This window comes from Paenibacillus sp. FSL P2-0173, from assembly GCF_038008045.1.
GTDB classification, from domain to species: Bacteria; Bacillota; Bacilli; order Paenibacillales; family Paenibacillaceae; genus Paenibacillus; species Paenibacillus polymyxa_B.
In genome coordinates this window covers 1,153,428-1,207,526 of sequence record NZ_JBBOYK010000001.1, presented here as the reverse complement: position 1 = coordinate 1,207,526, position 54,099 = coordinate 1,153,428, and the positions used below count along the sequence as shown (strand labels likewise).

73 protein-coding genes, 2 tRNA genes and 1 pseudogene (1 of these 76 cut by a window edge) are annotated in these 54,099 nt (G+C 42.3%); 58 read left to right on the top strand and 18 right to left on the bottom strand.

The window, feature by feature from the left end:
- From pyrE to MKX30_RS05300, 3 genes are all read left to right on the top strand, one after another.
- On the top strand, positions 1 to 281 hold the 3' portion of the coding sequence (gene pyrE, locus MKX30_RS05310) for an orotate phosphoribosyltransferase (protein ID WP_279834780.1). It extends 361 nt beyond the left edge of the window; only the last 281 of its 642 coding nucleotides appear in the window; its start codon lies off the left edge, out of view; it ends in the stop codon at positions 279 to 281.
- 147 nt (positions 282 to 428) lie between these two features.
- On the top strand, positions 429 to 593 hold the full coding sequence (locus MKX30_RS05305) for a hypothetical protein (protein ID WP_014282411.1): 165 nt from the start codon (positions 429 to 431) through the stop codon (positions 591 to 593).
- Positions 594 to 717: 124 nt separating this feature from the next.
- Positions 718 to 791, top strand: a tRNA-Ile gene (locus tag MKX30_RS05300).
- 101 nt (positions 792 to 892) lie between these two features.
- Here MKX30_RS05300 and MKX30_RS05295 read toward each other — a convergent pair.
- Positions 893 to 1,093 (bottom strand): annotated as a pseudogene (locus MKX30_RS05295) (uridine kinase); the annotation flags it as partial.
- A gap of 752 nt (positions 1,094 to 1,845) precedes the next feature.
- Between MKX30_RS05295 and MKX30_RS05290 the strand changes: the two are divergent.
- Complete coding sequence (locus tag MKX30_RS05290; protein WP_341062558.1) at positions 1,846 to 2,385, top strand: GNAT family N-acetyltransferase; 540 nt, start codon at positions 1,846 to 1,848, stop codon at positions 2,383 to 2,385.
- 209 nt (positions 2,386 to 2,594) lie between these two features.
- Here MKX30_RS05290 and MKX30_RS05285 read toward each other — a convergent pair whose 3' ends face one another.
- Positions 2,595 to 2,927, bottom strand: coding sequence for a hypothetical protein (locus tag MKX30_RS05285; protein WP_013311060.1), 333 nt, complete (start codon positions 2,925 to 2,927; stop codon positions 2,595 to 2,597).
- Between the two features lie 290 nt (positions 2,928 to 3,217).
- The gene (locus MKX30_RS05280) at positions 3,218 to 4,714 is read right to left on the bottom strand and encodes a GDSL-type esterase/lipase family protein (RefSeq protein WP_341062556.1); all 1,497 of its coding nucleotides are present in this window, start codon (positions 4,712 to 4,714) and stop codon (positions 3,218 to 3,220) included.
- Positions 4,715 to 4,882: 168 nt separating this feature from the next.
- Between MKX30_RS05280 and MKX30_RS05275 the strand changes: the two genes are divergently transcribed.
- On the top strand, positions 4,883 to 7,144 hold the full coding sequence (locus MKX30_RS05275) for a helix-turn-helix domain-containing protein (protein WP_053325758.1): 2,262 nt from the start codon (positions 4,883 to 4,885) through the stop codon (positions 7,142 to 7,144).
- On the opposite strand, the gene MKX30_RS05270 is transcribed toward MKX30_RS05275, so the two are convergent.
- Entirely contained in the window at positions 7,141 to 8,040 is a 900-nt protein-coding gene (locus MKX30_RS05270; protein ID WP_028540498.1) for a carbohydrate ABC transporter permease, read from the bottom strand. The genes MKX30_RS05275 and MKX30_RS05270 overlap by 4 nt on opposite strands.
- Positions 8,041 to 8,309: 269 nt before the next feature.
- Between MKX30_RS05270 and MKX30_RS05265 the strand changes: the two genes are divergently transcribed.
- The 7 genes from MKX30_RS05265 to MKX30_RS05235 all read left to right on the top strand — a co-directional run bounded on the left by MKX30_RS05265 (position 8,310) and on the right by MKX30_RS05235 (position 16,440).
- On the top strand, positions 8,310 to 9,269 hold the full coding sequence (locus tag MKX30_RS05265; protein WP_023989418.1) for an ABC transporter permease: 960 nt from the start codon (positions 8,310 to 8,312) through the stop codon (positions 9,267 to 9,269).
- 21 nt (positions 9,270 to 9,290) lie between these two features.
- A complete protein-coding gene (locus MKX30_RS05260; RefSeq protein ID WP_023989417.1) occupies positions 9,291 to 9,914 on the top strand; it encodes a YesL family protein in 624 nt (207 codons plus the stop codon).
- Between the two features lie 28 nt (positions 9,915 to 9,942).
- The gene (locus tag MKX30_RS05255; protein ID WP_028540499.1) at positions 9,943 to 11,463 is read left to right on the top strand and encodes an extracellular solute-binding protein; all 1,521 of its coding nucleotides are present in this window, start codon (positions 9,943 to 9,945) and stop codon (positions 11,461 to 11,463) included.
- Positions 11,464 to 11,594: 131 nt separating this feature from the next.
- Positions 11,595 to 12,956: a glycoside hydrolase family 28 protein gene (locus tag MKX30_RS05250; protein ID WP_340858372.1), complete on the top strand. Its 1,362-nt coding sequence runs from the start codon at positions 11,595 to 11,597 to the stop codon at positions 12,954 to 12,956.
- Positions 12,957 to 12,979: 23 nt separating this feature from the next.
- Positions 12,980 to 13,864, top strand: coding sequence for a dienelactone hydrolase family protein (locus MKX30_RS05245; protein ID WP_069080403.1), 885 nt, complete (start codon positions 12,980 to 12,982; stop codon positions 13,862 to 13,864).
- 25 nt (positions 13,865 to 13,889) lie between these two features.
- A complete protein-coding gene (locus MKX30_RS05240) occupies positions 13,890 to 14,846 on the top strand; it encodes a pectinesterase family protein (RefSeq protein WP_069080404.1) in 957 nt (318 codons plus the stop codon).
- Between the two features lie 16 nt (positions 14,847 to 14,862).
- Positions 14,863 to 16,440, top strand: a complete 1,578-nt coding sequence (locus MKX30_RS05235; protein WP_028540502.1) for a glycoside hydrolase family 43 protein — start codon at positions 14,863 to 14,865, stop codon at positions 16,438 to 16,440.
- A gap of 64 nt (positions 16,441 to 16,504) precedes the next feature.
- Here MKX30_RS05235 and MKX30_RS05230 read toward each other — a convergent pair whose 3' ends face one another.
- Complete coding sequence (locus MKX30_RS05230; RefSeq protein WP_023989411.1) at positions 16,505 to 17,392, bottom strand: LysR family transcriptional regulator; 888 nt, start codon at positions 17,390 to 17,392, stop codon at positions 16,505 to 16,507.
- Positions 17,393 to 17,510: 118 nt separating this feature from the next.
- Between MKX30_RS05230 and MKX30_RS05225 the strand changes: the two genes are divergently transcribed.
- Entirely contained in the window at positions 17,511 to 18,536 is a 1,026-nt protein-coding gene (locus MKX30_RS05225) for a YeiH family protein (RefSeq protein WP_160789551.1), read from the top strand.
- 239 nt (positions 18,537 to 18,775) lie between these two features.
- Positions 18,776 to 20,320, top strand: coding sequence for a GH25 family lysozyme (locus MKX30_RS05220; RefSeq protein ID WP_340959343.1), 1,545 nt, complete (start codon positions 18,776 to 18,778; stop codon positions 20,318 to 20,320).
- A gap of 71 nt (positions 20,321 to 20,391) precedes the next feature.
- Here the strand turns inward: MKX30_RS05220 and MKX30_RS05215 are convergent, their stop codons facing one another.
- Positions 20,392 to 20,658, bottom strand: a complete 267-nt coding sequence (locus tag MKX30_RS05215) for a DUF2642 domain-containing protein (protein ID WP_025719729.1) — start codon at positions 20,656 to 20,658, stop codon at positions 20,392 to 20,394.
- A gap of 168 nt (positions 20,659 to 20,826) precedes the next feature.
- On the opposite strand from MKX30_RS05215, the gene MKX30_RS05210 reads away from it, so the two are divergent.
- Positions 20,827 to 20,955: a hypothetical protein gene (locus MKX30_RS05210; protein WP_013371969.1), complete on the top strand. Its 129-nt coding sequence runs from the start codon at positions 20,827 to 20,829 to the stop codon at positions 20,953 to 20,955.
- Positions 20,956 to 21,144: 189 nt separating this feature from the next.
- On the opposite strand, the gene MKX30_RS05205 is transcribed toward MKX30_RS05210, so the two are convergent.
- Both MKX30_RS05205 and MKX30_RS05200 read right to left on the bottom strand, forming a co-directional pair.
- A complete protein-coding gene (locus tag MKX30_RS05205; protein ID WP_023989407.1) occupies positions 21,145 to 21,375 on the bottom strand; it encodes a hypothetical protein in 231 nt (76 codons plus the stop codon).
- A 112-nt stretch (positions 21,376 to 21,487) separates the two neighbouring features.
- On the bottom strand, positions 21,488 to 22,153 hold the full coding sequence (locus tag MKX30_RS05200; RefSeq protein ID WP_341062554.1) for a cupin domain-containing protein: 666 nt from the start codon (positions 22,151 to 22,153) through the stop codon (positions 21,488 to 21,490).
- Positions 22,154 to 22,610: 457 nt separating this feature from the next.
- On the opposite strand from MKX30_RS05200, the gene MKX30_RS05195 reads away from it, so the two are divergent.
- The 6 genes from MKX30_RS05195 to MKX30_RS05170 all read left to right on the top strand — a co-directional run bounded on the left by MKX30_RS05195 (position 22,611) and on the right by MKX30_RS05170 (position 27,205).
- Complete coding sequence (locus MKX30_RS05195; protein ID WP_023989405.1) at positions 22,611 to 23,264, top strand: cell wall hydrolase; 654 nt, start codon at positions 22,611 to 22,613, stop codon at positions 23,262 to 23,264.
- 184 nt (positions 23,265 to 23,448) lie between these two features.
- Positions 23,449 to 23,799: a hypothetical protein gene (locus tag MKX30_RS05190; RefSeq protein ID WP_013311042.1), complete on the top strand. Its 351-nt coding sequence runs from the start codon at positions 23,449 to 23,451 to the stop codon at positions 23,797 to 23,799.
- A gap of 31 nt (positions 23,800 to 23,830) precedes the next feature.
- Complete coding sequence (locus MKX30_RS05185) at positions 23,831 to 24,817, top strand: ketoacyl-ACP synthase III (RefSeq protein ID WP_341062553.1); 987 nt, start codon at positions 23,831 to 23,833, stop codon at positions 24,815 to 24,817.
- Positions 24,818 to 25,017: 200 nt separating this feature from the next.
- Complete coding sequence (locus MKX30_RS05180; protein ID WP_023989403.1) at positions 25,018 to 25,566, top strand: GNAT family N-acetyltransferase; 549 nt, start codon at positions 25,018 to 25,020, stop codon at positions 25,564 to 25,566.
- Positions 25,567 to 25,699: 133 nt separating this feature from the next.
- A complete protein-coding gene (locus MKX30_RS05175; RefSeq protein WP_023989402.1) occupies positions 25,700 to 26,803 on the top strand; it encodes a glycerol dehydrogenase in 1,104 nt (367 codons plus the stop codon).
- Between the two features lie 186 nt (positions 26,804 to 26,989).
- On the top strand, positions 26,990 to 27,205 hold the full coding sequence (locus tag MKX30_RS05170) for a hypothetical protein (RefSeq protein ID WP_013311038.1): 216 nt from the start codon (positions 26,990 to 26,992) through the stop codon (positions 27,203 to 27,205).
- Between the two features lie 71 nt (positions 27,206 to 27,276).
- Here MKX30_RS05170 and MKX30_RS05165 read toward each other — a convergent pair whose 3' ends face one another.
- Positions 27,277 to 28,308, bottom strand: coding sequence for a glycosyl hydrolase (locus MKX30_RS05165; protein ID WP_023989401.1), 1,032 nt, complete (start codon positions 28,306 to 28,308; stop codon positions 27,277 to 27,279).
- A gap of 31 nt (positions 28,309 to 28,339) precedes the next feature.
- Entirely contained in the window at positions 28,340 to 28,618 is a 279-nt protein-coding gene (locus tag MKX30_RS05160; protein ID WP_023989400.1) for a hypothetical protein, read from the bottom strand.
- Positions 28,619 to 28,971: 353 nt separating this feature from the next.
- Here MKX30_RS05160 and MKX30_RS05155 point away from each other — a divergent pair, with 353 nt between their 5' ends.
- The 3 genes from MKX30_RS05155 to MKX30_RS05145 all read left to right on the top strand — a co-directional run bounded on the left by MKX30_RS05155 (position 28,972) and on the right by MKX30_RS05145 (position 29,781).
- On the top strand, positions 28,972 to 29,154 hold the full coding sequence (locus MKX30_RS05155; RefSeq protein ID WP_053325752.1) for a hypothetical protein: 183 nt from the start codon (positions 28,972 to 28,974) through the stop codon (positions 29,152 to 29,154).
- A gap of 52 nt (positions 29,155 to 29,206) precedes the next feature.
- The gene (locus MKX30_RS05150) at positions 29,207 to 29,533 is read left to right on the top strand and encodes a YnfA family protein (protein WP_023989398.1); all 327 of its coding nucleotides are present in this window, start codon (positions 29,207 to 29,209) and stop codon (positions 29,531 to 29,533) included.
- 95 nt (positions 29,534 to 29,628) lie between these two features.
- Positions 29,629 to 29,781, top strand: coding sequence for a hypothetical protein (locus MKX30_RS05145; protein WP_023989397.1), 153 nt, complete (start codon positions 29,629 to 29,631; stop codon positions 29,779 to 29,781).
- A 75-nt stretch (positions 29,782 to 29,856) separates the two neighbouring features.
- Here the strand turns inward: MKX30_RS05145 and MKX30_RS05140 are convergent, their stop codons facing one another.
- Positions 29,857 to 30,045: a hypothetical protein gene (locus MKX30_RS05140; protein ID WP_023989396.1), complete on the bottom strand. Its 189-nt coding sequence runs from the start codon at positions 30,043 to 30,045 to the stop codon at positions 29,857 to 29,859.
- A 130-nt stretch (positions 30,046 to 30,175) separates the two neighbouring features.
- Complete coding sequence (locus MKX30_RS05135; RefSeq protein WP_013311032.1) at positions 30,176 to 30,334, bottom strand: hypothetical protein; 159 nt, start codon at positions 30,332 to 30,334, stop codon at positions 30,176 to 30,178.
- A gap of 246 nt (positions 30,335 to 30,580) precedes the next feature.
- On the opposite strand from MKX30_RS05135, the gene MKX30_RS05130 reads away from it, so the two are divergent.
- Positions 30,581 to 30,666: transfer RNA gene (locus MKX30_RS05130), tRNA-Leu, on the top strand.
- 76 nt (positions 30,667 to 30,742) lie between these two features.
- Here MKX30_RS05130 and MKX30_RS05125 read toward each other — a convergent pair.
- From MKX30_RS05125 to MKX30_RS05115, 3 genes are all read right to left on the bottom strand, one after another.
- On the bottom strand, positions 30,743 to 32,053 hold the full coding sequence (locus tag MKX30_RS05125; RefSeq protein WP_081384253.1) for a tyrosine-type recombinase/integrase: 1,311 nt from the start codon (positions 32,051 to 32,053) through the stop codon (positions 30,743 to 30,745).
- Positions 32,054 to 32,128: 75 nt separating this feature from the next.
- Positions 32,129 to 32,542 (bottom strand): ImmA/IrrE family metallo-endopeptidase, encoded by a 414-nt coding sequence (locus MKX30_RS05120; protein WP_254664495.1) that lies wholly within the window; start codon positions 32,540 to 32,542, stop codon positions 32,129 to 32,131.
- Positions 32,543 to 32,560: 18 nt separating this feature from the next.
- The gene (locus MKX30_RS05115) at positions 32,561 to 32,989 is read right to left on the bottom strand and encodes a helix-turn-helix domain-containing protein (protein ID WP_076264692.1); all 429 of its coding nucleotides are present in this window, start codon (positions 32,987 to 32,989) and stop codon (positions 32,561 to 32,563) included.
- A gap of 224 nt (positions 32,990 to 33,213) precedes the next feature.
- Between MKX30_RS05115 and MKX30_RS05110 the strand changes: the two genes are divergently transcribed.
- From MKX30_RS05110 to MKX30_RS05100, 3 genes are all read left to right on the top strand, one after another.
- Positions 33,214 to 33,399 (top strand): helix-turn-helix domain-containing protein, encoded by a 186-nt coding sequence (locus MKX30_RS05110; RefSeq protein WP_068942310.1) that lies wholly within the window; start codon positions 33,214 to 33,216, stop codon positions 33,397 to 33,399.
- A 66-nt stretch (positions 33,400 to 33,465) separates the two neighbouring features.
- Positions 33,466 to 33,747: a helix-turn-helix domain-containing protein gene (locus MKX30_RS05105; RefSeq protein ID WP_076264691.1), complete on the top strand. Its 282-nt coding sequence runs from the start codon at positions 33,466 to 33,468 to the stop codon at positions 33,745 to 33,747.
- A gap of 21 nt (positions 33,748 to 33,768) precedes the next feature.
- Positions 33,769 to 34,077 carry a hypothetical protein gene (locus MKX30_RS05100; protein ID WP_068942307.1) on the top strand — a complete coding sequence of 103 codons (309 nt, stop codon included), beginning with the start codon at positions 33,769 to 33,771 and terminating at the stop codon, positions 34,075 to 34,077.
- Between the two features lie 228 nt (positions 34,078 to 34,305).
- Here the strand turns inward: MKX30_RS05100 and MKX30_RS05095 are convergent, their stop codons facing one another.
- Positions 34,306 to 34,692 (bottom strand): DUF2513 domain-containing protein, encoded by a 387-nt coding sequence (locus MKX30_RS05095; protein ID WP_068942303.1) that lies wholly within the window; start codon positions 34,690 to 34,692, stop codon positions 34,306 to 34,308.
- An 83-nt stretch (positions 34,693 to 34,775) separates the two neighbouring features.
- Here MKX30_RS05095 and MKX30_RS05090 point away from each other — a divergent pair, with 83 nt between their 5' ends.
- The 12 genes from MKX30_RS05090 to MKX30_RS05035 all read left to right on the top strand — a co-directional run bounded on the left by MKX30_RS05090 (position 34,776) and on the right by MKX30_RS05035 (position 43,067).
- On the top strand, positions 34,776 to 35,915 hold the full coding sequence (locus tag MKX30_RS05090; protein ID WP_264453479.1) for a ParB N-terminal domain-containing protein: 1,140 nt from the start codon (positions 34,776 to 34,778) through the stop codon (positions 35,913 to 35,915).
- On the top strand, positions 35,896 to 36,327 hold the full coding sequence (locus MKX30_RS05085) for an ORF6C domain-containing protein (RefSeq protein WP_264453480.1): 432 nt from the start codon (positions 35,896 to 35,898) through the stop codon (positions 36,325 to 36,327). The genes MKX30_RS05090 and MKX30_RS05085 overlap by 20 nt, the downstream gene beginning before the upstream one ends.
- A 103-nt stretch (positions 36,328 to 36,430) precedes the next feature.
- Positions 36,431 to 36,790, top strand: coding sequence for a hypothetical protein (locus MKX30_RS05080; RefSeq protein WP_341062551.1), 360 nt, complete (start codon positions 36,431 to 36,433; stop codon positions 36,788 to 36,790).
- A gap of 5 nt (positions 36,791 to 36,795) precedes the next feature.
- Positions 36,796 to 37,179 (top strand): hypothetical protein, encoded by a 384-nt coding sequence (locus MKX30_RS05075; protein ID WP_341062549.1) that lies wholly within the window; start codon positions 36,796 to 36,798, stop codon positions 37,177 to 37,179.
- Positions 37,180 to 37,239: 60 nt separating this feature from the next.
- The gene (locus MKX30_RS05070; RefSeq protein WP_341062548.1) at positions 37,240 to 38,400 is read left to right on the top strand and encodes a hypothetical protein; all 1,161 of its coding nucleotides are present in this window, start codon (positions 37,240 to 37,242) and stop codon (positions 38,398 to 38,400) included.
- Positions 38,401 to 38,417: 17 nt separating this feature from the next.
- Positions 38,418 to 38,816: a hypothetical protein gene (locus MKX30_RS05065; protein ID WP_126665829.1), complete on the top strand. Its 399-nt coding sequence runs from the start codon at positions 38,418 to 38,420 to the stop codon at positions 38,814 to 38,816.
- A gap of 34 nt (positions 38,817 to 38,850) precedes the next feature.
- Complete coding sequence (locus tag MKX30_RS05060) at positions 38,851 to 39,861, top strand: phage replisome organizer N-terminal domain-containing protein (RefSeq protein WP_341062546.1); 1,011 nt, start codon at positions 38,851 to 38,853, stop codon at positions 39,859 to 39,861.
- Between the two features lie 6 nt (positions 39,862 to 39,867).
- Positions 39,868 to 40,824 (top strand): primosomal protein DnaI, encoded by a 957-nt coding sequence (gene dnaI, locus MKX30_RS05055; RefSeq protein WP_341062545.1) that lies wholly within the window; start codon positions 39,868 to 39,870, stop codon positions 40,822 to 40,824.
- Positions 40,825 to 40,940: 116 nt separating this feature from the next.
- Positions 40,941 to 42,059: a DNA polymerase III subunit beta gene (dnaN, locus tag MKX30_RS05050; protein WP_341062544.1), complete on the top strand. Its 1,119-nt coding sequence runs from the start codon at positions 40,941 to 40,943 to the stop codon at positions 42,057 to 42,059.
- Positions 42,060 to 42,578 carry a DUF1064 domain-containing protein gene (locus tag MKX30_RS05045; RefSeq protein WP_076264682.1) on the top strand — a complete coding sequence of 173 codons (519 nt, stop codon included), beginning with the start codon at positions 42,060 to 42,062 and terminating at the stop codon, positions 42,576 to 42,578.
- Entirely contained in the window at positions 42,529 to 42,843 is a 315-nt protein-coding gene (locus MKX30_RS05040) for a hypothetical protein (protein ID WP_340958711.1), read from the top strand. Before MKX30_RS05045 ends, MKX30_RS05040 begins: the two co-directional genes overlap by 50 nt.
- Positions 42,840 to 43,067 (top strand): hypothetical protein, encoded by a 228-nt coding sequence (locus tag MKX30_RS05035; RefSeq protein WP_264453491.1) that lies wholly within the window; start codon positions 42,840 to 42,842, stop codon positions 43,065 to 43,067. Before MKX30_RS05040 ends, MKX30_RS05035 begins: the two co-directional genes overlap by 4 nt.
- Before the next feature lie 32 nt (positions 43,068 to 43,099).
- On the opposite strand, the gene MKX30_RS05030 is transcribed toward MKX30_RS05035, so the two are convergent.
- The gene (locus MKX30_RS05030) at positions 43,100 to 43,309 is read right to left on the bottom strand and encodes a helix-turn-helix domain-containing protein (RefSeq protein ID WP_061829347.1); all 210 of its coding nucleotides are present in this window, start codon (positions 43,307 to 43,309) and stop codon (positions 43,100 to 43,102) included.
- A 271-nt stretch (positions 43,310 to 43,580) separates the two neighbouring features.
- Between MKX30_RS05030 and MKX30_RS05025 the strand changes: the two genes are divergently transcribed.
- The 12 genes from MKX30_RS05025 (at position 43,581) to MKX30_RS04970 (ending at position 49,077) form a co-directional block, all read left to right on the top strand.
- Complete coding sequence (locus MKX30_RS05025) at positions 43,581 to 43,769, top strand: hypothetical protein (protein WP_341062543.1); 189 nt, start codon at positions 43,581 to 43,583, stop codon at positions 43,767 to 43,769.
- Positions 43,766 to 43,948, top strand: a complete 183-nt coding sequence (locus tag MKX30_RS05020; protein ID WP_264453494.1) for a hypothetical protein — start codon at positions 43,766 to 43,768, stop codon at positions 43,946 to 43,948. Before MKX30_RS05025 ends, MKX30_RS05020 begins: the two co-directional genes overlap by 4 nt.
- A 72-nt stretch (positions 43,949 to 44,020) precedes the next feature.
- Complete coding sequence (locus tag MKX30_RS05015; RefSeq protein WP_341062541.1) at positions 44,021 to 44,923, top strand: HNH endonuclease; 903 nt, start codon at positions 44,021 to 44,023, stop codon at positions 44,921 to 44,923.
- Positions 44,924 to 44,985: 62 nt separating this feature from the next.
- On the top strand, positions 44,986 to 45,561 hold the full coding sequence (locus tag MKX30_RS05010) for an HNH endonuclease signature motif containing protein (protein ID WP_341062540.1): 576 nt from the start codon (positions 44,986 to 44,988) through the stop codon (positions 45,559 to 45,561).
- 87 nt (positions 45,562 to 45,648) lie between these two features.
- Positions 45,649 to 46,590, top strand: coding sequence for a DNA cytosine methyltransferase (locus MKX30_RS05005; protein ID WP_341062539.1), 942 nt, complete (start codon positions 45,649 to 45,651; stop codon positions 46,588 to 46,590).
- A gap of 40 nt (positions 46,591 to 46,630) precedes the next feature.
- The gene (locus MKX30_RS05000) at positions 46,631 to 46,846 is read left to right on the top strand and encodes a hypothetical protein (RefSeq protein WP_341062538.1); all 216 of its coding nucleotides are present in this window, start codon (positions 46,631 to 46,633) and stop codon (positions 46,844 to 46,846) included.
- A 49-nt stretch (positions 46,847 to 46,895) separates the two neighbouring features.
- Positions 46,896 to 47,186 (top strand): hypothetical protein, encoded by a 291-nt coding sequence (locus MKX30_RS04995; RefSeq protein WP_341062537.1) that lies wholly within the window; start codon positions 46,896 to 46,898, stop codon positions 47,184 to 47,186.
- Between the two features lie 2 nt (positions 47,187 to 47,188).
- Entirely contained in the window at positions 47,189 to 47,497 is a 309-nt protein-coding gene (locus MKX30_RS04990; RefSeq protein ID WP_341062536.1) for a hypothetical protein, read from the top strand.
- Positions 47,498 to 47,542: 45 nt separating this feature from the next.
- Positions 47,543 to 47,920 (top strand): hypothetical protein, encoded by a 378-nt coding sequence (locus MKX30_RS04985; protein WP_341062534.1) that lies wholly within the window; start codon positions 47,543 to 47,545, stop codon positions 47,918 to 47,920.
- A gap of 49 nt (positions 47,921 to 47,969) precedes the next feature.
- Entirely contained in the window at positions 47,970 to 48,173 is a 204-nt protein-coding gene (locus MKX30_RS04980; protein ID WP_341062532.1) for a hypothetical protein, read from the top strand.
- On the top strand, positions 48,170 to 48,499 hold the full coding sequence (locus tag MKX30_RS04975) for a hypothetical protein (protein WP_341062530.1): 330 nt from the start codon (positions 48,170 to 48,172) through the stop codon (positions 48,497 to 48,499). Before MKX30_RS04980 ends, MKX30_RS04975 begins: the two co-directional genes overlap by 4 nt.
- On the top strand, positions 48,496 to 49,077 hold the full coding sequence (locus MKX30_RS04970) for a hypothetical protein (RefSeq protein WP_340958699.1): 582 nt from the start codon (positions 48,496 to 48,498) through the stop codon (positions 49,075 to 49,077). The genes MKX30_RS04975 and MKX30_RS04970 overlap by 4 nt, the downstream gene beginning before the upstream one ends.
- A 172-nt stretch (positions 49,078 to 49,249) precedes the next feature.
- On the opposite strand, the gene MKX30_RS04965 is transcribed toward MKX30_RS04970, so the two are convergent.
- Positions 49,250 to 49,594: a hypothetical protein gene (locus tag MKX30_RS04965; protein ID WP_071558592.1), complete on the bottom strand. Its 345-nt coding sequence runs from the start codon at positions 49,592 to 49,594 to the stop codon at positions 49,250 to 49,252.
- Positions 49,595 to 49,730: 136 nt separating this feature from the next.
- Between MKX30_RS04965 and MKX30_RS04960 the strand changes: the two genes are divergently transcribed.
- The 6 genes from MKX30_RS04960 to MKX30_RS04935 all read left to right on the top strand — a co-directional run bounded on the left by MKX30_RS04960 (position 49,731) and on the right by MKX30_RS04935 (position 53,998).
- Positions 49,731 to 50,369 (top strand): hypothetical protein, encoded by a 639-nt coding sequence (locus tag MKX30_RS04960; RefSeq protein WP_341062789.1) that lies wholly within the window; start codon positions 49,731 to 49,733, stop codon positions 50,367 to 50,369.
- A gap of 250 nt (positions 50,370 to 50,619) precedes the next feature.
- Positions 50,620 to 51,090 carry a hypothetical protein gene (locus MKX30_RS04955; protein ID WP_310166012.1) on the top strand — a complete coding sequence of 157 codons (471 nt, stop codon included), beginning with the start codon at positions 50,620 to 50,622 and terminating at the stop codon, positions 51,088 to 51,090.
- Positions 51,091 to 51,287: 197 nt separating this feature from the next.
- Complete coding sequence (locus MKX30_RS04950) at positions 51,288 to 51,551, top strand: hypothetical protein (RefSeq protein WP_310166010.1); 264 nt, start codon at positions 51,288 to 51,290, stop codon at positions 51,549 to 51,551.
- Between the two features lie 500 nt (positions 51,552 to 52,051).
- Positions 52,052 to 52,873 (top strand): DUF2785 domain-containing protein, encoded by an 822-nt coding sequence (locus MKX30_RS04945; RefSeq protein WP_310166008.1) that lies wholly within the window; start codon positions 52,052 to 52,054, stop codon positions 52,871 to 52,873.
- Positions 52,874 to 53,218: 345 nt separating this feature from the next.
- Complete coding sequence (locus MKX30_RS04940) at positions 53,219 to 53,452, top strand: CPCC family cysteine-rich protein (RefSeq protein WP_341062529.1); 234 nt, start codon at positions 53,219 to 53,221, stop codon at positions 53,450 to 53,452.
- A 291-nt stretch (positions 53,453 to 53,743) separates the two neighbouring features.
- Entirely contained in the window at positions 53,744 to 53,998 is a 255-nt protein-coding gene (locus MKX30_RS04935) for a hypothetical protein (RefSeq protein ID WP_341062528.1), read from the top strand.
- Positions 53,999 to 54,099: the final 101 nt, after the last annotated feature.

The following is a 54,099-nucleotide window of genomic DNA, read 5'->3' as shown; positions in this document are numbered from 1 at the left end:
AGGTTATGGTCATCGAGGATCTCATTTCTACAGGAGGCAGCTCCATTAAAGCAGCACAGGCCGTAGCACAAGCGGGCGCTCAGCCGTTAGCAGTACTAGCTATTTTCAGCTACCAGCTAGACAAAGCGACTCAAGCCTTTGAAGAAGCAGGTGTGGAGCTGCAAAGCCTGTCCAATTATACAGCCCTGATGAACGTTGCCTTGCGTGAAGGAACCATTCAGGAAGAAGAGATGGAACTGCTGCGTTCCTGGCGTCAGGATCCGGCTTCCTTTGGCAAATAAGATGAGCTATAGGGGCCAACAGAGATAATGATTAGAGCGATTCGTACTCGTTACTAACCATTGTAGATTGTTATGGCTCAGGCCGTGTAAATCGAATTCGATCCGGTTACACTAACTCCTACCATCATGTGAAAAGAGGGAGTTCGGATGTATTGGATTTACTATGGCAGACTGTACACGACTAAATTTCAGGCAGGATGTCTGGCAAAAAGGTTGGAGCACGACGGCTGGATGTATGGCTACAATGATCCCCGCGCAGTGGAGGTGTACCGCTCGCGCAAAGGTCGTTATGGTGTCCGATTTATTCCGTAAGTCCACGAAAATAATTTTTAAAAAGAAAATTTTCGATAGGCTATTGACGAAACACAAGAAAATGTTGTATATTAATTAACGTTGCTGTTATGAATATGTAACGTGAATATACATATTTTTTTGAGGGCCCTTAGCTCAGTTGGTTAGAGCGGTCGGCTCATAACCGATTGGTCGGGGGTTCGAGTCCCTCAGGGCCCATTTCCTCAAAAACCCTTGCGTAGCAAGGGTTTTTTGTTGTTTATAGAGGGTGAGAAAATGGAGGAAAGTAGCCCCTTTATGAGGGAGCGATTATAATCCTTCCCACGAGTACAGTCTCCGTCTCTTTCAAGACCTCTTGAAAGCCTAATTTTTCGTGGACAATCAACCCAAACTTTGAAGTCATATTTGTCTTCTAGTTCCTTTCGGATGGAATATACTCCTTCGATTATGACAATGCCGCCAGCAGGAACAGTATGCCATTCCGATAACTTATCAGTTTCCCAGTCATACCTTTGATAACGGACAGCTTTCAGAAATCATTTTGCGATCGTTATATCGTCTTTTCGATGCCTGATTTGACTATATTGTGTGGACGGAAGGGTCTACATTTCGGGTAGAATGACGGGGTAGGGACCAGAAGGTTATTATGCCTACAGGAGATGGGAAGCGCTACTTTAGAAAATATTAGGGACTAGTGAGTTTTACTTTTAGATCTAAAAGAGGACTCCACTGACTGAAAGCTGGTGTGAGTCCCAGTGTATTTCCTTAGATGACTTTAAACGTGAGCATTTTAATAGAGATGTTTAACTAAGGCAGCTGTCCTGCTCCGAGGTACTTATTCTTTGAAGTATTCCATGAATACGTCGCTATAGCTAAATTCCATCCTCCCTCAGGTCTGTACTTTTTCCAATATTGTTTAACGGTTCCCTTTATATCAACTTGTACACCCTGATCGCCCATAATGGAAAGTTTATTAAATAATGTACCGTTTTTATATTGATAAGCATAAAACAGTGTATTTGATGGTCCATATTCAAACGTTATTGCTATGTGCTTTTCTTTTTTGGATACTTGATAAATCTGAATAGTAGGCTGTTCAAAAAATTGATCACTAATTATATTTGTGTTAATTAATACAACAGCCCCTTTAGAATTAACAAGAAAAAAATCACCCGCTTCAGTAAGTAGGAAGTATTCCTTCGCAATTCACGTACAGTTGTCACACTTAAATGTAGAAGAGTGCTAAAGTAGGTAAAAGGATGGGAGTGGTATTTTGAAAATAGATCAAGTTTTTGAACATGACATAAGTCAAGAGTTAGCAGCCAGTATACAAGCATTATTAATGGACAGTTTTTCAGAAATCTACCCTACGGATAGAATTTATTTCAAGCAACTTCCACATTTTAGACTTCTAGCTTTTAACCATGATTATCAACTTATAGGGCATGTTGGATTAGATTATAGGATAATGAATCTAAACGGAGAAACCATAAGAGTACTGGGTTTAATTGATTTGTGTGTTTCAAAAAATGTTCGATCACAGGGAATAGCTTCAGCACTGCTTTTAGAAATTGAAAAGTTATCCGTTACACGAAATATTGATTTTATACTTTTATTTGCTGATAATATGAACTTGTATTTAAGAAATGGATATAAGCCTGTAAAGAACAAAATTAAATTGTTAAAAATTGATAATGAAAAAATTATTACAAATGGAATAGGCTTTGAGAAAATTGATGGAATAATGATTAAAAAAGTAGGAAAGATAGATTGGAGTGAGGGAGACTTAGATTTTTTGGGGTATCTTTATTGATCTCACGAAAGTTTAGAAAAGAGGACGTTCGAGCATTTGGCACTCAATTTGAGGAGCATTTAAATAAAACTTCTCAAGAGTCGGTTAATAGAGTTCAATGAAAACTAATAAAGGATTCCGCTGATAAAAAAGCTAATATGAGTTCTTTTCGACCCATAAAAATAGCACTGCCCGAATAAACGGACAGTGCTATATATACTGCTTTTATCTTAGGACACCTTAACAGTGTACACCATTCTCAATTTACCGTTACCGCCGTAAATCTCAACTCTTGCATTCGTTGCAGTAGTGGTGGTTACCACCCCGGAAGCGGAGACGGTGACATTTCCGCTCGCCACTTTATAAGTATCCCCTGGGTAATTTGACAACGCATAGGAATAATTACGTGGCAACGTAGCCGTTCTGTAGTATACTCCGTTAACTTCTACGACAGGCGTAATTACCGGAGAAGGGCCTACAGATGCGGACGCGCTAGGGACGATAATACTCCCAATAAGTCCCAGAGACATAGCTGTTGATAATAATATTTTCTTAGTATTCATAAAGAATTCCTCCTGATGTATGATTTTAACTCCTAAAATATACCATGTAAAATTATTGATTTCACTTCATTCGACAAATGTTGTCAAAATAATACAACAAAACGATTCTAAAGTACTATAAAATACAAAATAATTAAAATATAACAATTTAAGTATTTACTTTTTAATTTGCCATACTTTTGAACTATTCTTCATAGCTGTATACTCTTTGATCACACGAAATAAAAAACGGACGTCAGAGTGATTTGCTCCAAGTCCGTTTTGTATTTGTATCTATTTAGTTCTTGATATCAGTTGACAAGTTGGTGTGCAAGCCTCTCATCGCTGTCTAGATTCCTTTCTACCATACGTTGTTTTAATGCAGACAGTTCCGCACACTGTCGAATTGCTTCCGCTACAAGCTGGGCGACCTGTTTGGCTCCTTCGTCAGAAAAATGGGTGTTATCCGTTACACCAGCGGGGTAATTAGGATGCGTTTTTTCAGGCAAATGCATAAATAGCTGCTGTGACTCTTTTTTACCCATTGAACGATATAGCTGCTGAGAAGCTTTAAAAATATCGAGCAGGGGTGTTTTGGTTTCCGCGGCTACTTGTCTCATGGCAGCAGGATAGGCTCCTACAGCCAGCGGATCAGGTTCACCGTCTGCTTTGAAGCGGCGGCGGCTTACAGAGGTCAATAGCACTGGAATTCCACCACGCTCCCGAGCGGACTGAATGTATTGAATTAAGTTTTGACGATACTCTCCATCAGGATCGGTATAGCGAGTGGGGTCTTCTTTTTTCTCATCGTTGTGTCCAAATTGAATAAACAGATAATCTCCAGCTTGAATATCTTTTTCAATATCAGCTAACCGGCCTTCTGCTATAAAAGATTTGGTGCTTCGTCCATTGACGGCACGATTGTCCACATGAACAGACGGTGCCAAGTAGCTTTGCAAGTGTTCGCCCCAGCCTGTCATCGGTTTTTCGGTAGCCCCTTTTTGAGCTGCAGTGGAGTCCCCAGCGATAAACAGTCGAGTTGTCATCTGTTGCCTTGCCTGAGCATATCCATGTTTTTGAAGCCAAGTTTCCGCCAGATTAAGCCATTGATGGCATTCATGGTTGTCCTCTGACAGCCCCAAGCCGTGTCGCCCTTCCTCAAATACATGCAGTTCAAACGGAATACGTTCTCTGGATAATGAAAAAGCGAACAACAGACTATTTTCTACCGGTACAGCGCCATCATTGGCTGTAGTCCACATCAAAGTTGGAGGTGTCTGTGAAGTTACTTGCCGATCGGATGAAAAGGCTTGAAGCTGCTCCAGCGTCGGCTGTTCCCCTAAAAAATGTGTACGGCTTCCGATATGTGTATAAGGCTCATGAAATGAAATTACAGGGTATCCCAACAACAGAAGATCTGGCTTTACCGTCCCTATAGTGGAGACAATGGAGGCCAAGTGACCGCCTGCAGAAAAACCGAAGAGCCCCACTTGATCAGGAATGACTAGCCAGTCATGCGGTGTTTGGCGAATCCATTGCAGAGCATGTTCTACATCCTCCAACAAGGAAGTAATCTCGAAATCGCCGACTTGATACTCCAGCACACCCGCATGAATACCTAGATCATTCAACCATCGGGCTATAGGCTCTCCTTCATGTGAGGCCAAATGCTCGTAGCCACCGCCAGGTAATACCAATATAAAAGGACGAGCTTCACGAACTGCTACGGGATAGAGGGAGAGAAAGGAAGTGTCTGACGGAAATTCTTCTTTTACAATCGGTTCTTTAGGACTAACAACATGTAACATAAATAACTCCTCCAAATTTCTTTTTAACTGCCGCAAACCAAACAAAATCGACTTAAATTGGAATGATACGGATGTAAAAAATAATGCACACGTGAAAAAAATGATTTAAACCTTGTTATGAAAGCGCTATAATTTTGTTGTGATGCAAAGAGCCAGAGGGGGAGCGCAATGAAAAAAGGAAGAATGTTCTATACTATTTTTATTACGATTCTGGTTTTGGGAATAGGATTGGTGGCCAGTTTTGGCAGCTACATCTATTTTACAACAATTAGCTCCGTTGTGGAGAGAGTTTCCAATACCAAGCAAAGCTACATGGCACAGATCAGAAATAGTCTGGAGCAGAAAATTCAAACGATTGAATATGCTTTTAATACGTATAGCACGACCAGTTCCTTTAATGATGTTGTGAAAAATCCCATTACAGAAAAAGATTTTATAGCGTATCGGAATGTGAATACTCAGCTCAATTATATTGCTACGATGGGATTAGAGGGGACGGAATATTCGCTAATCAGTCTGGATCAGAATTGGAGAATCTCCAATGGAAGCCTGTCCTATTTGACGAAAACGGAACGAGAAAAGCTGATTAGTACCTATATCGACCACCAAGAGAAGGGACTATTCTGGGTTAAAACAGATAAAGGAATTCGTTTTGTTAATACCTTGCCTGTATTCTCTAAGAAGAAGCAAGCCATTGCTTTGTCGGATATTTCGCTGCAAACGTTAAATCATACGATTCAAACCGAGGATCATATGGCTGTTTTTATTTTGAATAAACAAGGCGATTTAATGTATGAAACCCAGCCTGCTGAACAATTATTGTCCACCCAACAGCTTCAGCATATTTCAGAAGCTGCAGTGAAGCCGAACAACACAGGTATGTTAACTTTGGAGAAAACGGATCAGCAGCCTGCACGACAAGTCATTTATGCCAAATCTGCTTACAACAATTGGACTTACTTAACGGTATTAGATAAGAAAGAAATTGCGGATGCCTTTCAAACGACCAAATTTGGGATCATCATGATGGGACTTGTATTAACGCTCTTAATGGTGGTAGTGGCGTACTTCATTGCCATTTACTTTACAAAGCCATTTCAGCAAATAAAACGAAGCTTGCCTAAAAATCCTAATTTCGCTTTCAAAAATGAACCTTCTAAAAATGAAATTGAATGGATTATTAATTCAATCGATAACATTGTAACCGAGAAAGAAAGCTTGGAAAGTCTCATTCAGTCCGAAATGCCACAGTTGGAAACCCAATTGATTCTCAACCTGTTCCGCAAACGTATTTCTGCAGAGGAATTGGCACGAAAAATGCCACGCTTGGGTTATCCGCCGATCGAGAATCAAATGTATATTACCTTGTTAGTCCAACTGGATAATCTGGGAGATCGAGAGCCCTCGGATAAAGATGTTTTGCTGCTGGCTATTAATAAAATCGTAGAAGAAACGATTCCAGAGCAGCAGCGAATGCTTCCCATCATTTTGAACGATAACACTCAGGCCACCATATTAATTCTGACAGGTAAGAGCGAACAGGAAATGAGAAAGCAAGTCCTAGATGATGCGACCCTTTTGGTTCGAAACGTAAAAGAGTATTTGAATGTATCCATCAGCATCGGCATTAGTACGGCGTATGATAACTTATTAGAAAGTAAAGAAGCCTGTGAGATGAGCAAGCAAGCTTTGCATCACCGTTTAAATTTAGGCAAAGAATCAATTATTTTTTATGAAGATATTTCCATGGTCATTTCAGGTCCGGTGCTGCTTCATTATCCTACGGAATTGGAATCAAAACTGTTTGATGCCATCCGAATAGGGGACGAAGAGCAGGTATACCATACCGTGCACTCTTTATTGGAGGAAATGATGATAAAAAACAATCATTCCATGAACTTTGAAGTGCTGTTGGTACGGTTTGTGAATAACCTCATCCAATTGGAGCAGCTATTAGGGATTGAAGTGCTGCTGACGCAAGACAACCATGCCTTGTATCATCGTTTGCTGGACATCCGTAACCCGGAAGAGATAGAACGTATGCTGATAGAGCAAGTTATTTTCCCCATGGTAAAAAGCATGAAGGAGAAGACCAATCAGCAATTCCGCTGTCTCTCGGAGAAAATTGCGGCTATTATCCGTGCTGAATATGACCAGGAATTATCATTAGAACTCATTGGAGACCGACTTCATTACAATCCGAATTATTTAAGCAGCATTTTCAAAAAAGAATACGGAACGACGTTTAGTGAATATCTAATGGGCTACCGGTTACAAATGGGCAAGAAATGGCTTGTTGAGACCGATATGACGATTAAAGAAATCGCTGAGCGACTGCAATATCATAATTCGCAAAACTTTATCCGCTCTTTTCGGAAAAAGGAACAGGTTACACCAGGAGCTTACCGAAAGATGAAGCAAGCCAATTAGCCTTTAACCGCTCCTAATAAAGCTCCTTTGACAAAGTGCTTTTGCACAAATGGATACACGATTAACATCGGAACGGTCGCAATGACAATGACTGCCATCTTAATCGTCTGCGCAGGCGGGATGACATCTACAGCAGTTCCTTCTGCCTGCATACCACTGGAAACGATTACAATTTGACGTAGCAAGACTTGAATCGGCCATTTGGCAGAATCATTAATATAGAGAATGGCGTGCATATACGTATTCCAGTAGGCAACAGCGTAGAATAGAGAGATGGTTGCAATAGAAGGCAGGGCTAACGGCAACATAATTTTAAAGAAGATACCAAAATCGTTGCACCCGTCCATCTTGGCTGATTCCTCCAAATCATCTGGCAGCGCCTGAAAAAAGTTACGCATGATAATCAGGTTAAACGCATTAATGGCCACGGGAAGAATCAAGGACCAATACGAATTGATAAGCCCCATGCTTTTTACAACCAGGAATGTCGGAATCATCCCCCCACTAAACAACATAGAAAACACGACAATGAAGTTAATCGTATTGCGGCCAAGTAGATATCTTCGGGATAATCCATAAGCCATAAAAGCAGTAAATATCATACTTACAACTGTACCGACGACCGTTACTCCAACCGAAACCCCGAGACCTCTAAAAATGGTGGGAGTCGACAGAATATAGCGATAGGCATCCAAGGAAAAAGTAACGGGGAATAAAATGAACTTCTTGGCTATCACTTCTTCAGTTGAGGCAAAAGAGCTGGCGATGATATTCAAAAAAGGTAAGAGACAAGTGAGGGCAATGAGAATCAATAGTGTACTGTTTACAATGTTGAAAATACGGCTGCCCAGCGATTCTTTTTTTCGTAATTTTTGTTTTCGTAATGGTTGCGTCAATGTGGTTGACCTCCTCGTAATCGTTTACATGTCAACCTTATCAAGAGGAAAGAATTCCGTATATAATCAAATCTTGAGGTGTTCTCTAATCATGGAGAAAAGCGGATGATCATTAGGTTGTGTTGTAATCATTAGCTAAGGTGAAAAGGTTGAAAAGTAGGCTGTATACTCAATTTTGTAAACGCTATCATTTGATGATTATATGCGGAATGCTGAAAATCGCGTACTCTTGAAAACGTATACAGGAACGTTTGAAGGAGGTCGAACTAATGAAAGTTTCAAGTGTCCCCGCACCAAACATGAAAATGAAAAAGAACAAAAGAACGACAGAAAGCCTTTTACGAATGCAGAAACACAAGTTGCTCTATTTAATGGTTTTACCCGGACTGGTGTACTTCATTATTTTTAAGTACTTTCCTATGGGGGGATTGGTGATTGCATTTCAGGATTATCAAGCTTTTCAGGGAATCACGGGCAGTCCATGGGTAGGAATGAAGCATTTTATTCGTTTGTTTACCGAGCCTACGTTTTTTATGCTGCTTCGTAATACACTGGTTTTGTTTGCGCTGAACATTGTAATCTTTTTTCCATTGCCCATCATTTTGGCACTCATGCTGAACGAGGTTAGGAAGATGTTTTTTAAAAACATTATTCAAACCATTATCTACATCCCGCACTTTATGTCATGGGTTATCATTGTTTCGATTTCTTATGTATTCCTAACCGTAGACGGTGGGGTGCTGAATGAAATGATTGCCGCGCTGGGCGGTGAGAAGATCAGCTTCTTAACTTCTCCTCAATGGCTGCGAACCGTCTACATCGGGCAAGTGATTTGGAAGGAACTCGGCTGGTCTACCATCATTTATCTATCTGCGATTACAGTGGTAGATACGCAATTGTATGAGGCAGCAGAGATGGACGGAGCTGGACGCCTGAGAAAGACATGGCACGTTACCTTGCCTGCGATCCGCCCAGTCATTATTACATTATTAATTTTGAAGATCGGTAGCACGTTGGATTTGGGCTTTGAGCATATGTATCTGCTATTGAACTCATTAAACCGCGAGGTTGCCGAAATCTTTGACACCTACATTTATACTGCGGGCTTAAAGAATGGACAATTAAGTTTCAGTACGACGGTAGGACTTTTTAAAGGTGTAGTAGGGTTAATCCTGATTATGGGCTCCAATCGACTGGCCAAGAAATTTGGTGAAGACGGCGTTTACTAATGACGACGGGAAGGATGCAAAATGGTACGGTTTGTAGAAAACATGAACAAATGGTGCATGCGCCTGCTGCGCCTGGTCTACCTTAACTTGCTTTGGACGGTTGCGACGATTCTGGGCTTGGGTTTTATAGGCGTTGGGCCTGCAACCGTTGCTATGCTTAGTATTTTAAGGCAGTGGATTCGGGGCAATGAGGAAGTCGCCATTTTCTCGACGTTTGTACGTTACTTTAGAGAAAGCTTTAAAGAAGCAGCAATCATTGGCGGGCTTTACAGCCTTGTGGGTTACGTGCTCTACGTGGATATAGTCAACGTCTCGTCCTGGTATGTTCGTGTGGTGACGCTTATTGGAGCCTTTTTGTATCTCATCTCTTTGGCCTACATTTTCCCGCTGCTGGCTCACTATGATTGGAAAGGTATCGGACTGAAGGTCAAAATGTCGATAGTGATTGGATTTTCGTATTTACAATATACGCTTGTTCTTTTTGTAGCCATTGTCGTGCTTTTTGCATTGATTCTAGGCTTGTACCCAGGAATTCTAACTTTTGCCGGAGCAAGTATTATGGGTTATCTCGTGATGTGGATGACGCATCAGGTGTTCAGCAAAATAGAGCGAGAGGTTCTGGTGAAAGAGGAAGATATGGCATAAATATATAAACAGAAAAGGAGCAAACACGATGAAAAAGGGAATCACGACGAAAAAGGGAGTATCGGGCCTTCTTGCTGTACTAATGGTCATGAGTGTTTTTTTAGCTGCTTGCGGTGACAAGGGAGCTGAGGATCAAAGCGGCCAAACCTATGATCCGAAGTCCAAACTGGAATTTACCTGGTTAAACGTATTGCATACAGCTTCTCCGCCTACAGAAACGATCAAAAGCAAAATTGAAGAATACACCAATTCTAAAATCACGTTCAATTGGGTGCCTGACGCTTCCAAAGAAGAGAGAATCACTACCGCGCTTGCATCCGGCGAATTGGCCGATATGGTGACTCTGACGATGATGACAAATTCTTCAGTACGAAGCTCTTTGAAATCAGGGCTATTCTGGGATGTAGGAAAGTATTTGGATGATTATGAAAATTTGAAGAAAATCCCGCCTGAAGTTCGGGAAGCCGCATCCATTGAAGGGGTACTGTATGGCGTTCCGTTCCAGAAGAATCTGGCTCGGGCGGGTCTGGTCATTCGCCAGGATTGGCTGGATCGCTTGGGACTGAAGGTGCCGACGACACTGGATGAGTTGTATGAAGTTGCGAGAGCGTTTACAGAAGATGATCCGGATGGAAATGGAAAAAATGATACGACTGGGTTCGTTGACAGATCGGATCTACGCTACAGCAGCTTCAAAACTTTAAGTTCCTACTTTGGCACACCTAATGGCTGGAAAGTAGATGAAAGCGGAAAATTTACGCCGGAATTTGATACTCCTCAATATTTGGAGACCTTAAAGTATTCCAATAAATTATACAAAAACGGATATCTCTCTAAAGACTTTGCTGTAACCGCTAAAACGGACCAGCAACAACAATTTGCACAAGGTAAAGCAGGTATTTATACAGGTATGATCGATATCTCTAACCTCAGAACCTTGTCCCAAGGCTTACAAAAGGGGCTGAAGCTGGTACCGGTTAACAAGATTTCGAATGGAGATGGCAAATACCACGTATGGTCTGAGGGAAGCGGAGTAGGAGGTTTGCTGGCATTTCCGAAATCCGAAGTAAAAACAGAAGCTGAGTTGAAGAGACTGCTGCAATTTGTAGATGATTTAATTGACAAAGATGTATATATGTATATGACCGGCGGTATAGAAGGCACTCATTATAAGATCGAAAAAGATGGAGCCTTCAAAATTACGAATACAGATTTGTGGCAAGCAGATGTTCAGCCGTTTTCAAGCTCCAGACCAAGTGAAGTGACCTACAACTTAAAAGATGCCAATCCAGAAAAGGAACTGGCTAATGAATTAGTCCGAGAAAATAATGAATTTGCTGTTCTGGACCCAACCGTGCCACTGGATTCAGTCACCGCTAATGAGCAAGGAACAGAGCTGGAGAAAATCATTACCGACGCCTCCTTCAAATTTATTATGGGTGAGCTTGACGAAGCAGGATTTAAAGCAGCCGTAGAAAACTGGAAAAACTCCGGTGGATCACGGATTACTGCTGAGTACGAGGAAGCGTATAAGAAAACGAAAAAATAATAGCTGAGCATGGCTGTTGCCCCCAGACTCCTTGAATAATTTCTTGGATGTTGAAATCCGGGGGCAGCTTATGCTTTTCCAATACAAAATGGATCTAACATTCACAAAATATAAAGACAGGAGAGAACGAAATGCAATTGTATAACATTGTAGATTATGGAGCAGTTCAGGATGGCACGACGCTGGCTACGGGAGCGATTGCGGCTGCGATTGAAGCGGCCAGCAATGCTGGAGGAGGAACCGTTTTTGTTCCGTCTGGGACGTATCTGACAGGTGCTATCTTTCTGAAAAGTAACATTGAGCTGCATGTAAGCCCTGGCGCAACTCTGTCCTTTAGTACGGAACTGGCTGATTACCCTGTAGTAGAATCCAGATGGGAAGGCGTTCAGCGGGAAGTGCATGCGTCATGCATTTATGGGCAGAACCTTGAGAATATTTCAGTTACAGGTAGCGGAACGCTGGATGGAAATGGTCAGCCGTGGTGGGAAAAGCACCGCAATCATCCAGAGGAGTTACAGTATCCGAGACCCAAATTAATCAGCTTTGACCGTTGTCAGCGGGTTACCATTAAAGATGTTATGTTAAAAAATTCCCCCAGTTGGACTGTAAACCCCATCGCTTGCTATAACGTTACAATTGATAATTTGTCCATTCTTAACCCGGCGGACTCCCCCAATACGGATGGCATTAATCCTGAATCCTGTTCCAATGTTCGTATTAGCAACTGCAATATAGATGTGGGCGATGACTGTATTGCGATCAAAGCAGGAACCGAAGATACACAAGAGCGAATTCCATGTGAAAATATTACGATTACCAACTGTACGATGGTGCATGGACATGGCGCAGTCGTACTGGGAAGCGAAATGAGTGGTGACATTCGTAATGTTACGATCAGCAATTGCGTGTTCAAGCAAACGGATCGGGGCATACGTCTGAAATCCAGACGAGGACGTGGCGGAAGCATCGAGGATATTCGCGTCAGCAACATTGTGATGGAAGATGTAATTTGTCCATTTATTCTGAATCTTTATTATTTCTGCGGCCCTCGGGGCAAAGACAAATATGTGTGGGACAAAAATCCCTATCCGATTACCGATGAAACCCCGTGCTTTAGACGAATCCATTTTTCCGATATTACGGCACGACAGGTTCATGCGGCTGCTGGATTCTTATACGGACTTGCAGAACGATATATTGCTGAAATCACATTTTCCAATATTGATATTTCTATGGCTAAAAATGCAATTCCCGGTCGTCCGGCCATGATGACAGGGATAGAAGATATGAACAACCGTGGTTTTTATCTAGGTAACGTGAAGGATATTCGTTTTCAACATGTGACGATTGAGAATCATGAAGGTCCTGCCTTTTATATTGAAAATGGGGAAGACGTTGAAATCAATCGTTGCCATTCGAAGAATACAGCTCAGCCCGAAAAGCTGATAGAACAAGTAACGATACAACCTTCTGAACAAAATATGATGAATTAGGAGGGCATGAAAGGAGGTACAACGTGGATAAGTTGCAAGCATTGTTGGGAGACCTTCCGGCAGATCGCCCTGTAACGGCAACTCTGCTGAATCAAGAAGAGCGTGAGGGATATCGACTGGAGTGTCTCCTGCTGGACTTGAACGGGATCGAGTCTGTACCCGCTTATGTAGCTACACCCTTACAAGGGAACGGTCCGTTCCCATTGGTCGTTTTTAACCATTCGCATGGAGGCAATTATACGAACGGGCGCAAGGAACTGATCCATAGCAGTTCTTACTTACAGCAGCCCTCGTTTGCTACAACTCTGACAGACATGGGGTACTGTGTATGCTGCATTGACATGTGGGGATTTAATGAACGTGGAGGCAAAACCGAGAGCGAGCTGGTAAAGGAAATGCTCTGGCAGGGCCAAGTGCTGTGGGGCATGATGCTGTATGATAACCGTCGTTTGGTGGATTATATGTGCCAGCGTGAGGACATTGATGCTTCTCGTATCGGAACAATCGGTATGTCGATGGGTGGACTCATGGCATGGTGGATGGCTGCGTTAGATGAACGGATACAGGTCACGGTTGATATTTGTGGACAGGTAGATGCCCATACGCTGATCGCCAAAAGGGGATTGGACCATCATGGCTTCTACTCCTATGTCCCCGGCTTGCTGAAGCATTTTACCACCTTGGATATTCAAAAGCGGATCGTACCTCGTCCACGGATGAGTATAACAGGTCAAAATGACCGGATGTGTCCTATTGAAGGAGTCGAGCATTTGGCAAAAGGGCTGCTGGAAGCTTACCAGGAGGCAGGTCACCCTGAGCATTGGCAGCCTGTGATTGCGGGCGGTGGACATATGGAGACGTTGGAAATGCGAACGGCGTGGCAGTTATTTTTAGCCGAACACCTGTAAATCAAATGAAGGGATCGGGGTAACCATGCTAGTTGGAAAAGAATCCTTTTGTGATTTCCATACGATTCAGGAGGCGATTGCTGTATTGGAGCAGTCGGCTTCCAACGAAATGGAAACGCTAACTATTTTATCAGGTACTTATGAGGAAGAGGTACGAATTTACCGTTCATATCTTCATATTATAGGCATCGGGCAGGTAGAGATTCGAATGGATCGGTATGCCAAGGAGCGGGATGAAGCGGGTGAGGAAATAGGGACCTTTGCGACACCTACTTTATTTTTAGGCGGTAGCCATCTGATCTTGGAAAATCTCACGATTTCCAACACGGCAGGACAGGGAGAAGCCATTGGGCAGGCTGTTGCGGTATACGCTCATTGTGATGAAACGGTCTTTAGAAACTGTACCTTTAAAGGGCACCAGGATACTTTATTTACAGGCCCTTTACCTCCTGCACCGAAAGAACGACTCCAGTTTGGTGGAATCCATTTGAAGGAGCATCATAGGCACTATCGGCAGCTCTATCAGCATTGTTATATAGAGGGTACGGTGGACTTTATTTTTGGTGGGGCTACCGCGTATTTTGAAGATTGCGAAATTCGCAGTTTACGCCATCATAAGAACCAAACGAGCTACGTTACAGCTGCCTCTACGCCGCAAGGACAAGCGTATGGTTATGTATTCAACCATTGCTACCTAACTGCAGAGCCTGATATTACCCCGGTTTTTTTGGGGCGTCCGTGGCGGGAGTATGCCAAGACCGTATTTGTCGATTGTAAAATGGGCGATCATATTGACCCACGTGGCTGGGACAATTGGGACAATGTTGCGAACGAGAAAACCGTCTGTTATCAGGAATATAACGGACACGATGAAGTTGCTGCGTTACGTAAGCAGCGTGTTCCGTGGGCGGATTGTTTTGAAGCGGGAACAGAAGCATGGAGCAAGGAACAGTTTTTTGCTGAAGTTACATTTTGGAAGTAAGGAGAAGTGAGGTCTCATGATGATCCAAAATCCCATATTAAAAGGCTTTAATCCCGATCCGTGTATTACACGTGTCGAAGATACTTACTATATTGTGGTGTCATCGTTTGAGTGGCTGCCTGGAGTGCGGGTGTACCAGTCCAAAGATTTGGCAAATTGGGAGCATTGCACAGATATTTTGACCGATCAGGTTGACTTAAGAGGTAATCCTAAAAATTGTAGCATTTGGGCACCGCAGCTTAGCTATGCAGATGACCTTTTTTATCTGCTCTATACGGATGTGAAAAGCACCAAACGTCCGTTCAAGGATGTTCATAATTTTGTGATGACGGCGCCTACGATCCAAGGACCGTGGTCGGACCCCGTTTATCTTAACAGTAGCGGATTTGATCCGTCTTTATTTCATGATGAGGACGGACGTAAATGGCTGTTGAACGCATTGTGGGATTACCGCATGTTGGAAAGCAATAAATCTTCCGGTATAGTCATGCAGGAGTATGACAGCAAGCAACAACAGCTCATTGGCGAGCCTGTTAAAATCTTTGATTGTACTCCTTTAAAGAAAACAGAAGCGCCTCACATCTACAAGCAAAACGGATATTATTATCTTGTTACAGCGGAAGGCGGAACGGGTACGGGGCATGCCGTTACCGTAGCACGCTCGAAGCAGATATCCGGGCCATATGAAGTAGACCCGCACAACCCAATGCTTACGTCACGTGATCAACTTGATTTCCCGTTACAGTGCGCAGGACATGGCAGTCTTGTACAAACACCAGACGGCGAATGGTACATGGCTCATTTATGCACACGTCCAGTAGAGGGGAAATATGCCATTTTAGGACGGGAAACAGCCTTGCAGCAAGTGTACTGGAATGATGAAGGCTGGCTCCGATTAACTGCTGGGGGCCATACACCTCAATTGGAGGTACCCGCACCTCAAGGGATGTTCTCGGTTAAGCAAGAGCAGCAGAGTTATGTTTTTGAGGATTTTTTCGAGGGACCCACATTAGATAAAACGTGGAACACATTGCGTATCCTGGCGGACGATAGCTGGTGTTCATTAAGCCAGCGCCCAGGCTACCTTCGCATTCTGGCTGGAGAATCCATTCAAAGTCTGTTCCAGCATCACGTGCTTGCCATTCGGCAAACGGATCATCATTTCCGGGTAGAAACAGCATTGGAGTATAAGCCGACAAGCTATTTACAAATGGCGGGGCTACTACTGTACCTTAATGAAGAAGATTATTTGTATGCCTATATTAGCTATGAGGAGGGGCAAGGGAAGGTACTGCGCATGATGCGATGTGAAGCCAATACATTTACCTTAGTTCCTCAAGCAATTACGCTTCAGGACGATCTTCCTATACATTTAGCTGTGGAAGTCCATGCATCCCACGGGCAATTTTATTATGGAGTCGGAGACAAACCTGCTTGGAAGCGGCTTTTTGAAATGCAGGATATCAGCTTTTTATCCGGGGGTTTTACAGGAAATTTTGTAGGTATTGCTGCTCATGATATGCAACAATTCCAAGGAAGCTACGCTGATTTTTCTCATTTCTTCTATCATGGTAAGGATCATCTTTCCTCATAAAAAAACATGATAATGATTATGTTGAAAGCACCTTAATGGGTGCTTTTTTCGTTGTTTCTGCACTTTACCTTTTCACATTATAACTTCGCAAAATCTCCAAAAAAGCGGTGCTTGCTTTCGTTTCAAATGTCGAAGAAGGAGTTAGGAAGGAGAATTTTCGAATAACCGGAAGATTACGAATATCCAGTACTTTTAATGTTCCCAGAGCAAGTTCCTTCTGAATGACCCATTGGGACAGCAAAGAAATCCCCAAGCCTGCTTCTACAGACTCTTTGATGATCTGTGTACTGCCAAAATTCATCATATGAGAAGGGGAGAACTGAAACCGTGCAAACATTTTTTCAGCCGCTTCCCGGGTTCCAGAACCTTCTTCCCGCAGAATCCAGATGTCCTCTTGCAGCTCACTTACATCCACTTGAGATTTACCAGCCAAACGGTGATTTTGCGGAACGACGATATACATTCTATCATCAGCAAATGATTCGATGTGTAAATGGTCATGCTGAAATTCTCCTTCGATAATGCCTACATCCAGTTGATTATGGATCATGAGTTTTTCAATTTCCTGGGTGTTGCCGATGGTAATGGAGGGCTGAATGAGTGGATACCGGACCCTCATTTGCGCGATCACATGCGGCAGCACATATTCGCCATACGTGTAGCTTGCGCCGATCGACAGGTTTCCTTTTGCTGTATGCATCAGCTCGTCCACCAAATACTGCATCCGTGTATGGAGACGGATAATCTCCTGAGCATGATGATACACAATTTCACCTGCTTTGGTTAAGCGTACATACTTATTGCTACGCTCCAGGAGGCGGGTTCCTACGCTACGTTCCAGCGTTTGAATATATTGACTTACCGCAGGTTGGGTCATGTGTAACACCTCGGCAGCTCGTGTGAAATTTTGTTTCTCCGCGACCATAACAAATACGATTAAAGATTGGTCCAAGGCCCATTCCTCCAAATTCATCATATCTATTTGCTTATTATCATTATTATAATGATTTATTTTTCTTATGACAAAAACCATATTAAGCTGGATGCATGTAGAATTGGAGGGGTTCACCATGAACAGTCATACACAACACACCAAATTATTTTCGAACAGAGGTCGATTATTCCAGCGTATATTTGGCATTGTCCTCACGATGTTATTTGCTTTGGCAGGCTATGGCCTGAACGAATTGCCAGGCTTTCATTATGTAGGTCCATTGGCTTGTGCCATGTTTCTCGCTATTCTGTACCGACAGTTGTGGGGATACCCTGAAGCTGTGCGCTTGGGAGTTGAGTTTTCAGCAAAGAAAATACTACGTGGAGCTATTGTGTTATTTGGGCTGAAGTTGAACATGGATGTTGTCATTCATCATGGACTTGGTTTACTTTTGCGTGATGTGGGCACTGTTGTATTTTCCATCTTTTTTACGGTTTGGTTGGCAAAACGTTTCAAGGCAGATGCTTCGCTTTCGCTTCTTCTTGGTATTGGAACAGGAGTTTGCGGTGCAGCAGCGATTGCAGCGGTTTCTCCCTTGTTAAAATCCAAAGATGAGGATACAGCCATAGGGGTAGGACTCATTGCCTTGGTTGGAACGGTATTTGCCATTTTGTTTACTGTGCTTCGGCCCTGGCTTCCTTTGACGGATATGCAATATGGAATCTGGTCGGGTATCAGTTTACATGAAATTGCACATGTGGCCTTAGCTGCAGCGCCTGCCGGACAGGATGCACTTGCAATGGGCTTATTAGCCAAACTGGGGCGTGTTTTCTTACTCATACCGCTCAGCTTTGTTTTAATGGTTTGGATGAAACGAACTGGAAAAATTCATACAGACGCTAAAGTGGAGTTCCCCTGGTTCCTCATCGGCTTTATGGCTACAAGTATTGTGGGCAGCTATGTTTTTGGAAAATATATTGTAGTTCCATCTAGTCTGACGAACGGAATTTCTCAAGTTACCACCTTTATGTTAACGATGGCTATGGTAGGCATGGGGCTGAATGTGAGCTTTAAGGCTTTGCGGGAGAAAGCAATGCTTCCCTTACTGGTACTGTCTGTTACTTCGATCATTCTTATAGGGTTAACATTTTTAACAGTGTGAACATGAAGTATTCGTTTGTGATAAGATTGCTAGTAAACTAGATTAATAAAACTGGAAAAAGCTCTGCTTGCTGTATAGCTGGCAGAGTTTTTTAGTACTTTTGTATGATAAGACTGAAATATATACTGAATTAATCGTAACTTTTTACATATGATTCGCGTCTATCAAAATGGAGGTCCTGAGAATCATAGAGTGCAAGAATTTCATAAGCGAAAATTTAGAGAATGGTAGGGTACATAATGAAGAAAATTTGTTTATTTGCTTTTTTGTTTCTGTTTCTACTAGCATTTCCAAGAGAAAGTCATGCTGCATCTTCGAGTTCACATCTTCAGTTGGATGGTAAAGATATAAGTGTTGGCAAAGGTGTTCAGATTCAAGAAGTAAAGGGGAATGTACTGGTTCCACTCCGTCTCATTGTAGAGGAATTGGGTTATAGCGTGAATTGGGAGTCCAAGACAGGGACCATAACTATACATAAGCAAAATCTTAACCTCAGTCTTCAGGTCAACAATCCCATAGCCTCTGTCAATGATCATCAAATGGGATTGGCTGTAGCGCCTTTGCTTAGAGAGGGGACGACTTATGTTCCGCTTCGCTTTGTGTCTGAACAGACAGGGATTGATGTGGCCTGGAACAACGAGCTTAAAACTGTGTTCCTGACGACTCCGCCTACTTCAAGCGACAATAGCGAGTCCACTCATGATCATTCTGCTACTTCAGCTGTAAGTAATCCTAAAGAGAGTGCGCGTACAGCTATAAACCAAATTAGCTTCGCTAATCACCAATTGACTATAGCTGTTAATGGAAAAGCAACCCCCAAAGTAACTACGTTGACTCATGCAGACCGTATTGTTGTAGACATACCTAGTTCAACGTTTTCTGAGGAATTTCTAGCATCGCAATCATTTGACAGTAGTGGACAAGGAAGTTTTCCAGTCACTGAAGATCCAGATGTTTCCCAAGTAAGATACTCCATGTTTAGTACAACCCCCGCATCGGTACGTATTGTGGTTGATCTTAATCACAGCACACCCTTTCATGTACTCAATGCGGATGATGGTAAGGTTGTTATAGCGTTGGATCAGGAAACGGAGGAGCCATCAACTACCGAGGACGTTATACCTACCATACCTGTTGTACCTGCGATTTCTTCTGATGGACACGCGCAAGGAATTGACGTCTCACACTATAATGGCAATATTGATTGGCAGCAAGTGGCAGCGGCAGGTAAGACATTTGCTTTTATTAAAGCTACAGAGGGCACAAAATATCAAGATAATCAATTTTTGATAAATGTACAGGGTGCCAGAGATGCTAACATCTTGGTTGGCGCTTACCACTTTTTGAATGCTACTACCGCGGATGGAGCTCGTCAGGAAGCAGCTAATTTTGCCAGGGCTATAGATTCAGCAGGAGGCAGGCTAGATCTGCCCCCTGTGATGGACTATGAAAATAACCCCAAAGGTCTTACTCCTGCACAAATTAGTGAAGTGGCTCATGCCTTTTTGGATGAAATGGAGAGGCTTACCGGGCGTCAGCCAATCGTATACACGGGCAATGTTTTTGCTTCCAAGTTTGATCCTACATTTTCTATGTATAAACTGTGGGTAGCCCGATACAGCACTACGCAAAAGCCGACCGCGGTTCCAGCTTGGAATAACTGGTGGGCTTGGCAGTACAGTAGCACAGGCAGTGTTCCGGGTATTCAAGGCCAAGTCGATTTGGATGAATACAACGGAACGATAGATGAACTCCGGGCTTCACTGGCAGGAGAGCTCGATTAGCCAAATCATATCATGATCAATCCTCGCGAATCCGGAACGGGATCTGCGAGGATTTTTAATGTCTGATTTGTTTAGTTGGGCATGATCCATACGATTTCGCTGATTCGAACAAAGAATTTTTTTCCGTATACATCTAAAATGACATGGTCGGGCTTACAATCGACTACGCATCCATCAATTCTGCCACGTGTTGTCTCAAGTACAACGTACTTGCCGATCACCGATTTTAATGTTTCTACGACGTATGGATCTACAGGGTGCACCACGACGTGGTGAGAGGTAGGATGGTGAGGAAAAGGTTGATTAACGTTGTAATTGAGCATTTGATTTGAATTCAATTGCTTCACTCCTTCAAGATTAGTTGTGTTATCCTATGCTCCTGCCTAGGAAAGGTGTAGGCTAATGCCCATCAGCGAAAACATTCATAACATTGCCGAAAAGCCCGGTCCATAGGAAAGCTCAATACATAAGCTATGTTGTACCTTGAATTGAAGGAGGCAATGACCATGAGTGAATGTGAAAGAGGTTGTGGTGGCGGTTCAGTAGGGGGCTACCCAGGAGTATGGACATCGACAGGAGCTATCCTGGTACTGTTCATTTTGCTCGTTATCATTACTAAGTCTTTATGGGTTTAAATTGAAATGAGTAGCTTAACCCCCCATCGGTATATAACCGATGGGGGGTTAAGTGTTTTAGAGGATGGAACGTATGATAAAACACCTCAAATAACAGCGTACAGGCCCTACACAAACTGTGCCGGGCTGGGCAGCTGTCATTTGAGGTACATTGGCATCTATAGACAGGAACGGACAATGGAACAGAGATTAAATTAACGCAATCGCCAGCAGGGTGAACAAGCTCAAAGTTAAGATTTGATTCCCATACCCGTAGCCAGGATAAAAGGCAGACGTTTGTACACGTCCGTTCCGTTCTTTTTTTAAGTACACATTATTACGATCCACATCCATAATGGTTCCTTCGTACTGTTTTCCGTCAACGGTGAGAATACGCACTTTTTTATTCATGCAGTTCAAACAGTTGTAATAAGCGTCCATTCCATCACCCCCTCTTATACATTGGCATTTTATGAGAGGGACGGTCTTATGGTAACGGCGAACATACAGGGAAAAGGTATTCCCTCGAACTTAAGGCCTGACTAGAGTTAGCCTATTCTTGATAGGGATTAAAAGAGAAGCCAGGATATCCATTGGTATGGGCGTAACCTCTTTGGGGGGCGACCTGAGGGTGGGGTGAAGTATCGGCAAGCCTTACATGTATCCCAGGTTTTCGGGGGGGCTGCTGCTTGCAGTCATTGGGAGGACCGATGATGACAGGCTTTTTAATTGGGGCGAGTGCTTCCTGAATCTTATTCTCATTCAGGCAGTAAGTATGAGCCAGAATGTTACTTGGCATTAGCCGCAAAATGTCGGAGCCCAGTATGAATTCAGGGGTCGGAGCATTAAAAATGGTCAACAAATGAGTGTTGTCCATCGTGGCGACCAGATAATGCCACCATCCTTGAGGAACGTTAGCCACTTGGCCAGGTGTGATCGGAAAATGTCGTAACTCGAGGGTGAAGGGGTTAATCAGTGACACGGTTACTGCTCCAGAGATGCAGTATACCAGTTCTGTGGCATTTTGGTGATAGTGAGGCTCCACAACATTAGCTGTGCTAAGGCGAATATCCAGCAGCGATACATTCGCCAATGTATTCAGCTGCTGGATCGACAGCTCGTTGATCGAGTTTTGAGCATCCTTCTGAAACAAAACATTGTCTCTTAAATCATAGGTAAATTGTACAGTAGGGGAGGTGTAATCCATATATGAATCCACGCGTCGTTTCCTGCCTTTCTATTATTCGAAATTTGATGATCGTACGCTACCCTATGCATACGCCCATGTATGTGTGCGCGGATATGTGATTTGAATTAGTAGAAATCAGGCTCCGGTCCCGGGCAAGTTGAAGCGAAAAATAGCGAAAAAAGTCACGTATTCAAGTGTGGTCAGAACATGATCCATTGTTCTTAATACACGTCATCCCTTTAGGGATGGCGTTTTATTTGCTTGGGTAGTCTTAGGATCAGAGCCGGATGATACGTAAATGCGGCTTATGGTATACTGCAACGGACGTGTGAAAGCATGATTGTCCCATTCCGTATGTAGCCACGCGTCATTTCTGCAGCTAGGCATAAGTTATGTCATAAGAAACATCATCGGATAAACGTCCCTGAGTTGTACAGGCCGGAATGGTTGCACCGGACAGAACATGAAAGAGGAGGTTGTCTGGAATATGAAAAAGTTATCTATTTTAATCCTGTCCTGCGCATGTATGTTAGGTACTGTATTGTCAGTCGCACCAGGACAAGCACAAGCACAAACGTCAGCTTTGAAGAAAGGGGTTCAAAGCGAACGGGTGCTGGAGCTTCAACAGCAGCTTCATTCGCTCGGTTATTTCAAGGCTGGGTTTACTGGGTACTATGGTTCTCTGACCAGTAAAGCGGTGGCTCGTTTTCAACGGGATAACGGTCTGACACCTGATGGAGTAGCCGGAGCGGCTACACAAGCCAAGCTGGAATCCTTCGGAGAGGTGCGCGTAACCGCGCTGGATCAACTGGCTCGTATCATTTATTCTGAGGCTCGCGGGGAATCGTTTGAAGGTCAAGTGGCTGTCGGCGCTGTCGTATTAAACCGTGTTCAGTCCGGTGAGTTTCCAAGCTCGATCCCGGACGTTATTTTGCAGCCTGGTCAATTCACCGCTGTACAGGATGGTCAATACCGCCTGAAACCCAACAAGACTGCGTACCGTGCAGCCAGACAGGCACTTAATGGTGCTGATCCGACCAATGGGTCCTTGTTTTATTACAACCCGGCCATTGCTACAGCCAAATGGAGTAAAAGTCGCCCGGCTGTCATCTCACTCGGTCGCCATACGTTTACGAATTAATTTCATATGAGAATACGCAAATTTCTAGCCGTCAGTTGCTTCTTCTAGGAGCAGTGACGGTTTTTTATATTCACAAATTTGTAATATTTTAGTGGTGAATTATCTGATTTAATATTAAAAATTCTACCTATTATTCCGATACTCTTAATAGACAAAAAAATGAAATTAAAGGAGTCCTTCTAAAATGAGTCAACATCCTTACACTATCGAAGTAGATCAAGCCATGAAAACGGTACATATGGCGGTGAATGGAGTTTTTAGCCAGGAGGAGTATGATAGCTTTGTAAAAGATTATGTAGCCAAAACCTCATCCATTCAGGCGTCCAGCTTTACACTCAAGGTAGATTGTACCCAGATGGCACTTTTGGGTCCGGGAGAAGTGGAAAAATTGAAGGGCTCATTTGTACGTTATAAAGAAACTGGATTTACCAAAGTAATCTTTGGCATCAGCCTTCAACAAACCATTATTAAAATGCAGCTTGGTCGAGTAGCACGCGAAGCAGGATTAAACAACGTAGATATTGTTGTACAATAATGCGCTGATGTATGTGTAAGGGGGAAGCCTGATGAGCCATATCAAAATAAAAGCACTGGGTGTGTATCATCCGTCCCATTCGTTGGATAACGAATACTATGTTCGCCATTTTGACGAGCAGGGCAAAGATATTCGACGCTTCATGGAGCATATGGGTAGAAAACAGCGTTATATCATTGATGATCCGAACGAAAACGGTCTAACAATGGGAATTGCGGCTGCGCAAAAAGCTCTGGAACAGGCTGGTATGACAGGCCGTGACGTGGATATGATCGTGTTCTCCACTCAAGTTCCTGAGTCACTGTTTCCGATGAATGCATTGTTTGTTCACCAGGCGATTGGGGCCAGACATGATGTGGCCGTGATGGATTCCAACGCGAATTGTGCAGGGATGACAGTCGCTGTCGATCAAGTCAGTCGGTCGATGTTATCTAATCCTGACGTGCGGACAGCGCTTATTATCGGTTCGGATTATAATTCACTCATTTCCGGTCCGGAGGATGGGATTGCTTATGCGAACTATGGAGATGCTGCATGTGCGGCTATTTTAGAGCGTACAGAAGAAGACACCGGATTTATAGATTCTATGTATTTTACGGACCCAGTCAATATAGATAAAATTTTGTACCCGGCTCAGGGGTTAGCGGCGACACTCCAAAGGAACGCCCCCGGAAAATATATTCAGTGGCTTCCGTTCGACGCCAATATGGCCTTGCCTCCTACATTTGATCTGCTTGAACGCATTTTAAAAAAGAATGGGCTGACGCCTCGGGATGTACGGGCTTATTGTCTGTCTCAGTTCTCGTTAGCAAATGTATTGAAGATTCAGGATCACTTGGAGCTAGAGGATGCCCAAATGATTTATGTGGGTGATCGATATGGTTACACAGGTACCAGTAGCCCGTTCATTGCTCTATATGAAGGTATTGAATCGGGTCGTATCCGGCGCGGTGATTATGTACTGTTCTGGACGATTGGAGCTGGATATCAACTGGTTGCTATGTTATTTAAATACTAGGAATATGAAGACCTTGCAGCTGCAAGGTCTTTTTGTGTATCACACAATGACAACTGTAATGATTTGGTTGTGTTATGTTTGATTATTTTGTAAAATTTAAACATTGAATTAAAAGGGAGAGCTTATATTGCGGACATCGGATAGCATGACAATTATGACGGAAAACATGGCACACAATTCATAATAGGAGCTGAAGAGTCATTAAGATCGAAAATTTATTTTATGGGGAACGAATAAAACTGGCCGCAGTCAGGGAAGAAGATGCCGAAGTGATGTTCAAATGGGGTGAGGATGCGAAGTATCTGCGAAATGTAGATACGGATTTGGCGCTCCCTTACACGTTGAAACAGATGGAGTCAGAAGGATCTCCCAGCTCTAACGAGGTCTATTTTCGATTAAGAACATTGGCAGATGATGTCTTGATCGGATTTGTTGCTATCCACGGAATTGAGTGGAATAATCGCAGCGGACAGCTGGCAATAGGTATAGGTAATACGGACTACCGTGGCAAGGGCTTTGGGGCAGAAGCTGTAGGTCTCATTCTTCGTTATGCGTTTTATGAGCTCAATTTAAATCGGGTCGGCTTGGATGTGATTGAGTACAATACACAAGCGATCCGAACTTATGAGAAGGCGGGGTTCCAGCTTGAGGGTAGAGTTCGTTCTGCTGTTCTTCGTGATGGTAACAGTTATGATCGTATCATGATGGGTATCCTGTATTCTGAATGGCGCTCGACTGTTCAAGTATAATAGATACACAATTTGTTCATAAAATATTCCATAATAAGCCTTTTAATAACGTGAAAAGAGGTTTATAGTTAAAGGGTCACATGCCCAAATCATTATTAATTTGAGTATGAGTCAAAGCTGAGGAGGAATTTACATGGCAAACGTTGTAAGGTCCGTTACTTCACCCAAGAAATTTATTTCTGGACAAAATCTACTCTCGTCGTTAAATGACTATATTAAGGATTATGGCGATAAAGCCTTTGTCATTTGTGATGAGTTCATACTTGAAAGGGCCCAAAAGGAGGCGGGTGCTTCAATTGAAGCAGCTGGTAACCAGGTGGTCTTCGAGAAATTCCAATATGAATGTACAAAAGAAGAGATTGATCGTAACCGTGAATTGGTGCGTAAACATGGTTCGAACATTATCATAGGGATTGGCGGGGGAAAAACGTTGGATACCGCCAAGGCAACCGCTTATTATGAAAAGCTGCCTGTTGTTATTTTCCCAACGATTGCTTCTACAGATGCTCCTTGTACCGCGCTTGCGGTTATATACAAAAAAGATGGCTCTTTTGATGAATATCTGTTCCTGCCTACTAATCCAGACGTTGTACTGGCGGATACAGGCATTCTGGCAGCAGCGCCTGCACGTTTCTTTGCAGCTGGAATCGGTGATGCACTGGCCACTTATTTTGAAGCTCGTGCTTGCTATCAGGCTAACGGGGATAACCTGGTTCTGAACAAGCCTTCCACTACAGGATTGGGACTTGCTCGTCTTTGTTATGATACGTTGCTGGAAAATGCTGTGAAGGCCAAACGTGCTGTGGATCGGAAAGTATATACTCGTGCGGTGGAGGATACGATTGAAGCTACCATTTATCTGAGCGGTGTTGGTGCAGAATCAGGTGGGTTGGCAGCAGCACACGCCATTCATAACGGCATGACGGCTGTTCCTTCGCTTCATAAAGCACAGCATGGTGAGAAAGTTACATTCGGTTTGTTAACCCAGCTAGTGCTGGAAAATGCACCGAAAGAAGAACTGGAAACCGTGATTAAACTGGTTAAGGATGTAGGCCTTCCATTGACGCTTCGTGACTTGGGTGTAGAGGAATTTGTTGAGGCTGAATGGCGCCAAGTGGCTGAAGCTGCTTGTGCATCGAATGATACAATGGTCAACATGCCGTTCCCGGTTAGTCCTGCTGACGTGTACAATGCAATCATTGCAGCGAATGCAATAGCAGAATCCTATCAAGAATAGTTTCTTCCTAAATCACGAAAATGGGTTTACAAAAACGGGTCTGTCACATCACTGGCAGACCCGTTTCGTTTACGTGCACTAACATGTGAAACGAAAGAGGGTACCAGGGACTTATATCCTATCTTGTTCTGACCGATATACATGTAACAGGGAAATTAGGTTGGTTACACAGCAGGAGGAGATTTGATGTTGGTGCATGGTAAAACACGTAGGGGCAACTTGTACATCCATATGTCCAGCGGTTTTCACAAAATTGGAGATTATCGGGAAGAATATTCTGTAGCACCGGGTGATCGGCTGATGTCTAGACTGTCCAAGCGGATCTACACCATTGTATCCGTACATCTTGGTGAAGAGGCGTATGCCGATATTGATCTAGAAGAGGTTATTAGAAATAGTTAGAGAGCTTTATTTGGATTTGGTATAAAAAAGCTTCCACTTTGCTCCTAGAGCGAAGTGGAAGCTTTTTTCTTTCAGCGTAGGGACTCATGAAGAAGGTCTCGTGTGATGATATTATTTTGGTTCATAAAATGTCTGATTGCTGCTTGTGAATTGGTTGCAGACAGCTCCTTTCCCCATGTCATGGCATAGGCCCAGGCTGGCTGATTTTGCAGCACCTTCGCACTTGGCAGAATATCACTTTCTCCGATTCCCATAGGCTTGCCCTGCGCAAGCTTTAGCAATTCGGTGTAGTAGGAGGGTTTGTAATCATTGTTATAGATATCAGCTGCAAGAATATCTACTCGGTTAATACCTGGGAAGGACAAATTATAGGGAGTGCTATATGCGTTTGGAGCATTGGGACTCCACACCCACAACAGGTTATCCAGATGATGGACATGAGTGAACCGATCATACATTAGATTCCACAACTTAGCATAATTTTGCTTGTTTCCCCACCAAAACCAGTTGCCGTTCATTTCATGATAGGGCCTCCATAAAACAGGTACATCCGCGTCTCGTAAGGTCTTAAGGGACAAAGCCACCTCATCCAGATCAGCGATCAGTTGTTTATATTGCGGGGTACCCGGCGTGATGTAACGATTAAATTCAGCTTGAGTAATTTTTGCTTGTACGTTTTTCCACGTTTTGGGTTTGCCAGGAAGCGCCTGATGGAAGGTAACAGCTACGATTCCGCCGTCCTGACTCCATTGGATAGCACTATTCACAACATGCTGACGTTGCTCTCGTAGGGCCGTACGGGACTGGTTAGCCAATCCTCCAAACTCATAGCCGTGAAGTCCTGCGTATTGTCCGCTGATTTGTTGTAGCTTGTTATTTTGTTCATCCGGTGCCTCTAAGTAATCATGCTGCCCGGAAATTAGCATATCATCCGGTACATTAGATAGGTAGGCAAGTAATTGCTTGGCTTTGGCAGAGGCCTGAACATTAATTGGCGGGGCGGCATCGGCAACAATGAATGATTGCTGAGAGCCGCTGAAGAGTAAAACAAGCATTAGCAGTAGCACCCTCTGTAACCAAAAGCGTGTTGAGTGAGATTTCATGGCGCTCCTCCTTTGATGCATGGTAATGGGATTAGTATTTTTCTTTTTGCTTTCTAAGCTGTATATAGGCGCTAATAATAATCACCAACAGACTAATCGTGGCCCATCCATTGAATTCCTGTAAGTGTATCCAGTTGTCCCATACAAGGAAACCTAAAATTACAACGAGCAAACCCATTGCAAGATACATTTTGGTTTGTGCTGGACGTTGGGTTCGTTTTGAAATCCAATGTATGATGCCGAAAACGATGGCTGCCTGAAATAAAAATATGCCCATCATCATTAAACTTGCTATAAAGATTGGGGACATCGGTATCCTCCTCCTGGGTTTACAAACAGAATATGCAGGTTGTAACCGGGATGTGGATTCTTAGATGTCAATTTAATTACAAGTTAAGTAAACAATTGAGCGCTGGTTACGATCTTGAACAAGTTGACTAAATTATACCATAACTACCGTCCTGCAATGAAAGACGTCTAAATACCCACTCTACCTTGATTCGACATCATACTTTATATTCAGCGAAATATTGACATATGGATGTACACTTCACATATATGAAGATGCAATCAGAAATATATGTGAAGTATATGCATAAGAGCAACGCGAAATCGACGGAAAAGTTTGGTATGATTAAAGTGGATTGAAAAGGAGGTGCTCTTATGAATGAAGAAAACAGACCATTCTCTAGGTCAGCAGATGCTGAAGGAGCCAAAGCGAACTTTGATGCCAATCAGCGGAAGCTTCTCTCCGAGGGAGTGCCTAGCTTATGGCGTCAGGTCAGCAACCTGCTGATTCTGGTTAGCGTGATTGCATTGATTATCCTTTTAGGTCGAGTGCTCTAATGAGATATCCAAAAAAATCGAAAAGAATTTGAAGAATTAGGGATGTGAAATGGTGTTAAAGGCAGCTTTACTTTTTATATTGGCTGGCATCGCTGAAATTGGAGGAGGATATTTGATTTGGCAGTGGCTGCGTGAAGGAAAGACATGGTATGTTGGACTTTGCGGCGGAGTAATCTTGGCTGTGTATGGAATCATTGCTACCTTTCAGGTTTTTTCCTCCTTTGGGCGTGTATATGCAGCATACGGAGGTGTCTTTATTGTTCTTTCCATTGCATGGGGCTGGTGGATTGATAAAAAGACACCCGACTTGTACGATTTCATTGGTGGATTGATTTGTTTGGTCGGTATAGCTGTAATCCTATTTCCGCGATCAGGATGATAGGACGAAAAACCCTATTTTATTTTTGAAAACATGACTATAGGTCTACAAAAATAAGCTTCATATTCCGAAATAGAACTTAAGGAGGGGGTTCTATGAACTGGAATCAAATGAAGCTTAGATTGAAATTTGGTAGTGCTGTACCGAAGAGTGAAGGTAATTTCTCTTTTGGTATCATGTGTGGACTCTTAATCAGCATCGTGCTGTGGATATCAATCATTGGCTGGATCATGCTGATCTTTAAGTGATTTTACGAAATCACTGTACATATCAAAACAAATGATTAAGGACTGCTCACAAACCTGTGTCTTATTACCCATGCTTTATTTTGTGAAATCGTTACGTAACTTGTCTATCCCGCGACCTATGGCTTCATCAATCATATCAGTAGCAGCAGGTGTATCTGCATCGGTGTCAGGAATGCGATTAAATCCTGGCTCGCGCTTGTCCAGGGATTGTTTATGTTCGATTTGATCGTCAGTACGATTCTTTTCAGAGTTATTATCTCTCATAGCACATCACAGCTCCTTTTATTAGGCATATTCAGCTTCTATACTTTACATAAACGCTTGTGCTCCAGACTAAACGTTGATAAAAATAAAACCGGGAGGGAGTAAATCCCGCCCGGTACTTCCCAAACAACTAGCGATGCTCAATCAGATCAATCGCTCCCAGAACAACATGAGCCAGTCCGAAACCGAGAATGCCTGTAGCTGCAAGTTTGTACTTACTGCTCAGCAACACAGCGCCTGAAGCCGATACTACCGTTCCAAGAACAGCTGGAATCATACCTTCACGCATTCGTAACACCCCTTCTGGTAGTTTGGAAAGACGTTTATTAGTGTAATTCAAATGTGCACAAGTTATACAAAAAGAGAATTTTATTTTTTTTTTAAAAAACACTTTACAATTCGATAAAATTATCGTATTATATGTTGGTGCCCAATTGAACGACATTTACATAATGAGAACACTTCTTAATCAGATGCGTGTTTCTCAGATACTTGTAAGACAAGTAAGTGTGAAGATTAGCGTTCCTAAATTTATGCCGGGGTGGCGGAATTGGCAGACGCACAGGACTTAAAATCCTGCGGTAGGTGACTACCGTACCGGTTCGATCCCGGTCCTCGGCACTATGGTTTTTCTCTTGAATCCCTTGATTATCAAGGGATTTTTTATTTTTTAGTGATTGAAATCATGACTTCCATATCACAGGGAGCGAGCGCCTTTTTCGCTCTTGGGGACGGATTGGGGACGAACTTTTGGATCAAAGACATCGAGGTGTGCTGTTGTTTTACGACTAAGCTTCTTGGTGACGTGAGCATAGGTATCTGAAGTCACCTGAGATGTGGAATGTCGCAATCGATGTTGAATCTCCTTGATAGATGCTCCCTGGCCAAGCAAATACGTTGCATTTGTATGGCGGAGACCATGAAGTGATACATTACGGAAGCCGTGCCGCTCACACCAGTTTTTCCACTGCTGGGACGGCGTTGTATGGTAATAGGGTTTCCCTGTACCTGAGTGAAAAACAAAGTTGCGATCCCCGCCTTGCCATGTCCCATTTGCCTTTGCCTCAAACCTTAGTTTACGCATGCCTTTAACATGGACGGCCAGTTCCTCCATATACCATTGTGGCATATCTACATAATCGTTAGATGCTTCATTCTTGGTATCTGTAATGTCCGCCTGGCCATTTTTGGTGCTTGAAATGCTCTCGTCAATCCTCAATCTGTTGTTTTCAAAGTCGCAATCGTCTTCGTCTAAAGCAATTAACTCACCGCGTCGGAATCCTCCCATTATCGCCCCCAAGAAAAAAAGTCTCCATTTAGAGTCTGTATAAAGTAATTTATCAATTACCTCGACTGCCTCATCTTCTTCAAAGTAATTTTTGCGGTCTTTGCGGGCCTTTTTATCCTCTTTGCTAATTTGTGGACGTTTAACACCTTCCAGGGGATTTTTGGTCAGTACACGCCATTCTACAGCTCGTTGGAATATGCTATTTGTTACATCGTAAGCATACTGGATTGTACGCGATGCAAGAGTAGACTTTTTACCTTTTTTATCAACACGGGCGCCGGGCTTTCTCATATCAGCGAACAATTTCACTAAAATCATGGTTGTAATTTCATCAATAGGCATATGGCCAATTTTCGGCAGAACGTGATTGTTGATTTTGGAGCAGTGAGATTCCAAGGTAGTTCCGTTCTTTAATTCTATTACGGCGTACTTCGGAACCCACTCATTTTCATAAAAATTTTTAAACGTCAGCTTGCTGGGTTTGATGTAGTTACCGCTTAATACTTCAATTTTAAAAGCAGCTAATTGATCGTCCAAATAATCCTTAAGTTTTCGTGTTGCGTCTTTGTACTTCGGGCAGTTCTCAGACAGCTTCATCAGGGATGGGTCATCGATTTCATGGGTCTTATCAGGCCGGTTCCGAGTACCGTCAGCGTGATACCCAAGATCAACCCGGAGCCTCCATGTATACTTTCCTCTTTTTTCAATACTACCCTTCAAAATAATCCCTCCAAACAAACATATGTTCGATATTTATTTATGATTAAACAGCCTTGCGGCTGGAAAGCGCAAAGTTTAATAAAAAATATGAAATATTTCAGGAATCCCACATCTAAGCAGGAATTGTTGTTTAGTCTCGCCTTGTTCCGGCGCATTAAAACCGATTAGTAGGTGGACAGCTAACCGATGCGCTTGCCGTTCCAACTTGTCCACTGAATAAAAAGTGTTGCTTCTAAGGAACGGCGTATTTATACCTGGGTGAAGAATTGCATGTCCAAGCTCATGCGCACTTGTGTAAATGGCTTGTTCTCGACTAAGTCGATTGTTGATGTGTATGACAGGTAAGCGATTAGTATTAGAATAATACCCCCATGTTTGTTTCCCTAAGTGTTCAAAAAGAACCACAATTTTTCTCTCAGTTGCAATCTCTAAAGGTGAATTGGTTCCGTGGGTTAGAATGAGTTCGCGAGCTTTTTTCTTTTCTATCATCTCGGTGCCCCCGGAAGTTCATTTTCTATATTTTTTAGGCGTGAATTTCTTCTTCGCCATCTCACGCGACATACGAAGAGTATTCTCTAAAGAAATTCGAAGCAACTCTCGATCCTCTTCGTCCATTGGTTCCCCCATAAAAGATAACGACGAATCAGAATCAAGGTCGTTCATCATTGCCTCAAGTTTTTTGGCGATGTCCTTTTCATCTTTTTTCGTAAGGGTATGGTAGGGGTTCTCTTTGGGTATATCGTTGTCTGAGTTCCCCATTAAATAATCTACAGTAACTCCAAAATAGTCAGCGATTTTCTGAAGCTTATCCTGTTTCGGAGTGTATTTCCCTTGCTTCCAACTAGTAAAGGTAGCTGTAGTAATTCCCGTTTCTTTCGCAACACGATAAGCCGTAACGTTGTGCTTCTTTAGAAGTTCATCAAATATTTCGTACATAGTTTTCCTCCGTAATTTTTATTTAAAAAAATAAAGTCAGAAAACTAAGCTAATATCCATTGACCAACTCAGAAAACTATGCTAATATACAAACATAACTTAGAAAACTGAGTTAATAACAAAGGTTGTTAGCTGAGAAATCTTATATAACTTAGGTGGCACTTTGATTATATAAGAAATCTTAGCTACCAGTCAATATGTTTTTTACGAAAGGAGTGTGTGACTTGTACGAGAAATTCCTTGTTCTGTTAGAACAATATGGAAAAACACCGTATCAAGTTTCTAAAGACACGGGTGTTTCTACGGCGACATTGACAAATTGGAAGCAGGGAAGATATAAGCCCAAAACAGATAAACTTAAGATTTTGGCTGACTATTTCGGAGTAACTGTTGATTATTTTTTGTCCTAATCGCCACACGAAAGCAAGGTAATTAAATCCCAACGTATTTAAATGAGAATGAGAGAGTGAAGCATCATGATGGGTTTAGAAGATGCAATTCGTGCAATTATCGCTGAGGAAGTAGCAGCAGCTGAACAACGAATTACGGCATTGCTTCCGGCTCATGTAGATAGAACTCTAGATGTCCGTGAAGCTGCGAAACATATTGGTATTTCAGAAAAGTTGATTTATAGCTTATGCAAAACAAATGATATTCCTCATGAAAGGTATGGAGTTTCCGGTTCTCGGAGACCGACAATAAAGATTCGTTTATCTGATTTGGAGGCCTGGAGAGCTGAACAAAGAGCTAAGAAATGAAGAAAGGAGAATCAAAACTAAATGACTACACCCAATATTGAACAACTGAATAACCGACTGCCTGATTTAAAGCATGTAAGCACGAATGATTTGATCAATGAACTGGCAACTAGACCAGGGATTGAAAAGATATCCGTTGGATCATACCAACACTTTGAACTTAAAAGAAAATATCATAAAGAACATTTGTCTGATGAGGATATCTATGTAGAAGCAAAGGAGGTTCTTGTTGTACTACCAAATCTGAAAACAGAAGATTCATTAGGAACTGTGGAGAGATTTTGGCAAGAGCGATCTGATCTTATCGAAAGGTCCCAAAGACAGAGCTAAAGGAGGGTAAACCTTGTCTTTTTATCATCATCCCATTAAAAGAGATAACGCAATGACTCACGTTATCGTTTCGGGATATTCTATCAATCAACCAACCGAGTCGGATATTCCATCAAAAATGGTCCAAAGTAAATTAACTATTGAATTGATGTTTACTAGCAATGATTGCAGCCCAGCTAAATATGAGGCGTTCTTGAACAAGTTTCAGCATTTCTTGAATGACAACTATCAATAGCCTATCTGCTTCTTGATAATTTGAGCAATAACATTTGAAGCAATGCTAGAAAGCATGGAGATTGAAACGCTGGAGAACCTGCTAGCAATGTCCTTGGATTTTATCCAAACACCATTGTCTCGGATGTTATCTAAGAATTGGTGTCCTTCCCAAGTCAGGCTTGAGATATAAAAATTATGCACCTCATCGCCAGCATACTGAACTTGGGCGTTAATGTAATTTGCTTCAATTAATCTTTGAGTTGTATAAATTATTTCTTCAAACGAATATGGCTCAGTAAAAGGATTGCTATTGAATGTGTGTTTAGTTACTTCGTTACCGAATGGTTCAGATTCTACGGCTAAAAGTAAATCTCTTATGCAGTCTTTGTTTAACTTCATAATCACATGTCCTCTCATTGTAATTTATCATTACTTTGAAATTCGGTATAGGGGCAGAAAAACCTTTAGAAAGGAGATTTAACTTGCAAATTGACATTAACAAAATAAAAGTCAGTGACCGCATTCGCAAAGATTTCGGCGGTATTGAAGAACTGGCCCAGGATATAGAACAAAACGGACTCATCAACCCTATTGTAGTAACACCGGATTATCAGCTTATTGCCGGAGAGCGGCGTTTGAGAGCGCACCAGTTCCTTGGACGCTCAGAAGTGACGGTAAGAGTTATGGAAATCAAGGATTTTGAGCATCAACTTCAGCTTGAGATTTCCGAGAATGAACATCGTAAGGAGTTCACTTTTTCCGAGCGAGTAGAATGGGCGCGGCGACTTGAAGAAGTCGAACGCTTGAAGGCCAAAGAGCGCATGGCTGGAGGTACGGAAAATTTTCCTGACCAACCTACCGGACAAGTTCGGGATATTGTAGCGGATCAGGCAGGCTTTGGCTCTGGCAGGCAGTACGACAAAGCGAAGTTTATTGCGGAAAATGCTACTCCTGAAATCATTCAGCAGCTTGATGAAGGCTTGATCAGCACTCACAAGGCTTTTGTAGAAACCAAAGCTCGGCTCGAAGCTGCTGTCCGTGAGGCAGAGGAAAGAGCTGAGAAAGCAGAACGGGACAAGCTTGAGCTACAAAGACAGTACAAGGATGCCATTCCTGCGGATCAACTTGAGGATGCCTTGTCTGCTGCTGTAGAACGTCACGAAGAAGAAACCACTGTATTTATCCGGCAAAAGGAAAAAGAGGCTGAGGTACAGCTTAAACAACGTGATGAATACTGGAAAAACAAAATCAACGAAGATTTGGAAAAAGAACGTTTAAAGATCGAACAACTGAAATTAGGCTACCAACAGAAAAAAGAAGAGTTGGAAGCGATGAAATTGCAGAAGACAGATGATTTTGATGAGCAGCAAGCGGAATTGAAAATGAAGAAGCTTCGCTCTGAGTCCAATATCAACGCCTTACAACTGAATGCCCATGTAAAAAGATTTCTTGAAACGGTTGGAATCACTTCATTCATGTTAGGTGCAATTGGGGCTGCAAACATGGGGGAGAAAAAGCGCTTGGGGGAAAGCCTTGATATGTTGCAACGTTTTATAGACCAAGTTAGACCAGCCGTAAACGGCAGAAAGGTGGTAGAAGTATATGACATTGATAAACAATAATCAACAATCGGATTATATGATGCTGGTGGAAAAGCAGCTCCAACTTACAGAGTCTCAAGGAGTTGCTATTCGCGGACTGTGGGACGGAATGAAGCAGATGCAACAGGATGTTACTGAGAAGGTTGAGGAAGTCCAGATGATGGTCCAGGAGGTTCGTGACAGTGTTACGCTCACAGATGCCGAATGCTATCAGTTACAGAACGCAGTAAGAATCAGGTCCATTACTCTCGCAAAAGATCGTTACAAGGAGACAGATGGAAAATTTAATGAAACGGTCGGAAAATATCGCCGCATGATTTGGAGTAAGCTGAAAGTTTTGTTCTCGGTTGCAAAGTACAGTCACATCCGGCGCATAGATTTTGATGATTCCATTTACTTCGTTAAAGAGTTTCGTCCAGAAGACTATATATAGGGGGGAAGGATATGACTCTACCAGAACTGGCTCGTATCTGGTTCGAAAATGAATTACAGCATGCCATTATCGTTCGTAATATCCGGCGTAAGGACAAGTCAAAATGAGCAGCAAGATTTACTCTATTCCAATCGTGGATGATGAAGGATTCAAATTTAACTTAGATCAAACAGCAGACTCACTTATAGCCGCTGTATTACTCATGCATCGCTGGTTGAATTGTCAACATTCAGTAGATATTGAGATGCTAGAGCTGACAGAGCAGGATAAGAAAAAGCTTTCTCTTCAAAAGGAGAAAGAACTTACTGAACAAAAGCTTCAGACCATTTATAAAACTCAATATGCTATTACAGATAGTCCATGGCCTAATCACGTTTGTATTCAGAAGATGAAACCTTTGAAGAAACAAGAAAGACAATTGAAGGCGAAAATATCCGAACTTGAAGCGGAGATATGGAGCTGAGAGAGTTGGACGAGCATAAACAATCTAGGGTGCTTAGAGCACAATTACGCGAGCTATACGAGGACAGTATTGACGCTGTTAAATTTGGATTACCGACTGACGAAATTCATGCTCAAATAGGCTTGCTTACTGCCGAACTAAGTGAACTTGAGGAATTTAAAAACGAAGAATATGAAGGGCTAGAGGCTCCTAAGTCATCGGGATACAAGATATCCGGTAAAAGAATAGGATGCTGCAAGCATTGTGAAAAAGAAGTCTTTGCAGGCCAAAAGTTTCCTAATCCAAAAGAAGAAGGACTTTTCTGTAATTACTATTGCCGTAAGTTATACCGCAAAAGAAAAGACAGAGAAGCCCAGACAAACAATCGTGCTACCAACACGATCATTTAATAAACAATTCAACGGAAGTATAACACAAGATTTTGAAAATGAAAATAGGAGGCCTGTCTTGTGAGAGGAGACAAAGATTTTAGCATCTGGAATACAAGCATAGCTATAAGAGGCGATAAAGAAATTTCTCATCCTACCTTTTTACGAATGTTAGACATGATGAGAAATAGAGGTTTTGTCGTTGGATCAGATCCACAAATAGACCGTGACTATCCTATTCTTTCGGAGGATCGTTTTGCTGGCAACAAGGGAGAGCTTCTGTTTGTTGGTGAAAAATATAATTGTGGTGCAAAACTCGAATTCTATCAAGAAATTAATGTAGAGAACCCAAACGGCGGTAGATATGACTTTAACAAATTTGAAAAGATGCCTTATCTACTCCAAAAGCGGTTTCTACTTGAGGTCAGATATATGGAACAATTTTTACTGGAGGAAGGATTCACTTGTGACTCTGAACCAGTACTAAAAACGTCATACGATAAGGTATTTCATGAGCTTAATTCACCAAGCAGACACTGGAGTTCAGAAAATCTTCCTGATTATAACGCTCTCGACAAAGATGGAATACGGATTAATAACGGAGAAGTGAAGTATTTCAGGGATAGAAAAGGAACGCTGATGCGCGGGACTGTCTACCACAACATTAATAACATGTGGTGGGTGATTGTAAACAAAGATCATTACACCAATTTGGCTGCTTTTGAACTGTTTGACCTAGACACTGTTCCTGAAAATGCAATCAAGAAGCTGATTCGGAGATCAGGGCATAACAACCCTAAATCAAGGTTTGTTCCTACAGAAGGACAATTGAAAGATTGGAAACGAAGAGCAAAACAGGCTGGCAGGGAAGGCAGAATCCAATTCGCTAACGCTATACTTGGATACCTCTATGAAATCGGATGGGTATCACGAAAATTCCAATTGTTCATCAAGGAAACGAAGCGGCTCGGTCTTGTTGAGACAGAAGGAAATCCTTATTTTCTCGGCATGAGGATGGGAGAGAAGAAATACGATCCGCCTAAATCTATTCCTTTGTATCCTATGCCTCAACAGATGTCTGGTACAGAGTCTGGTTGGGTAGAAAACTTGCGAGATTATGTCACGTATGGTAAGCCAACAGTCTCCCGGTGGTTTTGCAAAGATCGAAACGGCGAAGGTGGACAAGCATACCTTTGGCCTGAGGTTAGAGAACGATTACTCCATATAGGAGCGCATGTATAAAAAAAGGAGTGGCTGCATTGTCTCTACAAAAACAATATACGCTCGGAGAGCTTTATAGTCTTGCGGATCAATGCAGCCATGATTACCCTGCTACACTGGCACGTAAGATTGAATTACTGACCGAAGTCCAGATTCTTTTGGGGCGCAAGGCAGCTGAGGCCGTAAGGGATTATAAGAAGAAATATGCTGAGAGGAAGCGTGTTTATGCTGAAGCGTATATTGCAGCAAAGAACCTAAGAGAGCAGCGTGCGGAATTGGCGGTAATTGAACTTCGCATCCAAGAAGCAGATGCAGAAGCTGATAAGGTCCGCTGGAGTAATGCTGTAGAAAGTAATGACCAGGTAATAAACTCTTTAAAATACAGCCTTAAGGTGTTACTGGCGGAGTTTGGAAACAACGCCAGCGCAAACAGGTAGGTTTATGATTCAAAAGCTGAGAAGAGGTTGAAACATGGCAGAAATAAAATGGATCAAGCTCAGTACTGGCATGTTTGACGACGAAAAAATTAAAATCATCGAAGATATGCCCGAAGCTGACACGATCATTGTTATATGGCTCAAGCTAATGACTATGACTGGCAGATCAAACATGGGCGGTTACATCATGCTGACCGAAACTATTCCATACACAGAGGACATGTTGATTTCAGTGATCAAGAGGCCGCTACCAGTTATAAAAATGGCTCTATCCATCTTCGAAAGATTCGGGATGCTGGAAGTTTCTGAGCAAGGAGCTTTCTTTCTGCCTAACTGGGAGAAACATCAGAATGTAGATGGAATGGATAAGGTCAGGGAACAAACTAAAAAGAGGGTTCGAAATTACCGGAACAAGCAAAAGCAGCTTGATTCAGGTGGAAATGATCCTCATGTTACAGGAAACGTTACTGGTAACGTTACAGTAACGGTCGGTAACGAAACAGATAAAGAATTAGATTTAGAACTAGAAAAAGAAAGTTGTTGTTTAACGCCCGAGACTGAAATCAAATCCGAAGATGAGGGGATACCGTTCACCCGACAGGATGCCGTTCCTGTCAATCCTGAAACAGATGCCGACTCTGGACAGAATGAAGTATCATCTTCGGATATTGATTATCGCAACACCCTTGCCAACAAGTACCTACAGCGCAGGGGGAAAGGATTAGACATTACAGCAGCCGACGAAACGAGCATTGATGAATTGCTGACTGCTGGTGTACCGCTTCAAACCGCTTTGGACGGAATTGATCAATCCTTTGACAAATTTAAACCTAAGCATAAGCGCGATGGGATACGGAGTCTGAGTTATTGTGCGACTATTATTTTCTCCTTACACGCCTTACGTGAAGATGTTGGTAAGGGGGAGAGGGCCGAAAGTCCTTTGCCTTATAAACCTGAGTCACAAATAGATGTGCCGCCAAGCGAATACACCGAGTCGGACATTCAAAGCATGCTTGCAAAACTAAGGGCTAAACAGGGAGGTTGATGCCGTATGGAGAGTTTCGGCAAAGAGCTAAAGGCATTAATACCCGCAGGTTTTGCCAAGAGACAGGCTGCGGTGCTGGAACGTCTAACAAACCATCCTGAGGTTCAAAGATTAAAAAGCGAATTTCCTGACCGAACTGAGGATCTGACCGAACCCAAACGATATAGAGATTTGTCACAGCATATATCCTATTGCGATAAATGCAGCGAGTGTCCAGGGTTGCTTGCTTGCCGGAACGAACAGAAGGGGCATGCAAGCGTTGCGGAGCCTAACCCGACCAAAGCTGACGAACTGGTCTTCCGACTTCGGAAATGCCCATTGTTGGTCGCTCACGAAAGAGAACAAGGAATAGGTCAGAGGATCAAGAGCCATTACATCCCGGCTCACATCCTGAATGCCACCTTCGAAGACATTGAACCTGACCCGCAGCGGATATCTGCAATTGCGGCGGCAATAAACTTTTGTGATGAGTTTGTACCAGGTGAAACAACAAAAGGTTTGTACTTTTACGGTCAAATGGGTGTAGGCAAAAGTCGGATTGTTGGAGCCATTGCCCAAGAGTTGGCTAAGCGTGACGTAAGCGTACTGATGGTCTATGTTCCCGATTTCCTACTGGAGGTTAAGGATGCAATTAACTCAAAGACAGAGACTGTTGAAAGCAAACTTGATGCTTTGAGAACAGTTCCTGTGTTGATATTGGATGATATTGGGGCCGAGTCATTAACGACTTGGACAAGGGATGAAGTGCTGGGACCGATACTTCAGCGGCGTATGGAACGCCTAACGACGATCTACACATCTAATTTAACAATGAGTGAGTTGAAACAGCACTTGGCGAATGTGAAAGATAGCAAGCCGAGCGAACAGAAACAGAATGACAAAAAAGCGGCCCGGATCATTGAGCGAATAGAACCATTTGTAAAGATACTGCCGGTGGGTGGTAGAAATAGACGGAGGGATTAAGGGTATGTGTAGAACTTGCAGCGGCAGTAAGGTGGCATATCAGTTCAAAGGCTCCATCGTAATGCTGGGACCTTGCCCGGAGTGCAATCCTAATGCGAAAAAGGAGATCAAACCTTATGAATATAGTAGTGGACAGCGCTCTATTAGCTGAGGCTTTGGAAGATGCCAGTAAGGCGCTCTCATCAAAAGTAATAATACCTATATTGAGCTGCTTTTTGATCGAAGCAACGGAGGACAGGGTAACCGTTACTGGTACCGATGACCGAGCAACTATCCAATCATTTGTCGAAGAAAACATAGACATCAAAGAAACTGGTTCCGCGGCGCTGCCCAAAGTTCTATTGGATATTCTCCAGAAGATCAATGGGAAAATAGAACTGCAAGTTAAAAATGGGAATCAAGTCACCATAAAGTCACGGAATAAGGAGATTGAGATTACTGGAATGCCTCCAGAAGAATATCCTACTCCTCCAGAGATAAATGAAAATGAGTTTGTTGAGATTAAGGGAAAAGACTTAAAAAATCTGATCAAAAAGACAGTTTTCGCGGCTGATATAGACGGAAAATCATTGCCTATCATTACAGGGGTAAACGTTATCCTTCAGACCGGGAAAATTCAAATGGTGGCAACGAACCGACACCGATTGGCCCATGCTGAAAGAGAATTTGATATTGGAAATATCGGCGCGGCTGTTATTGAAGCCAGAGGAATAATTGAATTACAGAAGATCGTTAATGACAACGATGAAGTAGAATTCGGTTTTTCCAAGTCTTCTGGCGGAGACGTGATATATGCGTTTGCACGAACAGAAAGGTTTATATTTTATTCTCGTGTCCTAGAAGGTATTTATCCTGATACAACTCATGCTATGGCTATTAAATCAGTTACCGAAATAACTGTTAACCGAAAAGAACTGATCGAATCATTGGAGCTTATTTTCACTCTGGCGAAAGAGGAAAAAAATAACGCTGTCACATTCTCTGTTTCAGAAAAAGAAATTAACATTCGAGGTAAGGGGAAGGAAACGGGCAAGGCAACAGAAAGCATAACACCAATCAGTTTCAACGGAGAAAATTTCAACCTGACGTTGAATGCAAAATATGTGTTGGATGCATTGAAGGTCTTAGAAAACGATGTAATTACACTCGGGTACACTGGTTCTTCAAAACCTCTCACTCTTCGGAGTGACGAGTCTAGTTTCTACATTGTACTCCCTTATAGGGTGGCTGGATAGATGAGTAAATACAATGCTAAAAAAGTGATTGTTACAGCCGATGGAACCCTATTCGAGGAATGGCTGGTAAAGAAATATAACCTTGATGTAAACGGGATTCGCTTCGATAGCAAAATGGAAGGAGAGTACTATCAGGAATTGCTCTTGCTGAAGCAGCAGGGGGAAATAAAGGATTTTGTCTGTCAGCCCAAATACGTCTTACAGGAAAGCCCGAAGGTGACCTACATTGCAGATTTCCTTGTTACTGATCTTGACGGAAGCCAACGAGTAATTGACATAAAGGGAGTTGAAACGGCTACCTTCAGAGTGAAGTTGAAGCTTTTCCTACTAAAATACCCGACTTTACCAATTGAAATACTGGTAAAGCGGCGTGGCGAATTTATCCCTACACAGCAGGCCAAGAAAGAACGGGCAGATCGAAAGCGAGCAATCAATAAATTAGTAAAACGAGCCGAAGGAGAGATTAAAAATGTCAGAACTGGCCGGAATAAAAGTCAGATTCACCGTAATCAAAAATGAGGATGCTGAGAATTACCTTGATGATCGGGATAAAAGTGAGTTGTCCCGCATTCTTTGGAAAATCCAAGAGTTGCGACATCTGAATGGAAAGCCAGCTTTAAATACCTATCTGGTAGTTAACACCGACGAAACATATGCGGCTGATATAGTCCGCATCATGCAGGCTAATAACCACTGGGGACCAGTGGTTGACCCTAATCAGGCGGAGTTGAAGTATGACGGAGATATGCTTATTCTACCGGAGACGGAGGAGGCGATTAAATGAAGCACTCTCAAAATGAAATTGAACGTCCAGAAGTAACACAACGGATCATAGAATTGCTGGACAAGCAAAACGAGAAAGGTCTAAAGAAGTATGGAATCACCATAGACCAGGTATCAGATATGTCCTATGACTGGAGGCTTATGGCGCTGGAGGAGGCAACTGATTTGATTCAGTACCTCCAGAAAGAGGTTATGCGACTCGAAAGACTTCTTAATCCGATCTAGGCTAAAACAAAAGGAGCATAGAGGGTTCTTAATTAATCCTCTTGCTCCTCAGTAATAAACAAATCTTCAATGGTAACATCTAGCGCTTTAGCGATAGCAAATAAATGCCAGGCTTCATGGCGACTATTTTTATCAAATCTACTAATTGAACCTTGTGGAATTCCAGTCATTTCAGACAATTCCATTTGAATGATACCTTTCTTTTTTAACAAAGGCGTCAAATTCGGTTTCACTTTAAGCAATGCAATTCACCTCTCAGTCGAATTATACGATACCGAATATTTATTAGCAACATGCATTGACTCTATATTCGATATCGTATATTATTAGGTCAATAACTAAAATTCGATATACGATATGGAATAACGTATTCAAGTCTACAGCATTGCGGAGATTCTCAGGTGAGATTGATACAAGCCAAATGATCAACTCAGGAAACTTTTCCTACGCTCTACATTGTATCCGAACGAGCAACATTGTACTGGAACCAAAAAACATATAGGAGGGGTGGATATGACGGAGCAAGAAGCGGATGAATTCACCACAGCATTATCCGAGCGTTATGTGGAGATACAAAAATATAATTCTCATAACAAAGAATTATTGAACACTTGGAATGATGCCATTGATACCTTACCACCTGACATAAAGCATAATTTTGTAGAAAAATATAATCGCCTTACAAGGGAGAGTAGTTCGTGAAAAAGCTCGACTTGAACACGCTTGATGAAGAGCCTATCGAAGTACAACAAGCTGTGGCCTTTTACGCATCACTAACGATTAATGAAATTCGTGTGACAACGAAAGAAAGATATCGACATTATTCAGTTTTAGAGGAAGCCGGATTATTGGAGCCTTTAAAATCCGTAGTGGAACCATAGCGGTTTAGGCTCAAAATATAAGCATAAGCACAGGAAATACGAATCAATCTGTTGGAAAGGTGGCGAGGGAGAATGTCTCATCAAACATTCTGGAAACCGGAGAAAAAAGTTAAAGAGAAGAAGTCGTACAGCAGCCTTGGACAGCGTAAAAAAAGCAAAAAGCCGATTCCGGAATGGAAGAAGGATATTCTTGCTCACCACCAGTCACGTCCTTCTCGGGCTGACCGAGCTGAATTTCCGCCAGAAGTAATTACTGAATTAATAGAAGAGACACAAGGCATCTGTCAATGTGGGTGTGGTCGTAAATCCACTCAAACCCATCACGTAATGCCAAGAGGCAGAAGCGGACGCGGTGTAAAGACAAATGCCATGCGTGTCTGCGATACCTGTCATGATCGTATCCAGACAAACGAGGAAGAACTTCGAGGATGGATAACGACATATTCATTAACTTATGGACCTAGATTTTGGTTTGACGAGCAAGATTGGGAAGAGTACAACCGCAAACAGGCGGCACAAGAGCGTGTAGAAGCCCAAAAGCAGGAACGTTTGGAATATATAAAGCCAGTCGTGGATTTGCTTACTACAGCGGCGGGACGATCATTAAAAAGCAAAGAAATTCGGTTGCTAGAGTCTATGGATACTAAGCAAATGAGCGTATTTAGCATCATGATATCCGATGCCTTGAACAATTTCAGCAGACCAGCCCATCTTATGGTTACGGAGAGCGTTTTGAGGATTAAATATATAGCCCCCAAGGGCAGAGAGGACATAACAATGGGAAATGTACCAAAGGACGTACAGAAAGCATGGAATGTGGTAGCTGCTTATCTAAATAGGCAGAAGGCATTTTCATTTCATATAGACCCCTGGTACGAAATGGGACTTGATAGTCAAGAGCGGAAATACACTTTAAGCACCACGGATGGAAGTGTAAAGATCGTTGCAGCAGAGTCATGGGAAGGATTCAAATAAAAATTTCTAGCCCCGTAGGGGATAAGAAGGAGGGCTTAGCCCTCCATAAGGGGGAGAGACACATGCGTAAATTAAGCCTGTTCAGCGATGAGACAAGGAGAAAAATGTCTGAGGCAGCTAAAAGACGTTGCACATCCGAGTGGAGAAATAAGAAGTCAGAATCTCAGTCGGTAAAGGTGGATATTAACCAAGTGAAAGAAATGTATGAATCTGGTATGACGCAAACCGAAATCGCCGCTGTTTTAGGAACAACCCAGAAAGTCATTTGGAAGCGGATGAAAGATCATGGGATAAAAGCAAGAGTAGCAGCAAAAAGGAACCAGAAGGGGTCTAACAACCATATGTGGACTGGTGGGAGGGTATCAAACGAAGCCGGATATATTCTAGTTAGATTCCCTAATCACCCACGTGCAAAAGCAAATAATGGATATGTTTTTGAACATATACTTGTTGCTGAAGAAAAAATCGGCCGCCACCTTGTTTTTTACAAAATGGGTGACCCATGTAATGAAGTCGTTCATCACATCAACCAAAAGAAAAATGACAATAGACCAGAGAATTTGCAAGTTATGACTCATGAGGAACACATGAGATTACACGGTTGGTTATCTAAGAATGGTGGTGGTGCCAGTGCCTAAAGAGAACACGATGCGAAAGCTAAGTTTATTCTCTGGCATTTGACCGGCGGAATTGATTTAGCAGCACATTGGGCAGGTATGGAGACGGTGGCATTTTGTGAGCGAGAGCCATTCCCACAGCAGGTGCTTCGAAAACACTGGCCCAACGTCCCTATATACGACGATGTATGCACACTTACAGCAGATAGATTAAGGGAGGATGAAGTACTTGGAGACGATAGAGCAATTGACATTATTTCCGCTGGATACCCCTGCCAACCCTTTTCCCATGCCGGGAAACGAAGAGGCGAGGAAGATGACCGTCACCTCTGGCCAGAAGTTGCTAGATTACTATCGGAAATCCGGCCCCGTTGGTTCCTTGGTGAAAATGTTGCTGGGCACATCACTTTGGGACTCGACATTGTGCTTTCTGACTTGGAAGGGATCGGCTACACCACGCAAACGTTTGTTATTCCGTCTGCAGCCGTCAATGCCCCGCACCGCAGAGATAGAGTCTTCATTGTGGGCCACACCGAGCGCAGCAGATGCAGTGGGCAGTCACGGGGGAGGACAGAGCAAGTCACTTCGGACGGACATAGACAACTGGAAGAAGGGGCTTTGGCCTACACCAAAGGCGAGTCTTCGAGGAGATTGTCCATCGGAGCGGCAGCGGAGAACACCAGATTTGCACGCCGCAGTGAAAATGTGGCCTACGCCGAAAAACAGGGATTTCAGGAGTGCCAGGGGAGCCGCGGGAGAAATGAGGGACTCTCCAGACTTGAACGTAATAGCGTTTGTAGAGGAAGGAAAACCGAAAGAGGGACAGCTCAATCCAGAGTGGGTGGAATGCTTGATGGGCTTTCCCGAAAACTGGACGAGCATAGATGGCCTGCAGCATTAGGGCAGGATCAATACGATTGGGAACCGCCACGGGTAGCCACTGGTATTAAAAACCGTGTGGGCCGGCTCAAGGCGCTGGGCAATGCAGTTAATCCACATCAGGTTTATCTGGTGTTGGCTGCAATCAAAGCCATAAATGACAGTCTATAGGGGATACACCCCCTACTACCTATACCAAAGGAGAGATAACATGGCAAAAAAGCGGATAACTCAGCGAGAGATAGGATTCATTCAAGGAATAGTTTACGCCGCTGCATTACAAGCTGATTGGGGCGCCGATGCTTACGATATTATCAGCGAATCCAATTTTAAAGTTGAGGATATTCGAAAATATGCTGAAGATTGTGATCTTCAAAAGCTAGAAGATGTCTTGGAACGGATTGAGTCTTCTCCGGGAGAGGTATAACAGCCTCTTACCCTATACCCCTATATACCTTAAAGGAGAGGAACCTTGAATGATTCCAAAGATCAATCAGCAGAAACAAACATATAAGGGAATTGAACTGGTGTGCATCCAGCGAAATTATATAAACAGGAAAGCCAAACGCTACACACTTGGGGGCACCAATCAGAATGTGTGGATACCAACTAAACATCTTGAAGCTGACGGTACTATCAAAGCCAGTGAAGATATTGATTATGTGTTCCGCAAGGCGGTACGACGACTTGAAATTGCAGGTTATACAGATCCAATCGTTGGGATAAAAAGAAGATCTACTTCTACCCCCTATAAGGAGAGTGAATAGATATGTTACCTAAACAAGAAACGCCAGGAAGATTCGTTATTCAGGACATAAAGACAGGATCTTATCTCAGACACGACGGTACAGGCTTGGATCATCCGTATGACGATGTTAAGTCTTCGGACGATGCCACAGTATGGCAAACGCTCGAACACGTCTCCTACGTCCTGTGGTGGTACGTAGACATATATAGATCATACCGGATTATCAATTTAGATACGGATGATCGATTTGTTAAAAACAAAGCACGGGGCATACCGCATGTGATGCCGGAGCCATATAACCCGGAGCTGCTACAGCCCCAAGGAGAGTAACCGCCAATACAATACGCTCCTGCACTCTGACGGAGCGTTGGAAGGATGATAGATATGTTGGATATGACAGACCAGCAGCTTAATAGATGGCTTGCAGAATACATGGGATACACCATATCAGAGTACAAAGATAAGTGGGGATGGCTCATGTGCCCTAACGGAGATAACGTGCATGAGTCATTATTCCCGCTGGATGAGTTATGGGGTTTTGTGCCGAACTACTGTAACGATCCCGCCGCCTCTCTGGAGGTACAGGCAAAGGCTATAGAGGTAGATGCAGCTTCATACGTTCAAAATTTACAGGAAATCAAGTGGGGCCATATGTTTACTGAAACCTTACTTGTACGGATTGCAGAACTTATTAATGCCAGCCCGCGCCAGAGGGCAGAGGCTGCTTATATGACATTATCAAATAGGGATTAAACCAATACAGGGTGTAGGTCCTGCACCCACTAAGGGAGGATATATGAATATGGCAAGACCAATTATAGTCCACAGATTTTATGCAGGAGACAAGTGCGTGTTAATCTCTGAATGGTATGAGCCAATGTCTGTAGATCAGCTCAAGGAAAGAGCACAGCAAGCAGTTGAATGGGGTTATGGTGATCCAGACATTGTTACAGACTCTACTGGTCGTCTTGTGAGGCTTAAAGAGGTTGGGGAGGAACAACAATGACAGATAAACCAGAGAGACTTATAAGCGCAGATAAATTGCTTGAGTGGGCTGAATACGAAACTTGGGAATTGTTTTGTGACCTAAAGGCAGAAATAGAATGCAATACGTTCGATCCAGACCCACCACAGCAGCCAGATATAAAACTTTGGTCAAAGGTAAAGCATAAACATCATCCAAGTTGGGGGATCGGAATTTTTCAGGAGTTTTCAAAAAAGAAAGACAAGGCACTTATACTTTGGCCTGATCGAAAAGGGATGTTTGGAGATAGAGTGATTGGCTATTGCCAAGTAGAAAAACTCCAAAAGGTAGAAGGTGAAGAGGTATGACAGATAAACCACGTAACTGGCAAGAGGATATGAACGGATGTGCTGGCCTGCCACCAACGCCTTGGACATGGGTAGAAACGGATGAAGCTGAGTGGATAGAAGATTCTAAACAGGAAATAGTCATTGGTAGTGAGTTTGAGTATATTTTTGATGATTTACTTGGTCCAAATGTCAGAAAGGAAGCATTCATGCGTTTCATGATTAATGCACCTGAAGCCCTTCCTTACTGGCTCCAACAATATGACATAGAGTTGAGAGGACGTATACGCTGGTCAGAGGTTGCTAAAGGATTGGGAGATGACTTGAAGCAGGCTGAAACCCTTATACAACAAAAGGATGCAGAGATAGCCGAGTTGAAGCTGTCTAAGCGATTTGAATTAATACGCGAAATTCGAGCAAAAGCAGAGAGAGACCTTTATGCTCTCGCGGAAGAATGCATTCGGCTTGAGAAAGATTTGGCAGCGGCCCGTAAAACCATAGATGACTTGAAAAAGGCTCAGGTTCACGATGAACCAGACCTAACGCATGTGCAGCCTGAACAAGAGTCTCTCCTGCAAGATAAAGGAGACAAGCCATGACCTACGCTTATACCACTATATTAGCTGCTGTACTGTTGTTTATAGGTGTAGTAAGTATAGATAGGTATGTGATTATAGAAAGGATAGATCCAAGCGAGGTGAACTTAAAAGTTAAATATAAAAACAAAAAAAAGTAAGCACCTATGACAAAAGTGCTTACTTTAGGTGGATTTTATTTTTTCGGAATAATACTGTAAAGGTAGCCACGAAATAGTGGGTATACTTTATTTCCAGAGGTTTTCCATTCATATAAGTAAATAGTTCCCATATAACTCCCTTGTATGTAAAACATGCTTTGAGGAATGTAATCTTTCATTGCCTCTGAAAACTCTGACTTTTTAAACGAAGAACCTTTGATGCCAGTTACCCATTTTTTGTCCTCTTGTGTCGGAGTGTATGATCTCTCAGAAGAAATATTTGCTGAAGTTTGGGCTTGTTCTGCAAAACCTAAAGATGGTACAGACAATGCCCCAAGAAGAACTGTGCCAGCAGCCAAAGCAATAATAGATTTTTTCAAAAGTAAAGCCTCCTTAGTTTGTTTATCTTCGTGTGCAAACTATGGTGTAAGGTTATTATAGTGTTTTGATTTACATTTATCCACCAAAAATAACGATTTCACCAAATTATCACATTATATAAAGGAATGATAAATGATGAATGATAATCAAATGTGTATAGTAAATAGTCTTGAAGATGAGTCTACTGATACACAGAGAATAGTCCAAGTAAACTTCTTTGACGATGTAGATGCAGTAGATATAAGAAAAACAAAGTGGCTGCTGAACAAATATACTGACTTAATTGATGTAATCAAAAACTATGAACATTCACTGGAGCAGATTGAAAACGGAATGTCGGCGTATGACTTGCTTTCAGCCGAAGGCTCTGTAGCAAAAAGGATAACAGGTCAAGAACTGACGGCAGACGTGACGGCAAATACTGTTTTGCTCAAGGATCAGCGCCACATAAATTACAGGTTCTATCTCCTTATTACAAACAATATCTATTTTGCAATCTCTAATATTAGAGATGCGCATGAAAGGCTTGCTGCAAAGCTTTTGTTCCTAGATGGGATGAAGTATCTAAAAGCTCAACAGTATATGAGTAGAGAGTATAAAAAAGGGATTCATGGTATATCGGCCACAACATTCGCTGACAAAAGACGCAAGGTCATAGAAAATTTAGCAAAAAGTCTTAAAGTCAACCGAACATTGGATTTTGTGATCATCGACTATGGTCGGGGCCGTAACAAGGAAGGTGAAATTGGACTCAGGATGCCAGAAGTAAATTAGACCGCAAGGGCTTTAGCCTTTGCGGTCTTTATTGTAGGTGTCAGAAGAAAATAAAGTTATAGACTGAAAAATAAGTAATAGTCTTGAGGATGCTTCATTAAGCTAACGGGCAGTTTAGTTCAACAAGTAATCTTAATTCCGAAAAAAACATATTAAACAGTATTTTACTAATCTCATGAATTTGATTTGTAACAAATTTACTTCTTCTATCGTTGAATAATTAGGATCGAATAAAGATAGGAGGGTTTATTTGAAGAATACAGTATTGTTATTCATTATGGCACTAACTCTTATATGTATAGTTGGTTGCACGGGTGTTCAGCCAAAAAATAAGGACCTTGAGGGAGAGGAACCACCAAAGGTTCAAATTCAGATTGATAAACGAATGTACAAAACAAAACTCGGCACATATTGCTGGACAACATCATGTGTAGATTCAGCTGGTCCAGTTGAACTTTTAAAAGGAAAAGAACCGATTCCAGTAAAGCCTGGTGATGTTGTAAAATTCCTTATGAATTATGAGCCCCAACCGAATAAATTTCATGTCAAGCAATTCTATGAAGGAAGGCTTACAGAAGTTTTATTGAAAGAAAATAGTTTTCAAGTTCCTACAGAAAAAGGGACATATTTTTATTCATACGGGGTATGGTGGATGGATGAAGATGTAGAGAACCAATCTCGTGGCGATGCGTTTTATCATTTTTCCTTAAAGGTTACCTAGAGATTAAGATACTAAAGCAACACGATGGTATCATAAGAATAGGCGCCTGTTGAACTAACGGACAGGATATATGTTAAAATAAGGGTGAATAAAATCAGAGGTGATTTAATGTTCAATCCGAAGATCTTCTTCTATTAGTTGTGTCTAAGGTCATGGCTTCAAATGCCAAAATCTAACCCGGCACAACGGGGATGAAGATGTTTACACGGGAAGAGATTCAATCCTGGGAAGATGAGAAACAGCGTAGTCTGGAGATCAATAATAAGCCCAAAGATCCAAGAAAAGAGAAGCTTAAGGATTTCCGTAAAGGAATCAAGAGTGTTCATTACAACAAAGAATGTAAAATAGCAAGAAAAGATGATTATCGTCTGTATAGAACAAAAATGAAACGACTGATGCGTAGTGAAGAATACGAGCTCCTACACAGTTACAAACGAACGAGTGGTTGGATTACTTGGTAAATGAGGTAGCCCTTGAATGAACTCATCCTATTGTTGAAGTGACTAGCAGTAGGGCAGTTCATGAGGGGCTGCTTTTTTTCATTGAAGTAACGGGTAGGATAGTTGAATATACAAAAGGATAATTACGGATAATTAAAAGGGGAAAGGCATATATGTGGGAATCTATTTATTCAAGTAATTAAATTAGGAGAACAGAGTGAGTGAAAAATTATTAAGGGCAGGAACTACTAGTTTCTCGCTATTAGAGCGGCAAATCCTTTATTACAGTGACTAAAAGTAATATCCAGGCTTTCGATTTATGAAATCGATCCAATTAGCTGGTGATTTTAAGGAGGAATTCATAGTGTGTAGTGTGAAATCGCCCGGAGGCTCGTTATTTCCTTACTATTACAAGGTGCTCAAAGTATGATGTTCAGTTAATACATGAACTAGCTTGGATTGTTACTAAAATAGAGATGAATAAGAAATTAATAGCAAGCAATATAGTAGGAGTGTGTAAAATGAATCTAAAAGAAAAGTTGATATTGATAAAAGCAAATGGCTACCAAGCACCTTCCGATACATTCCAATTGATACAAGAGATGATGAATAACATCGGTTCTTTAGATGCCCAATTACGTGATGAGCTAATTTATACAACCTTATCCAATTGGATTCCTGGTAATGCTCTAACTGTAAACGAACTGGAACAACTCTTACCCGTTGTTTTGGATAAAAACCATTTGCTTTTCAGGCTTGATGAAATAAATACAGACTCTGTCTTCACTAGATCTTTCTCTATGCTAGTTATACCACTTCTCCTTATGAGGCATAGGGCATCACCGTTTCTCTCAAGAGAGCATATTCATCAGATCAAAGAGAAAGTATTTTATAATATACATAAGGAGCGAGATTACCGTGGGTATGATGAAGAAAAAGGATGGGCTCATGCCATAGCTCATGCAGCAGATGCTTTGGACGATTTGGCCCAATGTCCCGAACTGGACAAAAAAGACCTCTTAACCATCCTCGATTTGGTTTATGAAAAGATGACCGTTACAGATCGAGTTTACTCAGATGGGGAAGATGAAAGAATGGTGAAATCCGTAATTAGTGTTTTAAATAGAAAAATACTTAGTCAGACCTATGTAGAGAAATGGATCCAAAGTTTTGGTGACGTGGAGAAAAATCCAGAATTTCTTCATGCCTTTAAGCAAAAAAATAATATAAAGAACTTCTTGAAAAGTTTATACTTTCGAGTTAAATTTCACAAAGTAGATGCCGAACTTTGTCCAACTATCGAGCATACATTATATAAAGTGGAACAAGTATACTATTCCTAGTTAAGAATAAAGTGAGGGGAACGCCCCCTCACTTGTTCGTCTCACTTCAAGTGCAGTAAAAACAATAGCCCACAGAGGACACTTTATCTCCTTATTTTTCACAGTTGATTTGATTGGTGGTTCAGATAAATCTCCTTTGTTCAAGACGTGAAGTTATTCTGTCATCGAAGAACTCATTTTTTATATGCGGCAATTATTAGACGATTGGGACGCATTATTTTAAATTTAAACGGAGCAGTTTGCTGTCAGCAGCAGCTCCGTTTTACATTAAGATAACGGGCAGGCTAGGTTAATCATATAGCGAACACAACAAAGTGCTGACTGTTTATGTGGAGGTCACTATATATGAAATATGCATGTCCATGCTGTGGTTATAAGACACTGGATTATGAACCACCAGGTACCTATGACATTTGTGATATTTATTTTTGGGAGGATGATGTTGTTCAATATCACGATCCCGATTATGAAGGGGGAGCAAATATTGAATCGCTAAGGCAATATCAAGAAGCTTTTAATCGTAAGCCAACGATTAACGATGAGCGTAATGAGAACTGGAAACCACTTTTGAAAAAGTGACAGTCTCATTACGCTAACGGGAAACGTTAGTTCAATGGAACAGCGACAGTCTAGGACTTTATTTTCTCGTCCTTGGTTGTCGCTGTTCCAATTTCTAAGGTCAGTCTAAAACTTATTTTATGGAGTCTAGCGGTATGACAATTCGAAAGGTTGCATGGAATAAAGACACTCAGCCTAATACTTTAGCTTCTGCTGACAGTAGGAACTATGTAAATCCGTAGTAGGTACGGAGTAGAAAGGATTTACACTTTATTCAGGAACAAATTAATTCCATTCTAGGAGGCAACAATCATGGCACAAAGTTATGCGTATTTGGACAACACGGGAATTCTTCATCTTCACCCGTTGGAGAGTGAAGCAAAAAAGCACGGAAAATATGTCGGCACAAATCTGGATTACGACGAAAGCGGCTTCCCGATTATTGGCGGTGAAGGTGTAGTCTACTATGTAGACAAAGACACAGCTTATGTAAACGGAAATGAAGATGATGGTAAACAAATTGCTGTACCAAGTGGCCTTAAAGCACTAGCTGGTCAACTTCTGTAATTTTTCCAAAACTAAAACTAAATCGGAGACAGGACTCAGAGGGTAATATAAACCCGGAGCAAGAAGGATGTCCATTTAAGGCCTATTCCAGGCATGGCGGA

What these genes read in the sequence shown, in the direction of transcription:
- MKX30_RS05045 (WP_076264682.1), top strand. Translation starts at nt 42,060, where the DNA reads ATGAGTAAATACAATGCTAAAAAAGTGATTGTTACAGCCGATGGAACC.
- MKX30_RS05255 (WP_028540499.1), top strand. Translation starts at nt 9,943, where the DNA reads ATGAAAAAGGGAATCACGACGAAAAAGGGAGTATCGGGCCTTCTTGCT.
- MKX30_RS05080 (WP_341062551.1), top strand. Translation starts at nt 36,431, where the DNA reads ATGAGCAGCAAGATTTACTCTATTCCAATCGTGGATGATGAAGGATTC.
- MKX30_RS05120 (WP_254664495.1), bottom strand. Translation starts at nt 32,542, where the DNA reads ATGATAGAAAAGAAAAAAGCTCGCGAACTCATTCTAACCCACGGAACC.
- MKX30_RS05175 (WP_023989402.1), top strand. Translation starts at nt 25,700, where the DNA reads ATGGCAAACGTTGTAAGGTCCGTTACTTCACCCAAGAAATTTATTTCT.
- MKX30_RS05195 (WP_023989405.1), top strand. Translation starts at nt 22,611, where the DNA reads ATGAAAAAGTTATCTATTTTAATCCTGTCCTGCGCATGTATGTTAGGT.
- MKX30_RS04945 (WP_310166008.1), top strand. Translation starts at nt 52,052, where the DNA reads ATGAATCTAAAAGAAAAGTTGATATTGATAAAAGCAAATGGCTACCAA.
- MKX30_RS05060 (WP_341062546.1), top strand. Translation starts at nt 38,851, where the DNA reads ATGGCAGAAATAAAATGGATCAAGCTCAGTACTGGCATGTTTGACGAC.
- MKX30_RS05220 (WP_340959343.1), top strand. Translation starts at nt 18,776, where the DNA reads ATGAAGAAAATTTGTTTATTTGCTTTTTTGTTTCTGTTTCTACTAGCA.
- MKX30_RS05085 (WP_264453480.1), top strand. Translation starts at nt 35,896, where the DNA reads ATGACATTGATAAACAATAATCAACAATCGGATTATATGATGCTGGTG.
- MKX30_RS05240 (WP_069080404.1), top strand. Translation starts at nt 13,890, where the DNA reads ATGCTAGTTGGAAAAGAATCCTTTTGTGATTTCCATACGATTCAGGAG.
- MKX30_RS05280 (WP_341062556.1), bottom strand. Translation starts at nt 4,714, where the DNA reads ATGTTACATGTTGTTAGTCCTAAAGAACCGATTGTAAAAGAAGAATTT.
- MKX30_RS05155 (WP_053325752.1), top strand. Translation starts at nt 28,972, where the DNA reads ATGAATGAAGAAAACAGACCATTCTCTAGGTCAGCAGATGCTGAAGGA.
- MKX30_RS05135 (WP_013311032.1), bottom strand. Translation starts at nt 30,334, where the DNA reads ATGCGTGAAGGTATGATTCCAGCTGTTCTTGGAACGGTAGTATCGGCT.
- MKX30_RS05025 (WP_341062543.1), top strand. Translation starts at nt 43,581, where the DNA reads ATGACGGAGCAAGAAGCGGATGAATTCACCACAGCATTATCCGAGCGT.
- MKX30_RS04960 (WP_341062789.1), top strand. Translation starts at nt 49,731, where the DNA reads ATGAATGATAATCAAATGTGTATAGTAAATAGTCTTGAAGATGAGTCT.
- MKX30_RS05190 (WP_013311042.1), top strand. Translation starts at nt 23,449, where the DNA reads ATGAGTCAACATCCTTACACTATCGAAGTAGATCAAGCCATGAAAACG.
- MKX30_RS05115 (WP_076264692.1), bottom strand. Translation starts at nt 32,989, where the DNA reads ATGTACGAAATATTTGATGAACTTCTAAAGAAGCACAACGTTACGGCT.
- MKX30_RS04985 (WP_341062534.1), top strand. Translation starts at nt 47,543, where the DNA reads ATGATAGATATGTTGGATATGACAGACCAGCAGCTTAATAGATGGCTT.
- MKX30_RS04935 (WP_341062528.1), top strand. Translation starts at nt 53,744, where the DNA reads ATGGCACAAAGTTATGCGTATTTGGACAACACGGGAATTCTTCATCTT.
- MKX30_RS05170 (WP_013311038.1), top strand. Translation starts at nt 26,990, where the DNA reads ATGTTGGTGCATGGTAAAACACGTAGGGGCAACTTGTACATCCATATG.
- dnaI (WP_341062545.1), top strand. Translation starts at nt 39,868, where the DNA reads ATGGAGAGTTTCGGCAAAGAGCTAAAGGCATTAATACCCGCAGGTTTT.
- MKX30_RS05285 (WP_013311060.1), bottom strand. Translation starts at nt 2,927, where the DNA reads ATGAATACTAAGAAAATATTATTATCAACAGCTATGTCTCTGGGACTT.
- MKX30_RS05225 (WP_160789551.1), top strand. Translation starts at nt 17,511, where the DNA reads ATGAACAGTCATACACAACACACCAAATTATTTTCGAACAGAGGTCGA.
- MKX30_RS05145 (WP_023989397.1), top strand. Translation starts at nt 29,629, where the DNA reads ATGAACTGGAATCAAATGAAGCTTAGATTGAAATTTGGTAGTGCTGTA.
- MKX30_RS04950 (WP_310166010.1), top strand. Translation starts at nt 51,288, where the DNA reads ATGTTTACACGGGAAGAGATTCAATCCTGGGAAGATGAGAAACAGCGT.
- MKX30_RS05265 (WP_023989418.1), top strand. Translation starts at nt 8,310, where the DNA reads ATGAAAGTTTCAAGTGTCCCCGCACCAAACATGAAAATGAAAAAGAAC.
- MKX30_RS04980 (WP_341062532.1), top strand. Translation starts at nt 47,970, where the DNA reads ATGGCAAGACCAATTATAGTCCACAGATTTTATGCAGGAGACAAGTGC.
- MKX30_RS05185 (WP_341062553.1), top strand. Translation starts at nt 23,831, where the DNA reads ATGAGCCATATCAAAATAAAAGCACTGGGTGTGTATCATCCGTCCCAT.
- MKX30_RS04990 (WP_341062536.1), top strand. Translation starts at nt 47,189, where the DNA reads ATGTTACCTAAACAAGAAACGCCAGGAAGATTCGTTATTCAGGACATA.
- MKX30_RS04975 (WP_341062530.1), top strand. Translation starts at nt 48,170, where the DNA reads ATGACAGATAAACCAGAGAGACTTATAAGCGCAGATAAATTGCTTGAG.
- MKX30_RS05105 (WP_076264691.1), top strand. Translation starts at nt 33,466, where the DNA reads ATGATGGGTTTAGAAGATGCAATTCGTGCAATTATCGCTGAGGAAGTA.
- MKX30_RS05140 (WP_023989396.1), bottom strand. Translation starts at nt 30,045, where the DNA reads ATGAGAGATAATAACTCTGAAAAGAATCGTACTGACGATCAAATCGAA.
- MKX30_RS05095 (WP_068942303.1), bottom strand. Translation starts at nt 34,692, where the DNA reads ATGAAGTTAAACAAAGACTGCATAAGAGATTTACTTTTAGCCGTAGAA.
- MKX30_RS05305 (WP_014282411.1), top strand. Translation starts at nt 429, where the DNA reads ATGTATTGGATTTACTATGGCAGACTGTACACGACTAAATTTCAGGCA.
- MKX30_RS05205 (WP_023989407.1), bottom strand. Translation starts at nt 21,375, where the DNA reads ATGGACGCTTATTACAACTGTTTGAACTGCATGAATAAAAAAGTGCGT.
- MKX30_RS05035 (WP_264453491.1), top strand. Translation starts at nt 42,840, where the DNA reads ATGAAGCACTCTCAAAATGAAATTGAACGTCCAGAAGTAACACAACGG.
- MKX30_RS05015 (WP_341062541.1), top strand. Translation starts at nt 44,021, where the DNA reads ATGTCTCATCAAACATTCTGGAAACCGGAGAAAAAAGTTAAAGAGAAG.
- MKX30_RS05000 (WP_341062538.1), top strand. Translation starts at nt 46,631, where the DNA reads ATGGCAAAAAAGCGGATAACTCAGCGAGAGATAGGATTCATTCAAGGA.
- dnaN (WP_341062544.1), top strand. Translation starts at nt 40,941, where the DNA reads ATGAATATAGTAGTGGACAGCGCTCTATTAGCTGAGGCTTTGGAAGAT.
- MKX30_RS05235 (WP_028540502.1), top strand. Translation starts at nt 14,863, where the DNA reads ATGATGATCCAAAATCCCATATTAAAAGGCTTTAATCCCGATCCGTGT.
- MKX30_RS05165 (WP_023989401.1), bottom strand. Translation starts at nt 28,308, where the DNA reads ATGAAATCTCACTCAACACGCTTTTGGTTACAGAGGGTGCTACTGCTA.
- MKX30_RS05275 (WP_053325758.1), top strand. Translation starts at nt 4,883, where the DNA reads ATGAAAAAAGGAAGAATGTTCTATACTATTTTTATTACGATTCTGGTT.
- MKX30_RS04970 (WP_340958699.1), top strand. Translation starts at nt 48,496, where the DNA reads ATGACAGATAAACCACGTAACTGGCAAGAGGATATGAACGGATGTGCT.
- MKX30_RS05010 (WP_341062540.1), top strand. Translation starts at nt 44,986, where the DNA reads ATGCGTAAATTAAGCCTGTTCAGCGATGAGACAAGGAGAAAAATGTCT.
- MKX30_RS05040 (WP_340958711.1), top strand. Translation starts at nt 42,529, where the DNA reads ATGTCAGAACTGGCCGGAATAAAAGTCAGATTCACCGTAATCAAAAAT.
- MKX30_RS05160 (WP_023989400.1), bottom strand. Translation starts at nt 28,618, where the DNA reads ATGTCCCCAATCTTTATAGCAAGTTTAATGATGATGGGCATATTTTTA.
- MKX30_RS04995 (WP_341062537.1), top strand. Translation starts at nt 46,896, where the DNA reads ATGATTCCAAAGATCAATCAGCAGAAACAAACATATAAGGGAATTGAA.
- MKX30_RS05250 (WP_340858372.1), top strand. Translation starts at nt 11,595, where the DNA reads ATGCAATTGTATAACATTGTAGATTATGGAGCAGTTCAGGATGGCACG.
- MKX30_RS05210 (WP_013371969.1), top strand. Translation starts at nt 20,827, where the DNA reads ATGAGTGAATGTGAAAGAGGTTGTGGTGGCGGTTCAGTAGGGGGCTAC.
- MKX30_RS05260 (WP_023989417.1), top strand. Translation starts at nt 9,291, where the DNA reads ATGGTACGGTTTGTAGAAAACATGAACAAATGGTGCATGCGCCTGCTG.
- MKX30_RS04940 (WP_341062529.1), top strand. Translation starts at nt 53,219, where the DNA reads ATGAAATATGCATGTCCATGCTGTGGTTATAAGACACTGGATTATGAA.
- MKX30_RS05100 (WP_068942307.1), top strand. Translation starts at nt 33,769, where the DNA reads ATGACTACACCCAATATTGAACAACTGAATAACCGACTGCCTGATTTA.